The organism is Micromonospora sp. NPDC048986, from assembly GCF_040649335.1.
Classification (GTDB): Bacteria; Actinomycetota; Actinomycetes; order Mycobacteriales; family Micromonosporaceae; genus Micromonospora; species Micromonospora alfalfae.
In genome coordinates, this window is record NZ_JBEZFJ010000003.1 from 228,851 (window position 1) to 285,338 (window position 56,488).

The 56,488-nt window shown below is 71.5% G+C and carries 55 protein-coding genes (2 of these 55 cut by a window edge); 22 read left to right on the forward strand and 33 right to left on the reverse strand.

Translation table 11 applies throughout. The features are described from left to right. The 6 genes from AB0B94_RS08915 to AB0B94_RS08940 all read right to left on the reverse strand — a co-directional run. Positions 1–296, reverse strand: the beginning of a protein-coding gene (locus AB0B94_RS08915; RefSeq protein ID WP_357270400.1) for a pyridoxal-phosphate dependent enzyme. 670 nt of this gene lie to the left of the window's left edge; the window shows 296 of its 966 coding nt (coding positions 1–296); it begins with the start codon at positions 294–296; the stop codon falls past the left edge of the window. A gap of 11 nt (positions 297–307) precedes the next feature. Continuing rightward, positions 308–709 (reverse strand): MoaD/ThiS family protein, encoded by a 402-nt coding sequence (locus tag AB0B94_RS08920; RefSeq protein WP_357270403.1) that lies wholly within the window; start codon positions 707–709, stop codon positions 308–310. A gap of 65 nt (positions 710–774) precedes the next feature. Continuing rightward, positions 775–1,263 carry a M67 family metallopeptidase gene (locus AB0B94_RS08925; protein ID WP_308193375.1) on the reverse strand — a complete coding sequence of 163 codons (489 nt, stop codon included), beginning with the start codon at positions 1,261–1,263 and terminating at the stop codon, positions 775–777. 52 nt (positions 1,264–1,315) lie between these two features. Then, on the reverse strand, positions 1,316–1,816 hold the full coding sequence (locus tag AB0B94_RS08930) for a DUF2017 domain-containing protein (protein WP_210780952.1): 501 nt from the start codon (positions 1,814–1,816) through the stop codon (positions 1,316–1,318). Then, the gene (clpS, locus tag AB0B94_RS08935) at positions 1,813–2,103 is read right to left on the reverse strand and encodes an ATP-dependent Clp protease adapter ClpS (RefSeq protein ID WP_088946433.1); all 291 of its coding nucleotides are present in this window, start codon (positions 2,101–2,103) and stop codon (positions 1,813–1,815) included. Before clpS ends, AB0B94_RS08930 begins: the two co-directional genes overlap by 4 nt. A 148-nt stretch (positions 2,104–2,251) precedes the next feature. Then, positions 2,252–3,802, reverse strand: a complete 1,551-nt coding sequence (locus AB0B94_RS08940) for a hypothetical protein (protein WP_357270406.1) — start codon at positions 3,800–3,802, stop codon at positions 2,252–2,254. A gap of 193 nt (positions 3,803–3,995) precedes the next feature. Between AB0B94_RS08940 and AB0B94_RS08945 the strand changes: the two genes are divergently transcribed. The 4 genes from AB0B94_RS08945 to AB0B94_RS08960 are packed head-to-tail and all read left to right on the forward strand — an operon-like array spanning position 3,996 to position 9,899. Continuing rightward, entirely contained in the window at positions 3,996–6,674 is a 2,679-nt protein-coding gene (locus tag AB0B94_RS08945) for a LuxR C-terminal-related transcriptional regulator (RefSeq protein ID WP_357270409.1), read from the forward strand. Between the two features lie 16 nt (positions 6,675–6,690). Then, complete coding sequence (locus tag AB0B94_RS08950) at positions 6,691–7,977, forward strand: nicotinate phosphoribosyltransferase (RefSeq protein WP_357270412.1); 1,287 nt, start codon at positions 6,691–6,693, stop codon at positions 7,975–7,977. Positions 7,978–8,026: 49 nt separating this feature from the next. Then, a complete protein-coding gene (locus AB0B94_RS08955) occupies positions 8,027–8,608 on the forward strand; it encodes an isochorismatase family protein (protein WP_238666479.1) in 582 nt (193 codons plus the stop codon). Between the two features lie 40 nt (positions 8,609–8,648). Continuing rightward, a complete protein-coding gene (locus tag AB0B94_RS08960; RefSeq protein WP_357270415.1) occupies positions 8,649–9,899 on the forward strand; it encodes an MFS transporter in 1,251 nt (416 codons plus the stop codon). 464 nt (positions 9,900–10,363) lie between these two features. Here AB0B94_RS08960 and ctaD read toward each other — a convergent pair whose 3' ends face one another. Next, the gene (gene ctaD / locus AB0B94_RS08965) at positions 10,364–12,121 is read right to left on the reverse strand and encodes a cytochrome c oxidase subunit I (RefSeq protein WP_357270418.1); all 1,758 of its coding nucleotides are present in this window, start codon (positions 12,119–12,121) and stop codon (positions 10,364–10,366) included. 130 nt (positions 12,122–12,251) lie between these two features. Continuing rightward, entirely contained in the window at positions 12,252–13,358 is a 1,107-nt protein-coding gene (locus AB0B94_RS08970) for an FAD-dependent monooxygenase (RefSeq protein WP_357270421.1), read from the reverse strand. Positions 13,359–13,657: 299 nt separating this feature from the next. Between AB0B94_RS08970 and AB0B94_RS08975 the strand changes: the two genes are divergently transcribed. Both AB0B94_RS08975 and AB0B94_RS08980 read left to right on the forward strand, forming a co-directional pair. Beyond that, complete coding sequence (locus AB0B94_RS08975; protein WP_357270424.1) at positions 13,658–14,779, forward strand: cellulose binding domain-containing protein; 1,122 nt, start codon at positions 13,658–13,660, stop codon at positions 14,777–14,779. A gap of 121 nt (positions 14,780–14,900) precedes the next feature. After that, positions 14,901–16,466, forward strand: a complete 1,566-nt coding sequence (locus AB0B94_RS08980) for a SulP family inorganic anion transporter (protein ID WP_357270427.1) — start codon at positions 14,901–14,903, stop codon at positions 16,464–16,466. A gap of 83 nt (positions 16,467–16,549) precedes the next feature. On the opposite strand, the gene AB0B94_RS08985 is transcribed toward AB0B94_RS08980, so the two are convergent. From AB0B94_RS08985 to AB0B94_RS08995, 3 genes are all read right to left on the reverse strand, one after another. Then, complete coding sequence (locus tag AB0B94_RS08985) at positions 16,550–17,515, reverse strand: N-acetylmuramoyl-L-alanine amidase (protein WP_357270429.1); 966 nt, start codon at positions 17,513–17,515, stop codon at positions 16,550–16,552. Then, positions 17,515–17,667, reverse strand: coding sequence for a hypothetical protein (locus AB0B94_RS08990; protein ID WP_238666485.1), 153 nt, complete (start codon positions 17,665–17,667; stop codon positions 17,515–17,517). Before AB0B94_RS08990 ends, AB0B94_RS08985 begins: the two co-directional genes overlap by 1 nt. 125 nt (positions 17,668–17,792) lie before the next feature. After that, entirely contained in the window at positions 17,793–18,581 is a 789-nt protein-coding gene (locus AB0B94_RS08995) for an aldo/keto reductase (protein ID WP_357270433.1), read from the reverse strand. A gap of 94 nt (positions 18,582–18,675) precedes the next feature. Here AB0B94_RS08995 and AB0B94_RS09000 point away from each other — a divergent pair, with 94 nt between their 5' ends. Next, a complete protein-coding gene (locus AB0B94_RS09000) occupies positions 18,676–19,719 on the forward strand; it encodes a DNA polymerase ligase N-terminal domain-containing protein (protein ID WP_357270436.1) in 1,044 nt (347 codons plus the stop codon). Between the two features lie 14 nt (positions 19,720–19,733). Then, positions 19,734–20,924 (forward strand): threonine synthase, encoded by a 1,191-nt coding sequence (locus AB0B94_RS09005; protein ID WP_357270439.1) that lies wholly within the window; start codon positions 19,734–19,736, stop codon positions 20,922–20,924. A gap of 51 nt (positions 20,925–20,975) precedes the next feature. On the opposite strand, the gene AB0B94_RS09010 is transcribed toward AB0B94_RS09005, so the two are convergent. The 4 genes from AB0B94_RS09010 to AB0B94_RS09025 all read right to left on the reverse strand — a co-directional run bounded on the left by AB0B94_RS09010 (position 20,976) and on the right by AB0B94_RS09025 (position 25,957). Beyond that, on the reverse strand, positions 20,976–22,343 hold the full coding sequence (locus tag AB0B94_RS09010) for a pectate lyase (protein ID WP_357270442.1): 1,368 nt from the start codon (positions 22,341–22,343) through the stop codon (positions 20,976–20,978). Positions 22,344–22,601: 258 nt separating this feature from the next. Further along, positions 22,602–24,401: a glycoside hydrolase family 15 protein gene (locus tag AB0B94_RS09015; RefSeq protein ID WP_357270445.1), complete on the reverse strand. Its 1,800-nt coding sequence runs from the start codon at positions 24,399–24,401 to the stop codon at positions 22,602–22,604. A 42-nt stretch (positions 24,402–24,443) separates the two neighbouring features. Next, positions 24,444–24,836 carry a cupin domain-containing protein gene (locus AB0B94_RS09020; RefSeq protein WP_091397116.1) on the reverse strand — a complete coding sequence of 131 codons (393 nt, stop codon included), beginning with the start codon at positions 24,834–24,836 and terminating at the stop codon, positions 24,444–24,446. 242 nt (positions 24,837–25,078) lie between these two features. After that, on the reverse strand, positions 25,079–25,957 hold the full coding sequence (locus AB0B94_RS09025) for a sulfotransferase domain-containing protein (protein WP_357270448.1): 879 nt from the start codon (positions 25,955–25,957) through the stop codon (positions 25,079–25,081). Positions 25,958–26,048: 91 nt separating this feature from the next. Here AB0B94_RS09025 and AB0B94_RS09030 point away from each other — a divergent pair, with 91 nt between their 5' ends. Further along, complete coding sequence (locus AB0B94_RS09030; RefSeq protein WP_357270451.1) at positions 26,049–27,119, forward strand: beta family protein; 1,071 nt, start codon at positions 26,049–26,051, stop codon at positions 27,117–27,119. 9 nt (positions 27,120–27,128) lie between these two features. Here AB0B94_RS09030 and AB0B94_RS09035 read toward each other — a convergent pair whose 3' ends face one another. Continuing rightward, positions 27,129–27,410, reverse strand: a complete 282-nt coding sequence (locus AB0B94_RS09035; protein ID WP_091393621.1) for an adhesin — start codon at positions 27,408–27,410, stop codon at positions 27,129–27,131. Between the two features lie 192 nt (positions 27,411–27,602). Beyond that, the gene (locus AB0B94_RS09040) at positions 27,603–28,676 is read right to left on the reverse strand and encodes an NAD(P)-binding domain-containing protein (protein ID WP_357270454.1); all 1,074 of its coding nucleotides are present in this window, start codon (positions 28,674–28,676) and stop codon (positions 27,603–27,605) included. Between the two features lie 109 nt (positions 28,677–28,785). On the opposite strand from AB0B94_RS09040, the gene AB0B94_RS09045 reads away from it, so the two are divergent. Both AB0B94_RS09045 and dacB read left to right on the forward strand, forming a co-directional pair. Further along, positions 28,786–29,502: an aquaporin gene (locus AB0B94_RS09045; RefSeq protein WP_091393624.1), complete on the forward strand. Its 717-nt coding sequence runs from the start codon at positions 28,786–28,788 to the stop codon at positions 29,500–29,502. A 66-nt stretch (positions 29,503–29,568) separates the two neighbouring features. Beyond that, the gene (dacB, locus tag AB0B94_RS09050; RefSeq protein WP_357270457.1) at positions 29,569–31,152 is read left to right on the forward strand and encodes a D-alanyl-D-alanine carboxypeptidase/D-alanyl-D-alanine-endopeptidase; all 1,584 of its coding nucleotides are present in this window, start codon (positions 29,569–29,571) and stop codon (positions 31,150–31,152) included. 46 nt (positions 31,153–31,198) lie between these two features. On the opposite strand, the gene AB0B94_RS09055 is transcribed toward dacB, so the two are convergent. The 3 genes from AB0B94_RS09055 to AB0B94_RS09065 all read right to left on the reverse strand — a co-directional run bounded on the left by AB0B94_RS09055 (position 31,199) and on the right by AB0B94_RS09065 (position 33,369). Further along, a complete protein-coding gene (locus AB0B94_RS09055) occupies positions 31,199–31,528 on the reverse strand; it encodes a hypothetical protein (RefSeq protein WP_030331319.1) in 330 nt (109 codons plus the stop codon). 116 nt (positions 31,529–31,644) lie between these two features. Further along, entirely contained in the window at positions 31,645–32,445 is an 801-nt protein-coding gene (locus AB0B94_RS09060) for a hypothetical protein (RefSeq protein ID WP_357270460.1), read from the reverse strand. Between the two features lie 330 nt (positions 32,446–32,775). After that, positions 32,776–33,369, reverse strand: coding sequence for a pentapeptide repeat-containing protein (locus AB0B94_RS09065; RefSeq protein ID WP_112582257.1), 594 nt, complete (start codon positions 33,367–33,369; stop codon positions 32,776–32,778). 96 nt (positions 33,370–33,465) lie between these two features. On the opposite strand from AB0B94_RS09065, the gene AB0B94_RS09070 reads away from it, so the two are divergent. Continuing rightward, entirely contained in the window at positions 33,466–34,698 is a 1,233-nt protein-coding gene (locus tag AB0B94_RS09070) for a serine hydrolase domain-containing protein (RefSeq protein ID WP_357270463.1), read from the forward strand. 47 nt (positions 34,699–34,745) lie between these two features. On the opposite strand, the gene AB0B94_RS09075 is transcribed toward AB0B94_RS09070, so the two are convergent. The 3 genes from AB0B94_RS09075 to AB0B94_RS09085 all read right to left on the reverse strand — a co-directional run bounded on the left by AB0B94_RS09075 (position 34,746) and on the right by AB0B94_RS09085 (position 37,033). After that, positions 34,746–35,807, reverse strand: a complete 1,062-nt coding sequence (locus AB0B94_RS09075; protein WP_357270466.1) for a hypothetical protein — start codon at positions 35,805–35,807, stop codon at positions 34,746–34,748. 80 nt (positions 35,808–35,887) lie between these two features. After that, positions 35,888–36,352, reverse strand: a complete 465-nt coding sequence (locus AB0B94_RS09080) for a PPOX class F420-dependent oxidoreductase (protein WP_357270469.1) — start codon at positions 36,350–36,352, stop codon at positions 35,888–35,890. 42 nt (positions 36,353–36,394) lie between these two features. After that, positions 36,395–37,033: a hypothetical protein gene (locus tag AB0B94_RS09085; protein WP_328650771.1), complete on the reverse strand. Its 639-nt coding sequence runs from the start codon at positions 37,031–37,033 to the stop codon at positions 36,395–36,397. Between the two features lie 305 nt (positions 37,034–37,338). On the opposite strand from AB0B94_RS09085, the gene AB0B94_RS09090 reads away from it, so the two are divergent. Then, complete coding sequence (locus AB0B94_RS09090) at positions 37,339–38,118, forward strand: D-Ala-D-Ala carboxypeptidase family metallohydrolase (RefSeq protein ID WP_357270472.1); 780 nt, start codon at positions 37,339–37,341, stop codon at positions 38,116–38,118. Positions 38,119–38,220: 102 nt separating this feature from the next. Here AB0B94_RS09090 and AB0B94_RS09095 read toward each other — a convergent pair whose 3' ends face one another. From AB0B94_RS09095 to AB0B94_RS09105, 3 genes are all read right to left on the reverse strand, one after another. Next, a complete protein-coding gene (locus tag AB0B94_RS09095) occupies positions 38,221–38,631 on the reverse strand; it encodes a hypothetical protein (RefSeq protein ID WP_112582266.1) in 411 nt (136 codons plus the stop codon). 132 nt (positions 38,632–38,763) lie between these two features. Beyond that, on the reverse strand, positions 38,764–39,513 hold the full coding sequence (locus AB0B94_RS09100) for a response regulator transcription factor (RefSeq protein WP_357271024.1): 750 nt from the start codon (positions 39,511–39,513) through the stop codon (positions 38,764–38,766). After that, entirely contained in the window at positions 39,492–40,745 is a 1,254-nt protein-coding gene (locus AB0B94_RS09105) for a histidine kinase (protein WP_357270476.1), read from the reverse strand. The genes AB0B94_RS09100 and AB0B94_RS09105 overlap by 22 nt, the downstream gene beginning before the upstream one ends. Before the next feature lie 132 nt (positions 40,746–40,877). Between AB0B94_RS09105 and AB0B94_RS09110 the strand changes: the two genes are divergently transcribed. The 4 genes from AB0B94_RS09110 to AB0B94_RS09125 are packed head-to-tail and all read left to right on the forward strand — an operon-like array spanning position 40,878 to position 43,916. Then, on the forward strand, positions 40,878–41,774 hold the full coding sequence (locus AB0B94_RS09110) for an ATP-binding cassette domain-containing protein (RefSeq protein WP_357270479.1): 897 nt from the start codon (positions 40,878–40,880) through the stop codon (positions 41,772–41,774). Beyond that, entirely contained in the window at positions 41,771–42,568 is a 798-nt protein-coding gene (locus AB0B94_RS09115) for an ABC transporter permease (protein WP_357270481.1), read from the forward strand. The genes AB0B94_RS09110 and AB0B94_RS09115 overlap by 4 nt, the downstream gene beginning before the upstream one ends. Before the next feature lie 2 nt (positions 42,569–42,570). Beyond that, on the forward strand, positions 42,571–43,320 hold the full coding sequence (locus tag AB0B94_RS09120) for a hypothetical protein (protein ID WP_357270484.1): 750 nt from the start codon (positions 42,571–42,573) through the stop codon (positions 43,318–43,320). 32 nt (positions 43,321–43,352) lie between these two features. Continuing rightward, positions 43,353–43,916, forward strand: coding sequence for a heme-binding protein (locus AB0B94_RS09125; RefSeq protein WP_357270487.1), 564 nt, complete (start codon positions 43,353–43,355; stop codon positions 43,914–43,916). Position 43,917: 1 nt separating this feature from the next. Here the strand turns inward: AB0B94_RS09125 and AB0B94_RS09130 are convergent, their stop codons facing one another. The 3 genes from AB0B94_RS09130 to AB0B94_RS09140 are packed head-to-tail and all read right to left on the reverse strand — an operon-like array spanning position 43,918 to position 48,113. Beyond that, positions 43,918–44,904, reverse strand: coding sequence for a hypothetical protein (locus AB0B94_RS09130; protein WP_357270490.1), 987 nt, complete (start codon positions 44,902–44,904; stop codon positions 43,918–43,920). A gap of 42 nt (positions 44,905–44,946) precedes the next feature. Further along, on the reverse strand, positions 44,947–47,370 hold the full coding sequence (locus AB0B94_RS09135) for an ABC transporter permease (RefSeq protein ID WP_357270493.1): 2,424 nt from the start codon (positions 47,368–47,370) through the stop codon (positions 44,947–44,949). Continuing rightward, a complete protein-coding gene (locus AB0B94_RS09140) occupies positions 47,364–48,113 on the reverse strand; it encodes an ABC transporter ATP-binding protein (RefSeq protein WP_357270496.1) in 750 nt (249 codons plus the stop codon). The genes AB0B94_RS09135 and AB0B94_RS09140 overlap by 7 nt, the downstream gene beginning before the upstream one ends. A 169-nt stretch (positions 48,114–48,282) precedes the next feature. Here AB0B94_RS09140 and AB0B94_RS09145 point away from each other — a divergent pair, with 169 nt between their 5' ends. After that, entirely contained in the window at positions 48,283–49,440 is a 1,158-nt protein-coding gene (locus AB0B94_RS09145) for a sensor histidine kinase (RefSeq protein ID WP_357270499.1), read from the forward strand. Further along, a complete protein-coding gene (locus AB0B94_RS09150) occupies positions 49,437–50,105 on the forward strand; it encodes a response regulator transcription factor (protein WP_238666513.1) in 669 nt (222 codons plus the stop codon). Before AB0B94_RS09145 ends, AB0B94_RS09150 begins: the two co-directional genes overlap by 4 nt. Positions 50,106–50,160: 55 nt before the next feature. On the opposite strand, the gene AB0B94_RS09155 is transcribed toward AB0B94_RS09150, so the two are convergent. Next, positions 50,161–51,468: a hypothetical protein gene (locus tag AB0B94_RS09155; RefSeq protein WP_357270504.1), complete on the reverse strand. Its 1,308-nt coding sequence runs from the start codon at positions 51,466–51,468 to the stop codon at positions 50,161–50,163. Positions 51,469–51,598: 130 nt separating this feature from the next. Between AB0B94_RS09155 and AB0B94_RS09160 the strand changes: the two genes are divergently transcribed. Continuing rightward, complete coding sequence (locus AB0B94_RS09160) at positions 51,599–52,138, forward strand: DUF1697 domain-containing protein (RefSeq protein WP_357270506.1); 540 nt, start codon at positions 51,599–51,601, stop codon at positions 52,136–52,138. 42 nt (positions 52,139–52,180) lie between these two features. Here the strand turns inward: AB0B94_RS09160 and AB0B94_RS09165 are convergent, their stop codons facing one another. Both AB0B94_RS09165 and AB0B94_RS09170 read right to left on the reverse strand, forming a co-directional pair. Further along, on the reverse strand, positions 52,181–53,158 hold the full coding sequence (locus AB0B94_RS09165) for an MBL fold metallo-hydrolase (protein ID WP_357270509.1): 978 nt from the start codon (positions 53,156–53,158) through the stop codon (positions 52,181–52,183). A gap of 154 nt (positions 53,159–53,312) precedes the next feature. Continuing rightward, positions 53,313–54,236: a serine hydrolase gene (locus AB0B94_RS09170; protein ID WP_357270513.1), complete on the reverse strand. Its 924-nt coding sequence runs from the start codon at positions 54,234–54,236 to the stop codon at positions 53,313–53,315. Between the two features lie 52 nt (positions 54,237–54,288). Between AB0B94_RS09170 and AB0B94_RS09175 the strand changes: the two genes are divergently transcribed. Continuing rightward, positions 54,289–55,254, forward strand: coding sequence for a LysR family transcriptional regulator (locus AB0B94_RS09175; RefSeq protein ID WP_357270516.1), 966 nt, complete (start codon positions 54,289–54,291; stop codon positions 55,252–55,254). Between the two features lie 97 nt (positions 55,255–55,351). Next, positions 55,352–56,203, forward strand: coding sequence for an aldo/keto reductase (locus AB0B94_RS09180; protein WP_357270519.1), 852 nt, complete (start codon positions 55,352–55,354; stop codon positions 56,201–56,203). Positions 56,204–56,303: 100 nt separating this feature from the next. Here the strand turns inward: AB0B94_RS09180 and AB0B94_RS09185 are convergent, their stop codons facing one another. Further along, a protein-coding gene (locus tag AB0B94_RS09185) for a helix-turn-helix transcriptional regulator (RefSeq protein WP_357270522.1) crosses the window boundary here: on the reverse strand, positions 56,304–56,488 show its end. It continues 658 nt past the right edge of the window; the window shows 185 of its 843 coding nt (coding positions 659–843); its start codon lies beyond the right edge, outside the window — the gene reads right to left on this strand; the stop codon is at positions 56,304–56,306.

Below are 56,488 nucleotides of genomic sequence, written 5' to 3' on the forward strand. Positions count from 1 at the left end.
ATCACGCAGACCACCCGGTAGCCGCGCAGCTTCGCCACCATTGCCAACGAGATGCCGGTGTTGCCACTCGTCGGCTCAAGGATGGTGTCACCCGGGCGGAGCCGGCCAGCCTCCTCCGCCGCCCGGACCATGAACAGCGCCGCGCGGTCCTTGATGCTGCCGGTGGGGTTGCGGTCCTCCAGCTTGGCCCAGAGCCGCACCGGAGGGGCTCCGTCGGGCACCGTCGGGGAGAGCCGGGGCAGGCCGACCAGCGGCGTACCCCCGCAGGCGTCGAGCAGGCTGTCGTACCGCGCCATGGCGGCCGACCTCAGCGAGCCGCGACGGCGTCGCGGGCCGCCGCGTCGGCGGCACTCTGCGGGCTGATGCTGTGCGAACTGATCGCCGCTGCCGCCGCGCTGTGCGAACTGATCGCCGCCGCCGCGGCGAAGCCGAACGCGCCGCCGGCCACCGCCGGCAGGATGGTGACGCTGTCGCCGTCGGAGAGCTTCGCGTCGAGCGCGCCGAGGAAGCGGACGTCCTCGTCGTTCACGTAGACGTTGACGAAGCGGTGCAGCGTGCCCGCGTCGGTGATCAGCCGGCCGCGCAGACCGCCGTGCCGGGAATCCAGGTCGGTGAGCAGATCGGCGAGCGTGTCGCCGGTGCCGTCGACGACCTTGGCGCCGCCGGTGTAGCTGCGCAGGATGGTGGGGATGCGAACCTCAATGGCCATGATGTGGAACTCCTCGATCGGGTGTGCCTACGGTGACGGGACGAGATGGCTGCGGCGCTGACAGGTCAGCGGTCGGAACACTCGTAATCGACCGTCGCCGGGCTCTGCCCGAACATGTAGGACTGGACGGCGTGCGGGTCGACGCCGGCCTCCACGACACGGACCGGCTCCTCGGTGACCACGCCGTCGACGATCCGGAACGACCGGATCTCCTCCGAGTCGGGCTCACGGGTCGAGACGAGCAGGTAGTGCGCCCCCGGCTCACCGGCGAAGGAGACATCCGTCCGCGACGGGTACGCCTCGGTGGCGGTGTGCGAGTGGTAGATGACGACGGGCTCCTCATCCCGGTCGTCCATCTCCCGCCACACGCGCAGGTGCTCCATCGAGTCGAACTCGTAGAAGGTCATCGACCGCGCGGCATTGTCCATCGGGATGTGCCGGGTCGGGGTGTCGCTGCCGACGGGACCGGCGACCACGCCGCACGCCTCGTCAGGGTGATCCCGGCGCGCGTGGGCGACGATCGCGTCAATGATCGACCGGTCGATGCTCAGCACGTGCACCAGCCTAACGCCTGCGGGGCACGGGCCGAAGTGGTGCCGGTCACCCCTAGTCGATCAAGGCGTTGAGCAGCGACTCCTGTAGATACCCGAGATAGGCGTAGACCGAAAGCTGGAACACCCTGCTGGAACCAGGGTCCTCAGCGACAGCGTCGTCCAACTCCTCGCCCAGATCAGTGCCGTCCTTGATCTCCAGGCGGACGCCCATCGCCAACCGGGCGTCGTTCAGTGCCCGCAACCACGCCTCGGCCGCCTCGGCGTCCAACCGCACCTCGCCACCGGCCTCGTCCGGCAACGCGGCCAGGATCGCACCCGCCTGATCGATCTTCGCGGTCTTCAGGTCGCCCTCCGTGTAGCGGCGAAACTCGGCAGTGCCCGGAGCGTCCTGCGGGTAGACCGCCGGAAAGAGCCGACCGACCACCGGGTCGGTGTGGTCGAAGCCGTCGGTGAGCAGACCCACCACCTCGGAGGCGACCTTGCGCAGCACCCGCACCTCGTCGACGGCGAAGACGGCGACGTAGTGACCGGCCTGGCGATGGAACATGCTCATGATCTGTCCACCGTCGCCCACAGCCCGTACGCGTGCAGCTGCGACGCGTCGTGCTCCATCCGTTCGCGGGCACCTGTGGAGACCACGGCGCGGCCCTTGTGGTGCACGTCAAGCATCAGCTGTTCGGCCCTCTCCCGGCTGTAGCCGAAAAGCTTCTGGAAGACCCAGGTCACGTACGTCATCAGATTGACCGGGTCGTCCCACACGATCGTCACCCACTGCCGGTCGGACGCCGGCACCTCGTCAGTGTCCGGCGTCTCGACCGGTGCAACCTGCGGAGCCGCCATGCCCCCCATCGTGCCACCGGTTTCCCGGAACCGAGGAACCGGAACGCCGGCCCGGCGCGGATCACCCACCCCGGGCCCTCCCGACCCGCCCCGGACGCCATCGGAGGTGGGGTCCGGCCCGGACCCGGACCAACCGGTGGGCGCGCCGTCAGGCGAGCAGAATGCCGTGATCGACTGCATCGGAGAGCACCACGCCCAGCGAGAGGCGGATCACCTCGAACCGTCGGGAGATCTCCCTGGACAACCCCAACTCGACCTCGCGCACCGCCCGTTGGGACCAGGCCCGCGCGGCGCTGTGGTCGCTGTTGCCTGGCGTACGCCACTGCTGCCAGCACCCGCCGGAGAGCGCCACCGCGACCGGCGGGAGCACCTCGTCCCGGGAGGCCACCGGATAGCTGGCGGCGGCGTCGATCGCCTCCATGCCGGTCAACTCGGCCACGCCGGCGGTACTGGTGATCAACAGCACCTTGTCCAGTTCGTGGCCGGGCCGGTGATCGGACAGGCCGTACTGGACGGCGAGGGCGATCCGGCGGCGCACGCCTTCGGCCGGCGGCGCGCCGAGCACCTGGGACGCGACGTCGGTCATGATGCCGCGCACCGCCTGATCGCACTGTGCGGTGGCCAACAACGACAACGCCGCCATCTCCCGGTCGAGGAGATCCGGTAGGCCGGCACAGCCGACTCCGAACACGATCTCCTGAACGGCCCGAAGGTGGATGTTCGCCAACTCCAGGGCAAGGTGCTGGCGGATCCGCTGCGCACACGAGCGGGCGTGGCGGTCGAGCCGCTCGGACCAGTCGCCCGGATCGGCGGCCACGGCGACGCGGCCCTGCTGGCCCGGCAGGACCGGTGGGTCGACGCTGGCCCGCTGCAACCCCTCACGCGACGCCCAACCCACCAGTGCCCGCCGCAGATCGGAGGCGGTGCCCGCACCGTCGACCGGGAACCACCGTGCACTGGCCAGCGCCGGCACCGCGGCCAGGAGAGCCGCCCGGTGCGCCTCCACGGTCACCGCCACCGCATCCACCTCGGTCTCCGCGCCCACGACCGGCGGGACGGACGCCCCCGCGCCCTCCGTAGTCGCCGTGCCGTCGGTCGGCGGAGCCCACCCCGACGCGCCGGGGGTGACCGCGAAGACGACCTCCACCGCGCTCGGGGCGACTTCGGCGAGCAGGTTCAACTCAGCGGCGCTGAAGGCCTGGTCGGCAGCGATCACGAAGAGCAGCGCTCCGGCTCGGCCCGCCGCTTCGAGCAGCACCCGGGTGCCGGACACGCCGAGGGTGGCGGTGTCCGGAACGTCGATCAGGGTGAAGTGCCGCAGCAGCGGCTCGGGCACGCTCAGCTCGACCCGCCGGGGCGGGCGGGCCAACGCCGGACCGGCGGCATCCCGGTCCGCGCCGTACGAGTGCGGCTGGCGGTAACCGGGCACGAACGCCGCCCGGGTGGGCACCTTGGCGTCGCGTACCACCAACCAGCTGCCCGCCGGCACGGTGAGCATGACCGGGTCGAGCCCGAGCAGTGTGGCGAGCACGGCACGCCGCTCGGCACCGGCCGGACCGACAGCGACCACGCCGAGCGGCTCGTCCGGGGCGGCGCCGGACACGCCGACCCGAGTGGGCAGAGGGCCGCAGGTGGGTAGATCGGATGGGCCGGTCATGTCGTCCGGCGAATCGACCGAGGGGAGAGGGCCCTGCTTCATCAGGTGCCTCCCGTTGCAGGTGACCGGAGGTCCGGTCGCGAAAATTCCGGTACGAAACCCGGATGTCGGAAGACTACGTGCGGGCTGGCGACCGGGCGGAACACCTCGAATACTCAGCGGTAATTGTGCGATTACTCAACTTCGCACGGTGACGGTACGGGCGCGGACGGATTCCGGTCGATATGCTGCGCGAATGAGTCGATGGGAGTTCGTCGGCCGCACGGATGAGCTCAACCGCCTGCTGGAGGCGGTGACCGGTGAGGCCGGCCGCGGGCTCTTCTTCAGTGGCAGCGCTGGCATCGGCAAGAGTCGCCTGCTGCGCGAGGGTGTGGCCATGTTGCCCACCGACCGGTTCGCGATCTGGTCCATCGCCGCCAGCGCCACCACAGCGGCGCTGCCGTTCGGTGGGCTGGTCCAGGTCCTCCCCGCCGAGCAGCCCCAGGGCCTCTCCCCCGCCGGCATCCTGCGCTGGGCGCTCAATGTGCTGCAACAGCAGGCGGCCGGCCGGCGCATCGTGCTCGCCATCGACGATGCCCACCTGCTCGATCCGCCCTCGGCCGCACTTGTGCATCTGGTCGCCCGCGCCGAGAACGCCACAGTCCTCGGCACCCTGCGCGACGGCGAGCAGATCCCGCTGCCGATCCGCGCACTCTGGACCGACGACCTCGTCGAGCACGTCGAGCTGACCCCGATGCCGCAGGAGGCGACCACCGACCTGCTGGCCGCGATCCTGGGCGGCCCTGTCGACGCCGGCTCCGCCGACCGGCTCGGCCGACTGTCGGCCGGCAACCCGCTGCTGCTGCGCGAGCTGGTGCACGCCGCCAACGGCAGCGCCGAGTTGAAGCGCACGTACGGGATCTGGAAGTGGACCGGGCGACTGGAACTGGCACCCAACCTGACCGACCTCATCGACACCCGGGTCGGCAAGCTCACCGACGGCGTCCGCGCGGTAGTCGAGCTGGTCGCGTTCGGCGAACCACTGGGCCTGCACCTCCTCAGGCAGGCCGCCGAGCAGTCGGACGTGGAGACCGCCGAGGAACGCGGGCTGATCACCGTCATTCAGCACGACCGGCGCACGAACGTCAGGCTGGCGCACCCGCTCTACGGCGAGGTGATGCGCCGTCGCTGCCCGGTCAGCCGCACCCGCCGGCTTCAGGCACACCTCGCCGAGCTGCTCGAACAGGTCGGCAAACGCCGACGCGACGACCTGTTGCGGGTAGCCGTCTGGCGACTCGACTCGGGCACCGCACAGGACCCGGCTCTGCTGCTGGACGCCGCGGTGCAGGCGTTCACCCGCTACGACGTGCCGCTGGCGACCCGCCTGGCGCGGGCCGCGCTGCACGCCGACGGCGGCTACGACGCGGCGGAGTTGCTGGCCACCATCCTGATGTTCGCCGACCGGCCCGACGAGGCGATCGACGTCCTCGACGCGGTAACGCCCGAGCCCGGCGACGAGCGGCGACTATGCCGATGGCTGACCGTACGCGGCATGGTCAGCTACTGGGGGCTGAGCCGGGAGTCCACGGTGGAGGAGATCGCCGATCGGGTCGAGCAGCTCAGCGACTCCGCCGACCGGTCCCGGGTGCACGCCTTCGAGGCGATCATGCGCCTGCACCGGCTGGACACTGACACCGCCGTGCAGCTCAGCCGACGGGTCCTGGACCGGCCGGCGGCCGGCGTCGCCGCCCGCGAGCTGGCCCGTTCCACCATCGCGTACGTCCAGGCCGCGCAGGGCGAGCTGACCCGCAGCGGTACGGCCATCGCCCAGGTGCACTCGGCCGCGGCGAACTGGCGCACCGACATGCCGTACCTCCAGTTGGCCCTGGAGCTGGCCCGAGGCACCCGACTCATGCTCACCGGCGACCTGGCCGGGATCGACGCGATCGTGGCCGACGAGTTCGCCGACCTCGCCGGTGCCGGCGACTTCCGCCTCGGCACCGGCTACCTGGCCATCCTCCAGGCGTACGCGGCCCGGCTGCGCGGGCAGAGCGACGCGGCCATGCGTACCTCCCTGGGCGCCTGCGCGGTGCTGGCCACGAGTCGGGTCTACGCCGGTCTGGCTCAAGCCGAACGCGCCCAGGCGGCGGCGCTGCGCGGTGACGCCGCGCAGGCGGTCGCGGCGATGGCCGAAGCCGACCGCACCCACGCGCCGGGCATGGCGGTGCTCTACCCGTGGCTGGATCAGGCCCGGGGCGCGGCGCTCGCCGCCTCGGGCGACCTGCCGGGCGCTGTCAAACACCTCGGTGACCTGGTGGACCGGCTGCGCTCGGATGGCTTCGCCGGGCACGAGGTGCATGTCCTGCACGACCTCGTCCGACTCGACCAGGCGAGCATGGCAGTCGGCCCCACCTGCTCCGACGGTGGTCGACGCACTGTCGCGCAGCGCCTCGCCGAGCTCTCCGAGCGGGTCGATGGGGTGCTCCCGCCGCTGCTGGCCCGTCACGCCCGCGCCGCAGTGACCGACTCCCCCACCGATCTGCTCGCGGTCGCCGACGACTATGCCGCCCTGGAGTTGACCGTGTACGCGGCCGAGGCCACCTCCCAGGCCGTCCAGCGGCTGCGCCGGGCGCACCCGGCTGCCGCCAACGACGCCCGGGAGCGCCTCGCCGGGCTGCTCGGGCGGTGTGACCTGATCCGGACGCCGGCGCTTGAGGCCGGAGCGCCGGTGCTCACCGAGCGGGAGTGGCAGGTGGCGCGCCTCGCCGCGCACGGCGCTCCCAGCCGGGCCATCGCCGAACGGCTCTACCTGTCGGCGCGCACCGTGGAGAACCACCTCCAGCGGATCTACGCCAAGCTCGGCGTCACCGGGCGGACCGAACTGTGGGCAGCGCTGCGCTCGATCCCGGGCCACGACGGCGGCGACCCGAGCTGAACCTTAGGCTGGGGCGGTGAGCATCCACCGCCCCGCGCTCCTGACCGACCACTACGAGCTGACAATGGTCAGCGCGGCACTGAAGGACGGCACCGCCGACCGCCGGTGTGTCTTCGAGGTGTTCAGCCGCCGGCTGCCCAGCGGCCGCCGGTACGGCGTGGTCGCCGGGACGGCCCGGCTGATCGAGCTGATCCGCGACTTCCGGTTCGACCCCGCCGAGGTGGAGTTCCTGCTGCGGACCGGGGTGGTCGACGAGGCGGCGGCGGCGTGGCTCACCGACTACCGCTTCACCGGCGACATCGACGGGTACGCCGAGGGTGAGCTGTTCTTCCCCGGTTCACCGATCCTCACCGTCTCCGGCGGCTTCGCCGAATGTGTGGTGCTGGAGACGCTGGCGCTGTCCGTGCTCAACCACGACTGCGCGGTGGCCGCCGCGGCGGCCCGCATGGTGACAGCGGCGCGGGGCCGGACGCTGATCGAGATGGGGTCGCGCCGGGCACACGAGGAGGCGGCGGTGGCCGCGGCGCGGGCCGCGTACCTGGCCGGGTTCCGGTTCACGTCGAACCTCGCCGCTGGCGCGCGCTACAGCATCCCCACGGCGGGCACCGCGGCGCACGCGTTCACCCTGCTGCACGACGACGAGCGGGCGGCGTTCGCCTCGCAGGTCGCCACGCTGGGCAAGGACACCACGCTGCTGGTCGACACGTACGACATCAGCCAGGGCATCCGCAACGCCATCGCGGTGGCCGGGCCGGACCTGCGGGCGGTACGGATCGACTCGGGCGACCTCGCGGTGATCGCTCAGCAGTCCCGGGAGTTGCTCGACTCGCTGGGCGCCACCGAGACCAAGATCATCGTTTCCGGTGACCTGGACGAGTACGCCATCGCCGCACTGGCCGCCGAACCGGTGGACATGTACGGCGCCGGCACTGCCGTGGTCACCGGCTCCGGGGCACCGACCGCCGGGCTGGTCTACAAACTGGTCGAGGTCGAGGGTCGGCCGGTGGTGAAGCGCTCCGAGCACAAGGCCACCATCGGCGGTCGGAAGGTCGCGGTCCGCCGGCACAAGCCGACCGGCACCGCCACCGAGGAGGTCATCGTTCCGCAGGGCGTTCCCGACCGGCAGCCCAACGACCGCCTGCTCCAGCAGTCGTACGTGGTCGCCGGTGAGTCGGTGCCGCTGCCCACCCTCGACGAGTCACGGGAGCACCTGCGAGAGTGTCTGATCTCCATCCCGTGGGAGGGACTGAAGCTCTCGGCCGGGGATCCGGCGGTGCCGGTCACCGTCGTACCCGCTGGTTGAGTTCATCCCCGAGCGCCACCCCGACAGTGCGGAGAGAGGAAACCCCCCGATGGCCAACGCGCTGATCATCGTGGACGTGCAGAACGACTTCTGCGAGGGCGGCTCGCTGGCCGTCGCCGGCGGCGCAGGGGTGGCCGCCGGCATCTCCCGGTTACTCGCCGCCGAGCCGGACCGGTGGACGCACGTGGTCGCCACCAAGGACTACCACGTCGACCCGGGTGCCCACTTCGGCGATCCGCCGGACTTCGTGGAGTCCTGGCCCCGGCACTGCGTGGTCGGCACCAGCGGTTCGGAGTTCCACAGGGAGCTGGACACCGCCAGGGTCGAGGCGATCTTCCACAAGGGCGAGCACGCGGCGGCGTACTCCGGTTTCGAGGGCCACGCCGACGACGGCGAGTGCCTGGCCGACTGGCTGCGTCGGCGCGACGTGGACCGGGTCGACGTGGTCGGCATCGCCACGGACCACTGCGTCCGGGCTACCGCGCTGGACGCCGCACGGGAGGGTTTCGCCACCACAGTGCTGCTGGAATTGACCGCCGCCGTCGCACCGGCGACCACCGACGTGGCCCTACGCGCGATGGAGGGCGCCGGGGTGATCATGCACGGCCAGCCTGTGATCAGGGCCGCATGAGCTGCTAATTGGTTGGCCCAGGGGCCGCCGCCGGTCAAGGATGTCGCCGGAGGTACGGACCCACGTGAACATGAAGCCTTACCGGCGGGCGCTCGCCCTGCCCGGCCTGCGGTCGCTGCTACTGGTTGCCGTCCTCGCCCGCATCCCGCTCACCGCGACCGGGGTGACGCTGACCTTCCACGTGGTGCTCGATCTTGATCGGGGCTACGGGGCGGCCGGCCTGGTGGGTGCGGCGGTCACCGTGGGAGCGGCGATCGGTGGGCCGCTGCTCGGCCGACTCGTGGACCGGCGTGGACTGCGCCCGGTCCTCGTGCTCACCGCGATCGCCGAGGCGATCTTCTGGTCCACCGCGCCGTCGCTGGCGTACCCGGTGCTCCTGCCGGCCGCGTTCGTGGCCGGCTCCCTGGCCCTGCCCATCTTCTCCGTGGTCCGTCAGTCGATCGCCGCGCTGGTCCCCGAGGACCAACGCCGCCCGGCCTACGCACTGGACTCGATGTCGGTGGAGCTGTCCTTCATGATCGGCCCGGCGTTGGCGGTGGCCCTGGTCACCGCGATCTCCGCGCAGACCACCATGTACCTGGTCGGTGGTGGCATCGTCGCCGCCGGGATCGCCCTGTGGGTGGTCAACCCACCGATCCGGGAGGAGGCCACCGGGCCCACCGGCCCACAACGCCGCGTGCCGCGCCGGGAGTGGCTGACCCCCCGACTGCTCGCCGTCCTGGCGCTCAGCGCCGCGGCGACCCTGGTGCTCGGCGGCACCGACGTGGCGGTGGTCGCCGTCCTGCGGGCCAGCGGCGAGGTCGGCTGGACCGGCGCGGTCCTGGCCATCTGGGCGGTCGCCTCGCTGGTCGGCGGTTTCGCCTACGGCGCCGTACACCGCTCGTTCTCCCCGCTGGTGCTGACCGCCGCGCTGGCCCTGTGCACCATTCCGGTGGGGCTGGGCGGTGCGCACTGGTGGCTGCTGTGCCTGGCGCTGATCCCCGCCGGCGCTCTCTGCGCGCCGACCATCGCCGCCGGCTCGGACGCGGTCAGCCGCCTGGCTCCGGCCGAGGTACGCGGTGAGGCGATGGGTCTGCACGGCTCCGCGGTCACAGTAGGCATCGCGATCGGCGCACCGCTCGCCGGCGCGGTGATCGACGCCAGCGCACCACCCTGGGGCTTCGTGGTGACCGGTGCGCTCGGCGCGCTGGTCACCCTGGTGGTGCTGCCGATCGAGCTGCGCCGCCGCCGTATCGCCGACGCGGCCACCCCTCCGCCCGCCGAGGCCGACCTCACCTCCGCCGCCCACTGACAACCGCAACGACGCGGCGAAGCTGAAGGTCGGCGTCCCTTTCGCCTCCGCGTCGCGCTGCCCGCAGGCGGCGACGGGACGCGGGACCGGCCTTCGGCGGGGTCCGCAGCGCGGACAGCATCATGCTGATGAGCCTGATGTCTGTGAGTCATCACGATGACTCACAGACATCAGGCTCATCAGTGAGATAGTCCCGAGGCCCGGCCGCGCCGAGCCAACGGCACGCCGGCCAGGACCAGGCCGAACCAAAACCGCGCCCAGCCGAGGCCGCACCCGGCCGGGACCGCGCCGAACCAACACCCCGCCGAGCCAAGGGCGGGCACGCCGCGTGGACGAGCCGCTGGCAAGCGGCGTGGAGCGGCCGGAACGGGGCGGGATGCCAGAGTGACGATGGGCTGGACATGGCGACGGGCGCCGCTCCCGGTGTCCCGGGGGCGGCGCCCGTCGTACTGCTGAGGTGCGCGTCAGTGCCGGTCGACGTCGCTCGCGGTGTCCTCGCGGTAGCTGGCTCCGCCGTCCGACTCGCTGGTGAGCGGCTTGGCGCCACCCTCCGGCGGGCCGGCCAGGCTCTGGCCGGCGGCCAACTCCGGGAACTTCGCGTCGAACGCCGGCCGCTCGGAGCGGATCCGCGGCATCCGGTCGAAGTTGCGCAGCGGCGGCGGGCTGCTGGTCGCCCACTCCAGCGAGTTGCCGTGACCCCAGGGGTCGTTCACCTCGACCACCGGGCCGGTCTTGTACGACTTCCAGCAGTTGTAGATGAACGGCAGCGTGGAGATACCAGTGATGAACGCGCCGATCGTAGAGATCGTGTTCAGCGTGGTGAAGCCGTCGCTGGGCAGGTAGTCGGCGTACCGACGGGGCATGCCCTCGTTGCCGAGCCAGTGCTGCACCAGGAACGTGGTGTGGAAGCCGATCATGGTGAGCCAGAAGTGCACCTTGCCCAGGCGCTCATCGAGCATCCGGCCGAACATCTTCGGGAACCAGAAGTAGATGCCCGCGAAGACCGCGAACACGATGGTGCCGAAGAGCACGTAGTGGAAGTGCGCCACCACGAAGTACGAGTCCGACACGTGGAAGTCGATCGGCGGGCTGGCCAGCAGCACACCGGTGAGACCACCGAAGAGGAACGTGACCAGGAAGCCGACCGCCCAGAGCATGGGCGTCTCGAAGCTGATCTGGCCCCGCCACATGGTGCCGATCCAGTTGAAGAACTTCATACCGGTCGGCACGGCGATCAGGTAGCTCAGGAAGCTGAAGAACGGCAGCAGCACCTGGCCGGTGGCGAACATGTGGTGCGCCCAGACGCTCATGGAGAGCGCGGCGATCGCGACGGTCGCGGCGACCAGACCCTTGTAGCCGAAGATCGGCTTGCGGGAGAAGACCGGAATGACCTCGCTGATGATGCCGAAGAACGGCAACGCCACGATGTAGACCTCGGGGTGCCCGAAGAACCAGAACAGGTGCTGCCAGAGCATCGGCCCACCGGTTGCCGGGTCGTACACGTGCGCGCCGAGGATGCGGTCCGCGGCGAGCGCGAAGAGCGCGGCGGCCAGCAGCGGGAAGACCAGGATCACCAGGAGGCTGGTGACCAGGATGTTCCAGGTGAAGATCGGCATCCGGAACATGGTCATGCCGGGCGCGCGCAGGGTCAGCACCGTGGTGATCATGTTCACGGCGCCGAGGATCGTGCCCAGGCCGGAGATGGCCAGACCCATGATCCACATGTTGGCGCCGACGCCCGGCGAGTGCTCGACGCTGCTCAGCGGCGCGTACGCGAACCAGCCGAAGTCAGCGGCGCCACCCGGGGTGATGAATCCGGCGGTCGCCATCGTTCCGCCGAACAGGTACAGCCAGTAGGCGAAGCTGTTCAGCCGGGGGAAGGAGACGTCGGGCGCGCCGATCTGGATCGGCACGATGTAGTTCGCGAACGCGAACACGATCGGAGTCGCGAAGAACAGCAACATGATCGTGCCGTGCATCGTGAAGAGCTGGTTGTACTGCTCGGGCGACAGGAACTGCAGCCCGGGTCGGGCCAGCTCAGCACGCATGACCAGAGCCATCAGGCCACCGATCATGAAGAACGCGAACGCGGTGATCATGTACATGATCCCGATTTGCTTCGCGTCCGTGGTTCGCAGCAGCCGCGCGATGGCCGACCCCTTGACCGGCTCCCGGACCGGCCAGGGCCGGGTCACGACCGGCTTGGGTGCGACGGTGGTCACGAGTGGCCTCCGGTTCTCGGTTGTCCCGCTCGGCACACGCTGGTTATCGGCGGGCCGTCATCCGCAAGGAGGATAGTCCCCGGCAGGTCGCAGCGCCGCGTGGGGTGGCGTGACACGATCTACTACGGGCCTACAGCGGGCCGAGCAGGAGCCGGTAGTGCTCCCCGAAGATCCGGTCGCCGCGTCCGCGCAGCAATGGGTCGCGCAGCGCCGGCGGAACGTCCCTGGTGCGGTTGCGGTCCCGGGTCCGGTCCCGCACCCATCGGGTACGCGGACGGCGACGACTTTCGTACGCCACCAGCGCCGCCTCCACGCTGTTCGCGGCGCGCAGCGACTCGGCCAGCACCACGGCGTCCTCCAAGGCCATTGCCGCACCCTGCGACAGCGTCGGCGCGGTGGCATGCGCGGCGTCCCCGACCAGCAGGACACGCCCCCGGAACCAGCGACCCAACTCCACCTCGTCGGTGATCCCGACGTGCACCTCGTCGAGGGCCGCCAGCACCTCTGGCACCGGGCCGCGGTAGTCGGCGAAGAGTTCCCGCAGCCGCGCGAGGGGGTCGGCGGGCTCCTCGGTGCCGGCCTCGTCGGCGTAAAGGTGCAGCCGCCCGGCACCGATCGGCACCATCAGGAACCCGGAGCGCTGGCCGAGCAGTGCGGTCCACTCGGTGACCGGTGGGCCGTCGCGCAGCACAGCCCGGTAGACCACCTGCCCGACCGGGCGCGGCGGACCACCGAGCGCGGCCAGCGCACGGACCGAGGAGCGTGGCCCGTCCGCACCGATGACCAGGTCGTACTCCGTGGTGGTGCCGTCGGTGAAGGTGACGCCGACGGCGCCCGGAAGCAGGTCCAGGGTGCGGACCTCGGCGCCGTGCCGGACGGCGCCGCCGGCGCCGCTGAGCAGCACCCGGTGCAGGTCGGCCCGGGGCAGCGCCCGGCACTCGCCGACGCCGGCCCATAGTGCGTCGAGGTCGACCTCGCAGAGTTGCGCGCCCGCGGCGTCGAAGAACAGCTGCCGGCGGATCACCTGCCCGATCGGCCGGACCGGGTCGTGCAGGTCGAGCCGGTGTAGTGCGCGGGCGGCGTTGCCGGGCAGGTAGAGACCGGTCTCGGTGGACTCCCCAGGCGGCAGCTTGTCGGTGACGTCGGGCCGGAAGCCCGCCAGGCGCAGCGCCCGGGCTACGGCCAGGCCGGCGATGCCCGCGCCAACGACGAGGATGCGCAGGGGGGAGCCACCCATGGTGGTGTACGCCTCCGGAGGGGGAACGGCACGCGTCGGAGGCAACACGCTACTCGGAGCGATCGGCGCACACCAGGCCCAATCGGCCCGCACCCTGCCACTCGTCGGCGAGCCGCGCCGCTTGGCTGGCCGTCAATGGCCAGCCGTCCGGCGGGACGAGGCAATCCTCATAATTCACCAGTTCGACCTGGACGGTTGCGCGTCAGTTTCAGACATGTAAATGTGTCGTTGAGCGTGGGAGCGCTCCCGCATCGCCCCACCACATCCGGCGCCCGGCACGCGCCGAGTCGAGGAGTGTCATGAAACGTCAACTTCGGGCCCTGGCCGCCGCCGGGTTGCTGGTCGCCAGTTCGCTGGTGGCAGTAGCCCTCGGCGGCAGCGCCTCCGCCGACACCCAGATCTGCGAACAGTACGGCTCGACAGTCATCCAGGGCCGCTACGTGGTGCAGAACAACCGCTGGGGCACCACCGCCCAGCAGTGCATCAACGCCACCAGCAACGGCTTCGAGATCACCACCCTGAACGGCAGCAGCCCCACCAACGGGGCGCCCACGGCGTACCCCTCGGTGTTCTTCGGTTGCCACTACACCAACTGCTCCCCCGGCACGAACCTGCCGATCCAGGTGAGCCAGATCAGCAGCGCCACCAGCAGCATCTCCTACCGCTACGTCAGCGGCGCCACCTACAACGCGTCGTACGACATCTGGCTGGACCCGTCGCCCAAGCGGGACGGCGTGAACCAGATGGAGATCATGATCTGGCTCAACCGGCAGGGTCCGATCCAGCCGATCGGCTCGGTGGTCGGCACCACGAACCTGGCCGGGCGCACCTGGGAGGTCTGGCGGGGCAGCAACGGCTCCAACAACGTCATCTCCTACGTCGCGTCGTCGGCGATCTCCAGCCTGAACTTCAGCGTGCTGGACTTCATCAACGACACCCGCAACCGGGGGGCGATCACCAACTCCTGGTACCTGACCAGCATCCAGGCAGGCTTCGAGCCGTGGCAGGGTGGCGTCGGCCTCGCGGTCACCTCGTTCTCGGCCAACGTCAACGGTGGCGGCCAGCCGCCCACCAACCCGACGACCCCGCCGCCCAGCGGTGGCGCGAGCTGCGCGGTGAAGTACACGGCGAACTCGTGGAACAACGGCTTCACCGCCGACGTGCAGATCACCAACACCGGTTCCAGCGCGATCAACGGCTGGACGCTCAACTACTCGCTGCCGAGCGGGCAGACGGTCACCAGCGCGTGGAACGCCACGGTGAGCCAGAGCGGGTCAGCGGTGACCGCCCGCAACGTGAGCCACAACGGGTCGATCGCTCCCGGCGGCACCGCGAGCTTCGGCTACCAGGGCAACCTGAGCGGGTCGTACTCGTCGCCGACGAGCTTCTCGCTCAACGGGGCGACCTGCTCCCGCAACTGAGCCAACACCACCACCACGGCGGGGGCGCGACCTGGACGGTCGCGCCCCCGCACGTCGCTGGTCCCGGGTGAAAGAATCACGCTTAACTATGCATTAATATTATCTAAGTACCTTTTGGCGAATGTCGGCTTTAGCGTCATTTCGGCACGACGTCCCGTCGTCGATCGTTGTCTTCCTGATCGCCATTCCGTTGTCGCTCGGCATTGCTGCCGCCTCCGGGGCACCGCTGCTGGCCGGGCTGATCGCCGCAGTCGTGGGTGGAATAGTCGCCGGTACGCTCAGCGGCGCACCGCTCCAGGTCAGCGGGCCAGCGGCCGGGCTCACGGTGATCGTCGCGGGGACCATCGCCGAGTTCGGCTTCGCCGGCACCGCCGCGATCGTGACCGTCGCCGGGCTGCTGCAGATCCTGCTCGGCATCACCCGCCTCGGGCGGGCCGCGCTCGCCCTGTCGCCAACAGTCGTACACGGGATGCTGGCCGGCATCGGCCTGGTCATCGCGCTGAGCCAGGTCCACGTCGCGCTCGGCGGCGCGCCCCAGAGCTCCGCGTGGGCGAATCTCCGTGACCTACCCGGCCAGATCGCCGGCTACCACAGCGTGTCCGTGCTGCTCGGTGCGCTGACCATGACGCTGTTGCTGGTCTGGTCACGTCTGGTCAAGACCACGATGCTGCCCGCGACCCTGGTGGCGGTGGTGGTCACCACCGTGGTCGCGACGGCCCTCGATGCCGACGTGGATCGGGTGGATCTGCCGGCCGATCCCCTGGGCGCGATCACCTTCGCCCGCTGGCCCGACTCACCGCCGTGGGAGGTTCTTCCGGCCGTCCTCACCATCGCCCTGGTGGCGAGCGTGGAATCTCTTCTCTCGGCGGTGGCCGTCGACCGGATGCACCACGGCCCACGGGCGAACCTCGATCGTGAACTCATCGCCCAGGGCGCCGCGAACGCCGTGTCCGGCACGCTCGGCGGTCTCCCGGTCACCGGCGTCATCGTGCGCAGCTCGGCCAACGTCGCGGCCGGCGCACGCACCCGCACCTCGGCCATCCTGCACGGGGTCTGGATCGCCGGGTTCGTGATGGCCGGCGCCGTACTGCTGGAGATGATCCCGATGGCCGCGCTCGCCGCGGTCCTCGTGGTGGTCGGCGTACGGCTGGTGAGCCTCGCGCAGATCCGCACCTACGCCCGGCACCGGGAGCTGCCCATCTACGTGGTCACCGCGGTCGGCGTGGCCGCCACGGACCTGCTCATCGGGGTCGGGCTGGGCATGGCGACGGCGGTGCTGTTCATGTTGTGGCGGTTGGCCCGGTGCGAGATCCACGTCACCGAGCCGAATCCCGGTAGCTGGCTCGTGTCGATCATCGGCACACTCGCCTTCGTCGCCTCCGGACGGCTCACCCGCCGACTCGCCGCCCTGCCCCCGCGGCAGCACGTCGAACTCGAGCTGCACCTGGACTATCTCGACCACGGCGCGTACGAGACCATCCGCGACTGGCAGGCGTCCTACACACGGGCCGGTGGCACCGTCCACGTCGACGAGGTACACGGCTCCTGGCTTCATCGCGCAGGCACCGACGGGCTCGGCACCGGCAAACGCACCTCCCCGTGCCTGACACGGGATCGTCGGTCTGCGGATGCGCAGGGGCCGACCCGTCACGAGTTGCCGCCACCCCGGTCCACTCCGATCCCGTGAGGTCGGGGCATCCCGCGCCGGGGACACCCCGACTTCCGGGAAGTCGAGTCGATCAAGACGGGGCGGGGCGCGTCACGCCGGGGTCAGACCCGGGTGAGGCGTACGGCGTCGGCGATGACCAGGCCGGTGGTGTTGCTCCACCGGCTCACGCCGACCCGGTTGGCGTCGCCCGCCGGCAGCGTGAACGTGCCGAGGACCCGCCACTGCCCGCCGGTGGCCCGCTGGTCGACCCGGACGGTCTGGTTGCCGGCGCCGGTGGCGACGATGTACGGGGCGGCGCTGTTGTAGCCCGCGTTCGCGGGCCACCATGCCTCGACCCGGTAGTTGGCGGTGGCCGGGACGTTGAACCGGTACCACGCGACGTCACTGGCGGCGACCGGGTCCGCGTAGCGGTAGTCGGCGCCGTAGCGCTGACTGGAGTACGACGACACGCCCCAGTTGGCGCTGGCGGTGAACCGACCGCTGGTGGTGTTGTCCACGGTGGAGGACCATGCCGCGCCGCCGCCGGCCATTCTCGCCGCCACGTCGGCGCGCATCACGTTCAGGTCGATGAAGGATGGGTCGATCTTGCCGGTGGTGCTGGTCTCCCGGTGGCCTCTGGCGTAGCTGCTGTCCCGGCCGAGCCGGGTGAGCACGGCGGCGGTGGCGGCGAGCGACGCGTTGTACTGCGCGGCGGTCATCTCCTGGTTGACGCCGTTGTAGTCGATCTCCCACCCGATCATCAGGGTGTTGCCGTCCCCGGCCGGGATCGGTCCGCTGCCGCCGCTGACTCCGGCGTGGTTGCACCGGCCGGCGGAAATGACGTGGAAGACACCGTTGTAGTCGACGAGCGCCTGGCACAGCGGGCCCGGCAGGTCGGACCGGCCGTTGATGCAGATGCCGAGCGCCGGGTGCGGGTTGCTGGCGCTGGAGGTCGAGGCGGTGTGGTGCCAGAGCACTCCGATGGGGTCGAACGAGCCGGGCCGCATCCGGTTGAGCCAGTCGCCCTCGACCACCACCTGGACCCCGGCTGCGCGCAGCACGTCCACCAGCCAGGGAATCGTCGCCATCAGGCGTCCTGAAGCAGGTCGGCGAGGCACTCGGCCTTCGGCGCGGCGCTCGCGGCGGCGGGTCGGGTGACGACTGTCAGCGCGGCGACCACCAGGGCGGGGATGCCGAGCACCCCACGGCGGGGCAGACGGATGGACGGGGTTCGGGCCATGGCGATCCTCCAGCGACGGCGGGTACGAACGGATCGACGAACGTGATGACGGGACGCTATACCGTCACGTACGTCGATGTCGATACCCTTCATTGCTGGGTCGGGCGCTGAAGGAATTCGCCGATTCAGACCTCGCCGAGCGCGTCGATGTCGCGCATCTCCTCCGCCGTGAGCGAGAAGTGGAAGACGTCGAAGTTCGCGGTGATCCGCTCCGGAGTCACCGACTTCGGGATCACCACGATCTCGTGGTCGATGTGCCACCGCAGCACCACCTGCGCCGGGGAGACGCCGTGCGCGCCGGCGATCCTGGTCAGCACCGGGTCACTGAGGTCGCTGGTCTTGAACGGGCTGTACCCCTCCAGCACCACGCCCCGGTCCCGGTGCTCGGTGTGCCGCTGCCGGTCGTACAGCGACGGGCTCCACCGGATCTGGTTGACGGCCGGGTTCTCCTCGGTGGACTGGATCAACTCGTCGATCTCCGCGGTGCTGTAGTTGCTCACCCCGACCGCCCGGGCCAGGTTCTCGTCGCGGGCGGCGAGCAGCTCGCGCCAGAGCGGGATGCTGTCCCCCGGCGACGACGGCGGCCAGTGGATCAGCCAGAGGTCCACCTGTTCGACGCCGAGCGCCTCCAGGCTGGCCTCCAGCGTCGCGCGCTCCCGGCCCACCCGGTCCGGCGGGAGCTTGGTGGTGATGAAGAGGTCCTCCCGACGCAGCCCGCTCTCCCGTACCGCGCGGCCGACCTCCCGCTCGTTGCCGTACACGGTGGCGGTGTCGAGGTGCCGGTAGCCGGTGTCGAGCGCGGCCAGCACGGCGTCGTAACCGGCCTGGCCGGTGGCCTGCCAGGTGCCGAAGCCGAGCAGGGGCATCCGCACGTCACCGGGGAGCAGGGCGGTGGGCTGGTCGGTGAGGTCCATGAGGTCCGTTCTACCCCGCCGCGCCCCCGGCCGCCGAGCGAACCGGACACTCCGACGTCCAGCGCACCGGTCCGGTCTGCCGGACAATGCCTGTGTGACCGACCGGCTGGACGAGTACCGGCGACGGCGGGACGCGGCCCGCACACCCGAGCCGGTGCCGTCGGAGAGCCCGTCGCCGTCCGGCTCCGACGCCGCCCGCTTCGTCATCCAGCAGCACCACGCCCGCAGCCTGCACTGGGACCTGCGCCTGGAGCACGAGGGGGTGCTCGCGTCCTGGGCGGTGCCCCGCGGCCTGCCCCGCGATCCGGGTCGCAACCACCTCGCCGTGCACACCGAGGACCACCCGATGGAGTATCTCGACTTCGCCGGTGAGATCCCGGCCGGTGAGTACGGCGGCGGTCGGATGCTGATTCACGACCGGGGCACCTACCGCTGCGAGAAGTGGCGCGACGACGAGGTGATCGTGACGCTCTCCGGTGAGCGGACCGCCGGCCGCTACGTCCTCTTCGCCACCGGCGGACGGGACTGGATGGTCCGCCGCACCGACCCCGCGCCGCCAGGCTGGACGCCGATGCCGGAGCTGGTCCGGCCGATGCGCACCACGCCCGCGGCCGGGCTCCCCCGCGACCGCGCCGCCTGGGGGTACGAGCTGCGCTGGGACGGTGTCCGGGCGATGGCGTACGTCTCCGGTGGGCGACTGCGGCTGCTCTCCGAGACCGACGAGGAGATCACCGGCGGGTATCCGTGGCTGCGGGCGATGGCCGAGGCGCTCGCGCCCACCGAGGCGGTGCTCGACGGTGTGCTGGTCCGCATCGACGGTGCCGGGCGGGTCCGCCCGGTTCGGCCGGCCAGCGGCAGCCGGGTCCCCGCCGGCGCCCAGTACCTGATCGTCGACCTGCTCTGGTTGGAGGGTGTGAGCAGCGTCGACGTGCCGTACGCGCAACGCCGGGAGCTGCTCGATGGGCTGGTCTTGTCCGGTACGCACTGGCAGACTCCGCCGTGGTTCCCGGGCGCGGGCGACGAGGCCCTGCGTGCCGGTCGGGAACAGGGCCTGCCGGGCGTGGTCGCCAAACGACTGGACTCGGTCTACCAGCCGGGGCGGCGCAGCCGGCACTGGCTGAGCATCGACGCGGTGTGACGGCGAGGAGCGACGTGTACCTGACCCACCTGGACTGCCCGCGCTGCGGCAGGGAGTACGCCGCCGACCGGTTACAGAATCTCTGCGAGTGCGGATCGCCGCTGCTGGCCCGCTACGACCTGCCGGCCGTGGCGAAGGTGGTCACCCCGGAACGTTTTCCGCTGCGCCCTGCCGACCTGTGGCGCTACCGGGAGCTTCTGCCGGTCGCCGACCCTCGGCACGTCACCACACTGGGTGAGGGCTGGACGCCGCTGTTGCGGGGTCCGGCGTACGGCACCGAGATCGGCATCGCGGACCTGATGGTCAAGGACGAGGGGCTGATCCCGACCGGTTCGTTCAAGGCCCGGGGCGCGGCGGTCGGGGTGAGCCGGGCCCGCGAGCTGGGCGTCGAGCGGATCGCGATGCCGACGAACGGCAACGCCGGGTCGGCCTGGGCCACGTACGCCGCGCGGGCCGGGATGCGCGCGACCATCGTCATGCCGCTGCAGGCGCCGAGCATCTGCCGCCGCGAGTGCGTCGCCGCCGGTGCCGACCTGCGCCTGATCGACGGGCTGATCGGGGACGCCGGTCGGCGGGTGGCCGAGCTGATCGCGGAGTCGAACGGGGCGATCTTCGACGCCGGCACGCTGCGCGAGCCCTACCGGTTGGAGGGCAAGAAGACGATGGGGTACGAGATCGTCGAGCAGCTCGGCTGGCAGACGCCGGACGTGATCATCTACCCGACCGGCGGTGGGGTCGGCCTGATCGGCATCCACAAGGCGCTGCACGAGCTGCGCGAGCTGGGCTGGATCGGCGACAAGCTGCCCCGGCTGGTGGCGGTGCAGTCCACCGGTTGCGCGCCGATCGTGCGGGCCTTCGCCGCCGGCGAGGATCGGGCGCAGCCGTGGGCGGACGCGCACACTGTGGCGTTCGGCATCACGGTGCCGGCCCCGCTGGGCGACGAGCTGATCCTCGCGGCGCTGCGGGAGTCCTCCGGCACCGCAGTCGCCGTCGACGACGCGGACATCCTGGCCGATCTGCGGGACTTCGCCGCCCGGGAGGGTCTGCTGCTCTGCCCGGAGGGGGCGGCCTGCCTCACGGCGGCCCGGCAACTGCGCGCGGGCGGGTGGATCCGGGCCGGCGAACGGGTGGTGGTGCTCAACACCGGCGCCGGGCTGAAGTATCCGGACACTGTCGACGTCTCCGGCGTACCAGTGATGGGGTGAGGTGACGGCGCCCCGCGGCCCCTGCGGCCCGCGGGGCGCCGTCGTGCCGGTCTACTGATAGGTGATGTCGGAGGGCGAGTAGAGGCAGTTGACGCCGTCGGCGCCCTCGCCGATCTCGGTCGGCTCGCTGCCCTTCGGCACGCCCTTGTACTTCACGCAGATCGAGGTCTCGCGGTCCGGGTCGCCGACGATGGTGATCCGGCTGAACCGGGCGGTGTCGCCCCAGTTGGTGTTGATGCCGGCGATCGCGTCGGTGTTCCGGACGATCACGTTGTCGATCACCACGTGCCGCTGGTACGACGTGGAGCAGTTGCCGCAGGCGCGGTAGAGCTTGCCGGCGTTCTCCACCCGGAAGTTCTTGATGTAAACGGTGCCCGACCCGTTGTGCTGGAAGACCTTGTCGCTGGCGGAGCGGGCCCCGCCGCCGTCGACGGTGTACGTGGTGCCGCCGCGGAAGGTCGCCGCGTCCTCGCCGACGTCCTCCCACCAGACGTTGATCAGGGTGCAGTTGCCCTCGCAGTGCACGCCGTCGCCGGCTGGGGCGCCGATGATCACGTTGCGCAGGGTGGCGCCGGCAGCCAGCTCGAACATCGGGTCCTGGCTCTCACTCTGCCCGCCGTCACCGATGCCGTAGTAGCGCTTGAGCCCACCGTCGAACGAGCCGGAGACCGGGATCGTGGCGTCCACCTTCTGGCTGCCGGTGGGCGTCGGCCAGCCGGCCGGCGGCGGTGTGGTGGTCGGCGGCGGCGTGGTGGGTGGCGGAGTGGTCGTCGGTGGCGGGGTGGTCGGGGTGCCGCCGCCGGACGAGTCGACAAGCACGTCGTCGAAGCCGCCGCTGGCGTACGCGGTGACCAGGCCGATCCGGCCCGCACCGGCGAGGCTGTTGCTGCCGGACGCGATCTGGGTGCCGTTGACGAAGCCGCGGATGGTGCTGCCGCTGGTCTCGATGCGCAGGTTGTACCAGGTGCCGGTGCCGATGCCCAGCGCGGCGGAACCGATCGCCGTGACGGAGCTTCCGTTGACCGCCTGCAGCTCGGCCCGGCCGGAGCCGAGCAGGGCCAGCCGGTACATCTTGGTGCTGCTGGTGGAGCGGGCGGCGAGTGCGACCAGGGCGCTGGACGAGGCGAAGCTCGTCGGCCTGACCCGGGCCTGCACTGAGTAGTTGGTCCAGCTGGTCTGGCCGGCGAACTGGCGGGCCAGCTCGCTGCCGGCGTTGGACTGGTTGAGCACGCCCGAGCCGTCGACGGCCCAGGTGCCGCCGGACTTGGACCAGCCGGAGGTGTCGCCGTCGGTGAAGTCGTCGCTGAAGACGGTGGCCGCGAAGGCCGAGGTCATGCCGGCGGCGAGGGCCGCCGCTGTCACCCCGGCGCCCACGGCCAGTAGTAGTGGTCGGCGGCCGGTGAAGCGTCTTTTCTGCACAGGTGTCCTCCTTGACGCATGTGGTGGTGATCCCTCGGCGGCCGTGGCGAGACGTGTCGGCACGGCGTGCTGCGCTGAACGGGATCGGTGTGCGGCCCCGCCGGACGCCCGGATCCGAAGCGGGGTGAAGCGGGATCAAAGCCCTGGGGAAAGGGCTTTCCAGCTCCTTCGAGGCTAGGACCGCCCAAGCACCAGCGTCAATGCCTGGCGCTTGCAGGTCTGTTGCAGGATTTCCGACCGGGGCGGCACGCCCACCGATCAGTAGCTGTCCGGCCGGGTGATCCGCCAGGCCGCGTTGATCAGCCCGATGTGCGAGAGCGCCTGCGGCATGTTGCCGAGCTGCACCCCGGTGGACAGGTCGATCTGCTCGCTGAACAGGCCCACGTCGTTGGCGTGCCCGACGACCCGCTCGAAGAGCGCCTCGGCGCGCCGCTGTTCGCCGGTCATCACCAGGCACTCCACCAGCCAGAACGAGCACAGCAGGAAGCCGGCCGGGTCGGTCGTCCAACGCCGCAGCAGCCCGTCCTCGGTGCCCAGCTCGCGCTCGACCATCGCGATCGTCGAGCGCATCCGCGGGTCGGTGGCCGGCAGAAAGTGGGTGACCGGCAGGGCGAGCACCGAGGCGTCCAACTCCGCCGATCCGAACGCGCCGGTGAAGGCCCCGATCCGCTCGTTCCACCCCTCGCGCATCACCGCGTCGCGGATCTCGTCGCGGACCGTGGCCCAGCGATGTGGGTCGGCCCGGTCGCCGAGCCGGTCGGCGAGCCCCACCGCCCGGTCCATCGCGAGCCAGCAGGCCACCTTCGACGAAACGTAGTGGCGCTCCTCGTCGCGGGTCTCCCAGATCCCCCGGTCCGGCAGACGCCACGTCGCGGCCACCTGCTCGGTCAGCCCGAGCACCATCTCCCGCAACTCGTCCTCGAACGTCGCGCCGAGGTAGTCGCGCAGCCGCCACACCGCCGACATCACCTCACCCGGCACGTCGAGCTGCCGTTGCCGCCAGGCGTCGTTGCCGACCCGCACGGGCCGACTGTCGCGGTAGCCGCGCAGGTGGTTGCAGTGGTGCTCGGAGAGGTCGCGCTCGCCCTCCAGCCCGAAGAGCACCGGCACCGGCTCGTCGCCGAACCGGCCGATCGAGCGGGTCGCCCAGGCGAACAGCCGGGACGTCTCGTCGGGGCAGGCCGCCACCCACAGCGCCCGCATCGTCAACGAGAAGTCCCGCAGCCAGGAGTAGCGGTAGTCGTAGTTCCGGTCGCCACCGATCTGCTCCGGCAGTGATGAGGTCAAAGCCGCGGCGACCGCGCCACTGCGGGCGTACGTGAGGCCGGTCAGCACCGTGGAGCTGTGCGTGACGAGTTCGGGGTAACGGCCGGAGTATCTGTGCGTCTCCCGGAACGCCTGCCACGCCTGCGTCGTCTCGGCGAGGGTGGTCAACGGGTCCACCTTTGCCGGCGGGTCGCCGTACGCCTCGCCGAACGCGAGGTCCATCCCGATCACCTGACCGGCGGAGACCTCGAACTCGTGGGTCACCCGGTCCCTGCCCGCCCGCAGGTGCAGACCCCCGGCGCGCAACATCAGCACCACCGGGCCGGCACCGGCCAGCACCCCACCGTCGGGCTGCTCGTGCAGGTACGGCGTGAGCAGCCCGTACTCCGGGCGGGGCGCGAAGTCCAACGCCATCCGTACCCGCCCGGAGAGCCCTTCGACCACTCGGATCAGCACGGCGGGTGAATTCTTGCCCAGCTCGTGCGCGCGGGCGCCGACCTCGGCGGCCAGCGCGTCGGTGACCGCCACGCTGCCCTGCGGGGTGTGGTGCACCGTCCGCAGCACCAACGAGTCAGGAAGGTACGCGCGCTCCACCCGGTGACCCGGGCCACCGACCCCTACCGGCGCCAGCCGGAAGTGGCCAGCTCCCGGGTCGAGCAACCGCGCGAACACCGACGACCCGTCGAACCGGTGCGGGCACCACCAGTCGATCGAGCCGTCCTTGCCGACCAGGGCGCCCGAACGGGAGTCCGAGAGGAACCCGTAGTCGGAGATCGGCTGCTGCTGCTCCACCCGCCGGGGGTACCCGCATCGGCCCGGATCAGGCCGGACGGATCACTCGGTCGGTGGCTCGTCCTCGCCCGCCGCCTCGGCCGCATCGGCCTCTTCCTTGGTCTTGTGCACGGCCTTGTCGGCGTGCTCCGGCGGCCCGTAGACCGTGTACAGCACCAGCGGGTTGGGACCGGTGTTGACGAAGTTGTGCTTGGTGCCCGCCGGCACCACTACCAGGTCGCCCGCGACGACCTTCCGCTTCGCGCCGGCGACCCGCGCCTCGCCGACACCGCTGACGAAGGTGAGGATCTGGTCGATGTCCTCGTGCACCTCCTCGCCGATCTCCCCATCGGCGGGGATGGTCATGATGACCAGCTGGGTGTGCTCACCGGTCCACAGCACCCGCCGGAAATCCGGGCTCTTCTCGGCGACGGTCGCGATAGTGAAATGCTCCATGTCCACGCTCATACCCCGTCCGGCGGCACCCCACGCCGGGACTGACGAATGGTGGAATTCCCCACGCTGGGAGGGTTTGGATCCACACGGACCGGGGATCGAGGAGCGGACCGGCGCGAACGGCCGGTCGAGCCAGGTCCCCGCCGACGTACCGCCGAACGGCTGCGGTGGTGGGAGACGGCCAGAGCGCGGCGACGTTCCGATCACGGAGCGGCGCCGCGCGCTCTTGTCCGCCTGAGGGCCTAGCGGTGCAGCCAGCTGATCAGGTCGGGTGGGGCCAGCGCCGCGACCTGTTGCCGGTAGCGGGTGAGGCCGGCCTCGTCCAGCAGGTCACGTCCCTGGCCCGAGCCTCCCCGGCGAAAGAACGCCTGCCGGTCACGCAGCACGCCGAGCGTGTCCGGTGCGAGCCGGTCGGCGCGCTCCCGCATCCGACCGAAGGTGGCCGCCTCGACCAACTCCGGCCCCGGGCTCGGAAGTTTCCACGCGTCGGCCAGCCGGCGCATCTCACCGCCCAGATCGGCCAGCAGGTCGTCGTAGTGCACCAGCTCGACGTTGGGATCGTGTCGGCGGGCCCACGCGTCAGCGAGGTGCATCAGCACCCCGGGCAGCGAATCCAGCTCGGCGCGGGGATCCACCTCCCGGTTGACCCAGCTCCACAACCACTCCCGTACCGGTGGCCGCTCCCGGGGTGGCCCGGTCGGGGCGGGTTGGCCGGTCAGCTCGGCGATGCGTGCCCGGTCCAGGTTGGCGCTCTGGTGGTAGAGGGAGACCGCCATGTCCAGCGGGTGCCGGGCCACCACCACGTAGTGCGCCCGAGGGTCCAACGGCACCCCGTCCAGCGGGGTGTGCGTCTTGATGAACCGTCGGTGTGGCTGGGCGGCCAGCCGGTCGTACACAGTGGCCTGCGGCTCGCCCAACCAGTCAAGCCACGGCGACAGCACTGTCAGCGGCGCCGGCAACTCCGCGCTACGAAGCACCAGCAGCGCACAGATCATCTGCATCCAGGTGGTGCCGCTCTTGGACCGGGTGCTGATCACGATGTCGCCGTCGCGGAACGGGAAACCGGTCCACCGCGCGCTGTCCTCCTCGTCGGACTGGTAACGGTGAATCGATGTGGGCACCGGTGGATGGTAGTCGCCGAACCGACAGTCGAGCAGCCGAATTCCGGCTTACATTCCTGGGGGACGGGCGTATGCCTGGCTAGATTGAAGTATGGTGCCCGCCCACGGGGGCCGGGCGGCGGCACCGGTCTACCGCCCCATCCTCGCCAGCCGACGGGGCGAGCTTGAGGCCCTGAGCCACCTCGATCCCGCCCATGCCGCACTGGTCGCCCCGGTCCTGGAGATCGGCGCGATCGGTCGGTCCACGATGGACGCCATTCGCCGGCTGCCGTCCGGGCTGCTGCCCGCCATCGACGTCAGCGCGCTACCCGACACCCCCGAGGCGGAGCTGACCCGTTGGGACGTGCCGGTGGTGCCGGTGATCGGGCTCTCCGAGAGCGACCACCGGCTGGTCGCGCACGGCGCGGCGGCGCGGGCGTACGGCCGGCGCGCGCTCATCCGACTGCGGGCCGGCCAGGACCGGGCCGGGCCGGACGCGAGCACCACCGCCGTGGAACGGATCTGGCGGTTCACCGGCCTCGCCCCAGAGGAGTGCGACCTGCTGGTGGACGCGGGGGACGTCTGCTGCCCGGCGGACGTGCGGACCGCCGAGCCCCGGGTACGCCACCTGCTGGACTGGGCACGCCGACACGCCTGGCGGTCGGTGACTGTGGCGGCGGGCGGTATGCCTCCGACGCTGTCCCGGTTGCCCACCGACGAGCCGGTCCAACTGGACCGCTGGGACTGGCAACTGTGGCGGCGACTGGCCGACGCCGGGGTCGACTACGGCGACTACGGTGTCCACCCGGCCGGGCCGGGCGGCGGTGACAGTGGCGACCGGTTGCCGACGGTGCGTTACACCGACGACGGCAGCTGGTGGGTCTACCGCTGGGCGCGACGCGGCGGTCGGGGCGACGACAGGTTCGCCGACCTGTGTCGCACGCTGGTGTCGGCACCGCACTGGCCGAGCACCGGTGCGGCCTTCTCCTGGGGTGACCATGAGCTGCTGCGCCGGGCCCGCCGTGGTGCCGGGGCCGGCTCGACCGCCAACTGGGCGGCCTGGAGCACCTCGCACCACCTGGCCCACGTGCTCGGCACGCTGTTGCATCCAGCCGGCGACGGCGCACCGCGGTGGCACCCTGGGCAGGGGCCGCCACCGCAGCGGGGACGATCGCCACGCTGAAAGCCGGATCTACTGCTTCTCGGTGAAGCCGAACTGGATGATGCCCTCGTCGTCGACCGTGGCGTCCACCGACGCGTCGCCGAGCAGCTCGGCGGCGTCCTCGTCCAGGAAGATCCGCGCGCCCTGGTTGTCGACCACCCGATCGCCCTGCACCGGCTCGGGCACCAGCTCGACGGTGAGCGAGCCCGCCTCGGTGTCGGCGGCGATACGCACGCCGCCGTCCTGGGCGACATCCTGTTGGTTGGCGAGGTCACGGATCACGAGCACGGCGTTATCGGTCATGGTGAGCATTTGTGGAACTCCTCGTGGATTGTCGGCTCGCTGTCGGATACCGCGCGGACCGGACAGTCGGCCCGCGTACGAGCACACGTGGGAGGCGACAGAGGGGCGAACGATCATCGCCGTCGCTTTGAATCGGGGCAGCTGACGGCCCCGTCACTCCCACCGTGCCCGCTGGCCGACCATCCGTCAAATAGAGCCAGGTCAGTGGAGAGCGGCGGCCGGGGCCAGCCAGGCGCGAATCTCGTTGACCGCCGCGCGGCCGGCCCGGTTGGCCCCGATCGTGCTGGCCGAGGGGCCGTACCCGACCAGGTGAATCCGAGCGTCGGCGACCACTCGGGTGCCGTCCATCGTGATACCGCCGCCCGGCGCGCGCAGCCCCAGCGGGGCGAGATGGTCGATGGCCGCCCGGAAACCGGTGCACCAGAGGATCACGTCCGCCGGCACGAACCGCCCGTGCGTCCAGGCCACCCCGTCGGGCGTGATCCGGTCGAACATGGGTAGCCGGTCGAGGACGCCGCGCTCGCGCAGGTGGCGTACCTCCGGGGTGACCGGAAGCCCGGTCACGCCCACCACGCTGCCCGGCGGCCGGCCGGAGCGGACCGCCTGGTCGACCCGGGCCACGGCGGCCCGACCCAGTTCCGGGCCGAACTCCTCGTCGTTGAAGGTCGGCGGCCGGCGGGTGACCCAGGTGGTGGCCGCCGCGACGGTGGAGACCTCGCCGAGCAGTTGCACGGCCGAGGTGCCGCCGCCGACCACCACCACGCGCAGGCCGGTGAACTCGGCCGGCCCTCGATAGTCGGCGGTGTGCAACTGGCGTCCCCGGAACGTCGACCGGCCCGGGTAGTGCGGCCAGAACGGTCGCGTCCAGGTGCCGGTGGCGTTGATCAGGGCCCGCGCGGTCCAGGTGCCCCGGTCGGTGCGCACGTCGAGTCGTCCGTCCGGGCGGGAGTGCACCCCCCGGACCCGCACCGGCCGCCGCACCGGCAGGTCGAAGGCCCTCTCGTACGCGGCGAAGTAGGCGCTGACCTGCTCGGAAGCCGGGCGTTGCGGCTCGGTCGGCGGGAGCGGCAGTCCGGGCAGGTCATGGAAGCCGTGCACGCGGTCGAAGACCAGCGTCGGCCAGCGGTGCTGCCAGGCGCCGCCGGGCCCGTTGTCGGCGTCGAGGATGACGAAGCCGGTGTCGGGTGCGAAGCCGGTGCGGTGCAGGTGATAGCCGGCGCTCAGGCCGGCCTGCCCGGCACCGATCACCACGACGTCCGCGGAGTGGGTGTCCACGTGGGCTACAACGCGCCGGTTGTCCGCGCTGTGCCCGTCCCCGACCGTCGCGCCGGTCACAGACAGCCATTCCGGCTTCGACCACCTGACCTGCGCTTACGCTGAGTTGATGAGCGACTTCCGTCGGTACGCGGGCGAGTTCCTCGGCACCCTGTTGCTGGTGTTCTTCGGGGTGGGCAGCGCGGTCGCCGCACGGGTCCAGGGCGGCGTGGTCGTGGTGGCACTGGCCTTCGGGTTCGTGATGGTGGCCCTCGTCTACACGATCGGCCCACTCTCCGGCAGCCACGTCAACCCAGCGGTGACGCTCGGTGTGCTGCTCTCCGGCAAGATCTCGGTGCTCGGGGCTGTGGCGTACTGGATCGCGCAGTTCGTCGGCGCGACGGTCGCGGGCTTCGTGCTCTGGGCGCTCACCCGCTGGGGTGACGTGGCGGACCAGACCGGGGCCCTGGGCACCAACGGTTACGGCGCGCACATCAACCGGGGCGGCGCGGCGGTGCTGGAGGTCGTGCTGACCTTCCTCTTCGTGCTGGTAGTGCTCGTGGTGACGAGTCGGAGCGAGAATCCGGGCACCGCCGGGCTGGCCATCGGGTTGGCTCTTGCCGTGACCCAACTGGTGGGCGTGACGCTGACCGGCGCGGCGGTCAATCCGGCCCGCGCGTTCGGTCCGGCGGTCTTCGAGGGCGGTGTGGCGCTACGGCAGCTCTGGGTGTTCATCGTCTTCCCGCTGCTCGGTGGGGCGCTCGCCGCGCTGGTCGCGCCACTGGTGATGGGGGCGCAGCGGCACTACTGGGGTGGTCACGAGAAGACGGTCGGCGGGCCGAAGTAGCCCAGACGGCAATATCTTTCGCCTGAGACCCTTCTCCGGCGAATATCTCCGTGACAGCATCAGCGGATGCATCGTCGTCACTTTCCCCGGGCCCTCGCGCTGCTCGCGCTGGTCGCGACCGCGGCCACCGCCGCCGCGCCCGGTGCCACGGCCGAGGCGCCCACCCCCGCGACGACCCACCTGCGTGCCACCATCGACACGATCCTCGCCGACACCCGGCTGGCCGGCGCGCAGGCGTCAGTGGTCGTGGTCGACACCAGCACCGGGCAGACGCTCTACGACCGCAACGGGGACCGCCGGCTGGTTCCCGCGTCCAACACCAAGCTGCTGACCTCGACGGCCGCCCTTGAGCTGCTCGGCCCGGGCCACCGCTTCAGCACCGACGTACGGGCCAGCGGCAAGCGCCGTGCGGGCCTGCTCTCCGGCAACCTCTACCTGCACGGCGGAGGCGATCCGACAATGCTCGCCGCCGACTACGACGCGCTCGCCCAGCAGGTCGCCGCCGACGGCGTGCGGGTGGTCACCGGAAACCTGGTCGCCGACGACACCCGCTACGACCGCACCCGACTCGGCCCCGACTGGACCTGGGACGACGAGCCCTACTACTACGCCGCCCAAGTCTCCGCGCTGACGGTGGCCCCGGACACCGACTACGACGCGGGCACCGTGATCGTGCACGCCGCACCGGCCGACCGGGCCGGCGCCCCGCCGGTGGTCACCACCACCCCCGCCACCGGGTACGTCCGCGTCGACAACCGCGCCCAGACGGTCAGCGACGGCGAGACCTCGATCTCGATCGAGCGAGAGCACGGCGGCAACACCGTCGTGGTGACCGGTCAGATCGCCGTCGGCGACGAGCCCGCCAGCGACTGGGTCACCGTCTGGGAACCCACCGGCTACGCGGCCGACGTGTTCCGGGCGGCGCTGCACCGACACGGCGTCCGGGTGCTCGGCCGGACCGTGCTCGGCCAGCCCACCCCGGAGACGGCCCAGCCGGTGGCACGCCACGACTCGATGAGTCTGGGCGAGTTGATGACGCCGTTCTTGAAGCTGTCCAACAACGGGCACGCCGAGATGTTGACCAAGGAGATCGGCAGGGTGCTCTCCGGGTCGGGCACCTGGACGGCCGGTCTCACCGCGATCAGCGAGTACGTCGCCGACACCGGAATGGACACCGGGAGACTGCGCCAGCGTGACGGCTCAGGGTTGTCCCGACGCAACCTGATCCCGGCGACGGAATTCGTCGACCTGCTGAGCGCCGTCCGCGCCGAACCGTGGTTCCCGACCTGGTACGCGGCACTGCCGATCGCCGGTCAGCCCGAGCGGTTCGTCGGCGGCACCCTGCGCAGCCGGATGGCCGGCACGCCAGCAGCGGGCAACGTGCACGCCAAGACCGGCAGCCTGACCGGTGTCTCCGGGCTCTCCGGCTACGTCACCAGCGCCGATGGTCGACTGCTGGCGTTCTCCATCCTGCTGAACAACTACCTCACCGCGTCGGTGAAGTCGCTCGAGGACCAGATCGCCGTGGCGTTGGCCGGCTTCCGCGAGGGTGGTGCGTCGACGGCACGGGTGGCCCCGCCGACGGTGCCGGAGACGCCGCGCACCCCGGAGGGCGTCGAGTGTTCCTGGATCAAACCGATCACCTGCTGAGCGGCGGCCGGGAGGCGCGAAAAGCGCCCCCCGGCCCGGCGAGCGCTCAGGCCGGACGGTCCGGTGGGGGGACCACCGCCGTCGGGTCACCACGTTCGATGAGCGCGGCGATCTCAGCGGCCCGCAGCCCGCGCAGCGCCAGCACCCGGGTGCCCCAGCGGTGCAGGCGGCACGGGTGCGGGCTGGCATCGTTACGGCAAACCACACCCCCGGACCACCGGCGGGGGGCGTGCACCACCACCGCCCGTACGGCGAACTGGGTGTCCTCGCCCGTCACGTACGGCGGCAGGGGGATGTCGCGAAGAACCTCCCCGGACGCTTCACCGGTGCCGGACGAAGCGGCACGACGGACGCGGTGGGCGGTGCTGCTACTCATCTCCGCTGCCTCCACACTGGATGGTCGGATGGGGACAGCAGAAAGTTACGACCCATTCGACAGTCCGCGACGGACAAATTGTCCCGCCGCCCGACGCGCAGCGATCAGTCAGTCAGTCAACGCACCGTCACGGCCTGGAGGCCGACGTTGCCGCAGTGCGACGTGAAGACCCTCTCGACGGTCCAGTTGAGCAGCAGCCGGGCACCCTTCGGCGCTGTGAAGCGGATGGTGAACTGGGCGCTCTGACTGGTGTACGGGTCTTCCAGTCTGGCGGTGCTGCCAGGCCCGCCAGTGGACAGCCGCGCTTGCAGGAGCCCCCGCGCCATCCAGATGCCGCCGTAGAGCTGGACCGTGCGCGGCTCACCACTGCCGGCGACGGCGAGGCTGAACCCGTTCCCGGCACCGCAGGCGTAGACGCCGTTGGAACTGCCGTTCGTCGACCGTTCCGGCGTGCCGTCGGCCCAGCGCACGTACTCCTGGTTGCCGTCCCAACCGACCCGCCGGCCTGGGCCACCCCCGTCGATGATCTCACCGGAGCCCGACCGCTTGCGGTTCGTCGACCTGCCGCCACGCTCTCCCCAGTGCACCCAGTCCCGGGCGCCCACGGCAGTGAGGTCGACGATGGCGGGCATCTCGCCCCGGCTCACCGTCAGCGCCGGCGAACCGGGCTTCGGCGGTGGCGGGGCGGGCGCGCTGGCCGACGGCGTCGGGTCCGGCGAGGGTGGGCGCTGGCGCGGACGCAGGCCGGGCGTCGCCGGCCCCGCCTCGCCGGTGCGCACGTCGGCCGCCGGGAAACCGGGGGAACGGGCGGGCGCGCCGCCCGGACCGGCCTGTTCGTCGTCGGGCGCCGGACCGGACCGGGTGGCGAGGTACGAGATCAACACCACCAGGCAGACGAGTACGGCGGCTCCCTCCACCGCCCAGCGCCGCCGCTGTCGGGCACGGCGCAACACACTGCGGGTCTTCCCAGCGGTAATGGCAGGCGGACGGTGCCTCGGCGGCGCGTCCCCAGCCCTCGAACCAGCCCGCGTGCGGTCTTCGTCCGCCACCGACCCCTCCAACTCCGCCGCCCGGCCGTTTTGGACCGCCGAGGACCACACCATTCACTGTGGGCAGTTTCACGTTTACCCGGGCGTGGACGACACGCTAGATCCGGACTGCCGGATGTGTCCAGCCCACAATGGGACGCTGTCGGACATCCCGGCCGCCCGGACGGGTACTTGGGCAGACCAGGAGCCCCTTTCGGGTCAGCCGATCCGGAAGCCGAGCAGTTGTGCGACGACCACCGCCTGCTCGACGTCGATCACGGCACCGGCCCGTTCGACGACCGTCGGGTCCAGCGCGGTGAGATCGCTGCCCCGCAGGTCGGCGCCGCCGAGCCGGACATTGGTCAGCTGCGCCCCGGAAAGATCGACACCGGTGACCGTAGCACCGGTGAGATTGGCCCTGGTGAGGTCCACCTCGCGCATGCGCACCCCGGTCAGCCGGACGCCACGCAGGTCGGCGCCGGGCAACGCGACGAAGGACCAGTCACCGCCGTCCACAGTCAACGGACGCAGATCACACTCGCTGAAGGTGCTGCCGACCAGCTTGCAGCCGGTGAACTCGGCCTCGAAGAAGTTGCACCGCCGAAACACGCAACGGGTGAAGGCGGAGTCGACATGGCGGGAGGCGTTGAACGCCACGTTGCCGAACGTGCACCCGGTGAAGACCGCGCCTCTGCTCACCGCCTCGGTCAGATCCACACCGAAGAACTCACAGCCCACGAAGTGCCGGTCGGTCAACTCCTCGCCGTACCAGTCCTCGTTGCGGAAGGTCACGTCCTCGGTCAACTCCGGCATCCGGCCAGGCTAGTGGGCGCCGCCGACAGTCGACGGCCGGCAGGCCGGGGCCGGCCCCCTTCCGGCGTCGGTGTACCGGCGAGTACGTTCGGCGGCGTGAGTGTGGCTCGGAGCAAGGACCCGGATCAGATCGGTTTCGACGGGGCGCGGCTGTCGCGGATCGACGAGCACTTCGGCCGGTACGTCGACGACGGCCGGCTGGCCGGCTGGCAGGTGGTGGTCACCCGTCGCGGCGAGGTGGCGCACTCCTCGACGTACGGGCTGCGCGACCGGGAGTCGGGCGCACCGGTCGAGGCCGACACGCTGTGGCGGATCTACTCGATGACAAAGCCGGTCACCTCGGTCGCGGCGATGATGCTGTGGGAGGAGGGCCGGTTCGAGCTGACCGACGAGGTCAGCCGCTGGCTGCCCGAGTTCGCCGACCTGCGGGTCTATTCCAAGGGGTCGGCGCTCAAGCCGTACACGGTCCCGGCGGTCGAACCGATCCGGGTCTGGCACCTGCTCACTCACACCGCCGGCCTGACGTACGGCTTCATGCAGACCTCGGTGGTCGACGGGCTCTACCGGGCCGCCGGTTACGACCTGTACCCGCCGGCGGACGTGGACCTGGCCGGCGCCTGCGCGGCGTTCGGCGAGCTGCCGCTGCTGTTCCAGCCCGGCTCGGCGTGGGGCTACTCCGTCGCCACCGACGTGCTGGGACGACTCGTCGAGGTGGTCTCCGGGCAGAGCCTCGACGCGTTCTTCGCCGATCGGATCTTCGGCCCGCTGGGCATGACCGACACCCGCTGGTGGGTGGAGGGCGACGAGGCCGACCGGCTGGCCGCGCTCTACGTGCCGGAACCGCGCAGCGGCCGGGCCGTCCGCCACGACAGCCTGGGGTCGCTCGCGTTCAGCAAGCCGGCGCTGCTCTCCGGCGGCGGTGGCCTGATCTCCAGCGCCGCCGACTACCACCGGTTCACACAGTTGCTGCTGCGCGGCGGGGAGCTGGACGGCGTCCGGCTCCTGGGGCCGCGCACGGTGCGGTTCATGACCCGCAACCACCTGCCCGGCGGCCAGGACCTGGGCACCCTGTCCACCGGCGGCTTCGCCGAGACCACACTGGACGGGATCGGCTTCGGCCTCGGCTTCGCGGTGGTCGACGACCCGATCCCCAGCCGGGTGCCCAGCAGCGTCGGTGAGTACTACTGGGGTGGGGTGGCCAGCACGGCGTTCTGGGTCGACCCGGCCGAGGAGATCACCGCGCTGCTGTTCACCCAGCTGATGCCGTCCAGCACCTACCCGCTCCGCTCCCAGCTGCGCCAGCTGGTCTACGCCGCGCTGACCGACTGAGCGGTGTGGGGCCCGTCGCCCGCGGCTGACGGACCCCACACCTCGGTTCAGCGGAGCTGCTGCTCCTGGATCGCGCGGATCTTCGCCGGCTTCGCGGCGGAGAGGTTCGAGATCAGGTACGCCCGCACGCTGCCGTCCGGGAACACCGCCCACAGGTCGGCCACGCCGTCGGCGTTCAGGTCGGCGGCGGTGAGACTGCTGATGGCGACACCGGTGTTCCAGCCGGAGGCGAGCCGGAACTGCGTGTAGGCGAGCGTGCCGGTCCCGTCGCCGTTGTCGGTCATGGTGACGCCCTGCCAGAGGTAGAGGTCACCGGTGGTGGCGTTGCGCAGCACCAGCGCCATCCCCGAGCTCAGCTCGGTGCTGGCCATGGTCCAGTTCTGCCAGTCGCCGCCCCCGGTCGGGGTGGCGTTGCTCAGCGGCAGACGAGGGAAGTAGAGGCTGGGCGCCCCGATGTTCGGGTAGTAGGTAAGGCGGTAGCCGTTCGTCGAGTCGCCGACGATGCCCAGCAGATCCGCGATGCCGCTGTCGACGCCGTCGGCCGTGTACCCGTTGACGAGTTGGACCGGAGAGTTGTCGTACTCGTCGACGAAGTATTCGCGGATGAGAGTGACCTGTCCGCTGCCGCGGTACGGGTTCACCATCGTCCCGTCGCCGACGCCCGCGATGAAGCTGCCGCCTCCGGCGTTGACGCCACCCGGGTAGTAGGCCAGGAAGTCCTGGTTCGCGGTGCCGAAGAAGCGGCCGGTGATCACCTGGGCGCCGTCGAAATCCGCGGCCGGGTCGTCGTTGCCGGAGACCCCGTTGCCATACACGCCGATGTTCACCGCCGGGACCTTCACCCGGCCGGTGCCGACGCCGGTGGTCGCGTCGACCCGGCCCCGCGCCGCCCAGACTCCGGAGTCGAGGCCCGTCGTGGGGCCGCCGACTGTCACCAGGTCCGGTACGCCGTCGCCGTTGAGGTCCTTGTCGACAGGGCCGGCCGCGGCCGGGCTCGGGGTGTTGGCCGGTGCGGCCTGGGCCGGCAGCGCCGGGGCGACGACGGCGAACGCAAGGGTGGCCGGCACCGCCCAGGCGAGCAGCCGGCGAGGGACGGAAAGGTTGTTCATGGGTCCCCGTTCGGGTCAGTGGATCTTGTCTGGCTCACCGTAGTCGATGCTTACCAGCGGGTGGATCCACCGAACGAGGGTCAGTCGGCGAGGCGGGCCGGGAAGCCACCGGTGGCGATCGGACCCCAGGTGTCGATGGTGACCCGGATCAGTGACTTGCCCTGGCGCACCATGGCCGCCCGGTAGTCGTCCCAGTCCGGGTGCTCACCGGAGATGCTGCGGAAGTACTCGACCAGCGGCTCCAGCGCCTCGGGCAGGTCGAGCACCTCGGCGGTGCCGTCGATCTGCACCCAGGGGCCGTTCCAGTCGTCGCTGAGCACGCACGCCGAGACCCGGGGGTCGCGGCGGAGGTTGCTCACCTTGGCCCGCTCCGGGTAGGTGGAGACGACCAGCCTCCCCTGCCCGTCGACCCCGGCGGAGACCGGGGAGGACTGCGGTCGCCCGTCGGCCCGGGTGGTCATCAGCACGACGCGGTGTCGCGGCCGGAGGAAGTCGAGCAGGCCGTCCCGGTCGACACTGGTGTTCCTTGCGATGCTGCGTGCCATTCCCCGTTCCTACCAGGGTGCGGGCGCAGCGGCGGCGGCGGGTCAGCGGGGTCGGGCCGCGGCGCGGCGCACCGCCTGGGTGGGCACCCGGGGGCGACCGGACGGACGCCAGGCCCGACCGTTGGCGTAGATCACCCGAAAGCCGAGGTACGACGCGAGCGGCGCCCAGTGGGCTGAGCCCATCCGCAGCTCGGCGGCGTTGTGTCGCTGGCCGTTGGCGAGCACGTCGAGGAGCACAGTTTCGAAGGCCGCCGATTCGACCCAGTCGACTTCCCGGGTGAAACCGCAGATCAGAGCGGCTCCGGTGACCTCCAGGAACTCGCGCAGCACCGCGTCCGAAGCGCGCAGCACCGAGCAGCTGCCGAAATAGAGTCGCCGCCCCTCCGCGCGGCCGGCCATCAGCTCGGCCACCTCGTTCAACTCCACCGACTGCCAGTCGGTGAGGCAGAGCCGGCTCGGCTCGCCGTGCATGGCGAAGAAGCCGACCCGGTGGTCGGCGTACTGCTTGAGCAGCCAACGGTCCAGGAAGTAGAACAACTCGTCGCGGGTGGCCGCGTCCTTGTGGATGAACCGGATCTTGCCCAGCCGCTCCAGCAGCTCCAGCGTGGGCAGCACCGAGCCCCGCTCGTTGAGGTCACGGTGCCATTGACCCTCGACACAGAAGACGCCACCGCGTGCCACCCGCACCTCCGCCAGTCCGCCGGCCCGGAGCTGACGTTACCGGCCACCATCGCCCCCGGAACATCGCCCTCCGTGTGGCAGATTGCGACGTTCGGTGTTCTTGGCCGCAGGAGGGGCGATCGGCCGGGAATGGCTGTTTCGTAAATCAGCCGAATTCCCAGCCAATACCCAGGGACAGCGGATTGTGAGCACAATTCTCGTTAACCACCGCCAACGGCACCGATCAGTGCGAGGGTGGAAATCACGGGACTTCTCGGTCGATGTCCTGGAGCCACCCCATTCGCTCTCCTATCGGGAGGACTTCTGTGCGCGTAAACACCTTGAAGCGGGTCGCCGTCGCATTCGCCCTGGCACTGCCCGGGGCCGCAATCGCCACGGTGATCGCCGCACCGGCGGCGTACGCGGACGGCTGTTACACCTGGAACCGCACCCTGAGCCAGGGGCGCTCCGGCGACGACGTCCGCCAGTTGCAGATCCGGGTCGCCGGGTGGGCCGGCTACCGGGACATCGTGGAGAACGACGGCCGCTACGGGCCGAAGACCGCCGCCGCGGTCAAGCGGTTCCAGCAGGCGTACGGGCTGCGCGCCGACGGCATCGCCGGCCCACAGACCTTCGCCAAGCTGTACCAACTCCAGGACAGCGACTGCACACCCGCGCACTTCACGTACAGCGAGCTGGACAACGGGTGCGGCGGGAGCGGGTGGAGCGGCGGCCCGCTGTCGGCGAACCAGACCAAGCAGAACGCGCTGCGCACCATGTGGAAGCTGGAGGCGCTGCGCAAGAGCCTCGGCGACAAACCGCTCTACGTGTCGAGCGGGTTCCGCAGTCGCGCCTGCAACAACCAGGTCGGCGGCGCGTCCGACAGCCAGCACCTGTACGGCAACGCGGCCGACGTGACCTCACGGACGTCCTCGCTGTGCCAGGTCGCCCGCGGTGCCCGTAACAACGGCTTCAGTGGGATCTACGGGCCGGGCTACCCCGACCACGACGACCACGTGCACGTCGACTCGCGTCGGGAGAACAACAGCGACAACAGCTCGAACACGACGAGCTGGTCCGCCCCGGACTGCGGGGTCGGCAACTGAGCCCACCCGCTCAGAGCGACGTCGGCCCGACGCGGAGGGGGAATCTTCGCGCCGGGCCGACGTCGTCTCGCCCCGGGCCGGGTGGGCGGAGGGGTAGCGCGCTCAGCTCGCCCGGGGCCAGCGCGGCGCGGTGACGGGGGGAGTCACCGGCCGGCCGGCAGCGGTGGGCCGCACCCCCTGGGGGACGACCCGCGCGGCCTGTTGCCGCGACGGCCCGGTGGCCGTGAACGGAAACGGGACGTGCACGAAGGGATTGCCATGCCGGATCAACGCCTCGATCTGCCGCTCGTTGAGCCCGTGTGTCTCCAACACCCGACGCCCCCAGCGGTGCAGTCGGCACGGGTAGGAAGCGCCGTCGTTGCGGCACAGCGGCCCGGTGGGCCACTCCTCGGCGGTGTGCACGACCACCGCCCGGACCGCGAGCCGGACATCCTCCGGGGTCAGTGGTGCCGGCATCGGCACCTCACCCAGTACCTGATCGATGGGATCCGTCGACTGCTCACCAACTCGCACGGCAGGCCTCCCGCAGTTCGGCAGCGGTACGGCGGACCTACCGCACCGACATCCTCGGCCATGGATACGGCGGACACCGGACGAAAGTTCAATTCCGGTACGCGGTAAGCAGATCCTCCGCCGTCCGCATGCTCAGACCAGGCCGGCGTCGTGCACGAGCAGCGCCACCTGGACCCGGTTGTTCAGCTCCAGTCGGGTCAGCAGCCGGGAGACGTACGCCTTCACCGTCGCCACGCTCATGAACAACTCCCCAGCGATCTCGGCGTTGGTGTGCCCCCGCCCCAGCGCGACCGCCACCTGCCGCTCCCGCTCGCTGAGCCCGGTGAGCTGTCGCAGCGCCCGTGCCCGGCGCGGGTCCGGACCGACCGGGCCGGGGACGGCGGCGGTCACGTGGGCGATCAACGTCCGGGTCACCGTCGGCGAGAGCGTCGCCTCGCCCGCCGCGACCCGGCGTACGGCGTGCACGATCTCCGCCGGTGGGGTGTCCTTGAGCAGGAAACCGGCCGCCCCGGCCCGGAGCGCCCGCAGCACCTGCTCGTCCGCGTCGAAGGTGGTCAGCACCAGCACCTCCGGCGGGTGCGGTTGGGCACGCAGCGCCTCGGTGGCGGTCAGCCCGTCGACCCGGGGCATCCGGATGTCCATCAGCACCACGTCCGGGGCGTACGCGGCGACGGCAGCCGGCACCTCACCACCGTCAGCCGCCTCGCCGACCACCGTCAGGTCCGGCAGACCGCCGAGGATCATCGAGAGCCCCGCCCGGACCAGCGCGTCGTCGTCCACGATCAGCACGCGCACCGGCGGAGTGGCCGCGCCGGCCGGTCCGGTCGCGTCCGGCGATCCGGTCGCGCCGGCTGGGCTGGTCACGCCGGCCACGGCAGCCAGGCGGCCAACCGGAAATCACCGCTGTCGTCACGGCCGTAGGCGAGCCGCCCGCCGGCCAGGGTGACCCGTTCGCTGATGCCGACCAGGCCGGTGCCGGCACCCGGCAGTGTGCCGCCGGCCGGCGCCCCGACCGGCCACCGGTTGCCGATCGCCACTGTCAGCCCGGCGCCCGGACCGCCGGCCACGTCCACCCTGACAGCCGCGCCGGCAGCGTGCTTACGGGCGTTGGTCAGCCCCTCCTGCACGATCCGGTACGCGGCCCGGCCCAGCGCCGCCGGCACCTCCCCCGGGCTGGCGACGCTGTCGCTGACGTTGACCCGCACCCCGGCGGAGCGTGATTCCGCGATCAGGGCGGGCAGGTCGGCGAGGGTGGGCTGCGGCGGCTCGGGGGCGTCGCCGGCACCGTCGTCCTCGGCCCGGAGCACCCCGATCACCTCCCGCAGGTCCTGAAGGGCGGCGTGCGCGCTGCCCCGGATCACCCCGGCGGCCCGGGCCACCTCGTCGGCCGGCGCGTCCGGGCGGAACTCCAGCGCACCCGCGTGCAGGCTGAGCAGCGAGATCCGGTGGGCCAGCACGTCGTGCATCTCCCGGGCGATCCGGGTGCGTTCGAGGTGCCGGGCCTGGGAGACCCGCAGTTGCTGCTCCGCCTCGGCCCGCTCGGCCCGCTCCCGCAACGACACGATCAACTGACGGCGCGCCCTGACGAACATCCCCCAGGCCAGCACCGCGAAGCTGAACACCACCCCCCACAACGCGGTGGCCCAGTACGGCATGTTCGGGTCCGGACGCAGCCAACTGAAGACCATGTTGGTGACCAGGCCGGCACCGGTGACCGCTATCGCGACGGCGGTCCGTCGGTGCACCACCACGGTGAAGTAGAAGATCAACAGCGGGATGGCAGCGGCCATCGAGAACATGGTCAGCGGTGTCGTCGCCACCATCAGCCCGAGCGGCCACCGGCGGCGCAACCACAGCAGCCCGCAGCAGACCAGCCCGATCAGGGCATCCGCGCCGGTCATCCAGTCGTGCGGCAGCGGCTCGGCCATCGCCGGGTCGGGCGACAGGGCGTCGGCGGTGACGAAGAGCACCCAGAGCAGCGAGACCAGGAACGCGAGGCTGTCCACGATCCAGTCGCGGGTGGTGCGGCGCGGACGCTTGCGCCCACTGTCGGCCGGCACCACCAGCTCCCCTGGCAGCAGCCAGGGGTGCTCCGGGACGGCGATGCTGGTCACGACGCCATGCTAGGCAGGCGAAGGTCGACACGACCAGCTACCAAAGTCGAGAGCCACCGGTCGACCAAGGTCGACGCGGCACCGACCGCTGGCCGCAGCGGATGGCCGGGTGGCGCGGGCAGGCTCAACCGCATGATCACGGTAGAGAACCTCACCAAGCGATACGGGCCACACCCGGCCGTGGACGACGTGTCGTTCCAGTGCGAGCCAGGCACCGTCACCGGCTTCCTCGGACCGAACGGGGCCGGCAAGTCGACCACCATGCGCATGATCTGCGGGCTGACCGCGCCGACCGCCGGCCGCGCCACCGTCTCCGGGCACCCGTACCGGGAGCTGCCCAACCCGGGGCGGGAGGTCGGGGTGTTGCTGGACGCCTCCGCCCAGCACGCCGGGCGCACCGGCCGCGAGGCGTTGACGCTGTCCGCGTACACGATGGGTCTGGACCGGCGCGAGGTCGCCGCGAAGCTCGACCTGGTCGGGTTGAACGCGGTGGCCGCGAAGCGTCGGGTACGGGCGTACTCGCTGGGCATGCGCCAACGGCTCGGGCTGGCGCACGCGCTGCTCGGCGACCCCCGGGTGTTGATCCTCGACGAGCCGGCCAACGGCCTGGACCCGGAGGGGATCTTCTGGATGCGCGGCCTGCTGCGCGACTTCGCCGACCGGGGCGGCACCGTGCTGCTCTCCTCCCACCTGCTGCGCGAGGTGGAGGCGGTCGCGGACCGGCTGGTGGTTATCGGGGGTGGCCGGATCGTGGCCCAAGGCGACAAGAACGAGTTGCTGGCCGGCGGCGGCACCGTCGTCCGGGCCCGCGACAGTGCGGCGCTGCGCCGGGCGCTGGAGGTGGCCAACCTGAGCGCCGCCGACAGCTCGGAAGGGCTGCTCGTGCAGGCCGACGCCGAGGCGGTCGGCCAGGCCGCCGCCGATGCCGGCGTCGCGTTGGCCGAGCTGCGCCCCGCCAGCGGCGGCGGCCTGGAACAGCTCTTCCTCACCCTGACCGCCGGCGAATCGACCAAGGAGGCCGTCCGATGACCACCACCACCGCGCCCGCCGCCGGTGCTGTCGCACCCCGGCAGCACACCGCGGTACGCCGCCCGTCGCTGCTCCGGCTCACCGCCGTGGAGGTGCGCAAGCTCGTCGACACCCGGGCCGGTCGCTGGCTGATGATCACCATCGGTCTGGTCACCGCCGCGATCGTCACCCTGCAACTGATCTACGCCGGGGACGCCGACCAGACCTTCCTCAACTTCTTCGTCCCCTCGCTGCTGCCGGTGTCGGTGCTGCTGCCGGTCCTGGGCATCCTGTCGATCACCAGTGAGTGGTCGCAGCGCACCGCACTCACCACGTACGCCCTGGTGCCCCGCCGGGAGCGGGTGGTCGCCGCGAAGCTGATCGCCGTGTCACTGACCGCGCTCGCCTCGGTGCTGGCCAGTCTCGCCGTCGCCGCCGTCGGCACGCTGGTGGCGTCCGCCACCGGCGCGGCGGGCACCTGGCAGTTCGACTGGTCGCTGGTCCTGAACGCGGGGATCCTCCAGGTCACCAGCGTGCTGATGGGCGCCGCCTTCGGTCTGCTGCTGCTCAACCCGCCGCTGGCGATCGTCGGCTACCTGCTGCTGCCCACCCTGTGGGGGGTGCTCGGCGAGATGGTCAAGCCGCTGCGCGGTCCGTCCGAATGGCTGGACACCAGCAAGACCATGGAACCGCTGTTCAGCAGCGACGCCGTCACCGGCGAGCAGTGGGGGCGGGTAGCGGTCTCCCTGCTGGTCTGGATGGTCCTCCCGCTGGCCGCCGGCCTGTTCCGGACGCTGCGCCGCGAGGTGTCCTGACCATGGACATGGCCCGCTACCGTCCGCGCACCGTGGTCAGCGGCGGCCCGCTGGAGCTGGCGGTCATGTGGGGTGGCTTCCCGCTGCTCGGCGCGGGCGCCGGATGGCTCCTCGCCGCGGCGACGGGCTGGCTCGCCCGGCTGCCCTGGGTGCCGTTCAGCGACCTGATCGAGTGGTTGGACCGGCTGCCCGAGCCGCAGGCCACCGCCGGCACCATCGGGGTGGGCGTCCTGGCCGGCCTGGTCATCGCCGGGATCGGCACCGCCGAACGGCTGATCGTCACAGTCGACGGGGCGCAGGTCCAGCTACGCCGCTCCGATGAGAACCGGAGCATCGCCCGGGTCGACACCCGGGTGGTCTTCCTCGCCGACAAACATCTGGTGCTGCTGGACGCCGACGGCGCGGAACTGGTCCGGGAGTCGACGGACCTGCCGGCCGCCCAACTGGCAGCGGCGTTCCGGGAGCACGGCTGGGGCTGGGCGGACGACGACCCGCACCGGTCGGCGTACCGGCTGTGGGTTCCGGACCTGCCCGGGTTGCCGGCCGGCGCGGACGCGCTGCTGCGCGCCCGGGATCGGGCCATCGAGCGGGACCGCCGCGACGACACCCGGGAGTTGCGCCGCGAGCTGGGCCAGATCGGGGTGGTGCTGCGCGACGAGGGCAAGCGGCAGTACTGGCGGTTGACCACCCGGGCCCTCGCCTCCGGGCCGCAGCGGCCGACTTCGGCCGAGCGGGAGGCGGACGGGCGGTAGCGTCTGTCCCAGCAGACAGTGGGAGCCGCGCCATGACCGAACAGCAGCCGTACCGGGTGGTGTCCCGACACCCCGGCTTCGAGCTGCGTCGGTACCCCGCCCACCTGGTGGCCGAGATGCAGATCCAGGCGTCGTTCACCAGGGCGCCGATAGAGGCGTTCCGGCCGCTGGCCGCGTACATCGGCGGCGCCAATCGGGCCCGGCACCCGATCGGCTCCGCCGCGCCCGCGGTGGCGGCGGCCAGCGGCTCGGAGAAGATCGCCATGACCGTGCCGGTGGTGCAGATCGAGGGTGAGTGGCCGGGCGCGTACCTGATCCAGTTCGTCATGCCGGCCAGCTTCACCGCCGCCACAGTGCCCGAGCCGGTGGACGCCCGGGTGCGGATCCGCGCGGTTCCGGCGCGGCTGGCGGCGGCGATGCGGTTCTCCGGGCGGTGGACGGAGCAGGCGTTCAGCCAGCGGGCCACGATGCTCGGCCGGTCGGTGACCGCGGCCGGGCTGCAACCGACCGGCGCCATCCGGTACGCGCGCTTCGACCCGCCGTGGAAGCCGTGGTTCCTGCGCCGCAACGAGGTGGTGCTGCCGGTCGTCGAGTGAGCTAGCGGAGCAGCCGACGGTCCTCGACTCTCGGCCGAGCCAGCAGCAGGGACATCGCAAGCCCGGAGAGCAGCCCGAACAGGGACAGCAGCACGTCGGAATCCGCGGCGTTGATCGGGCTGTTGCCGGCGAGCGCGGTGAACGTCGCGCCGATCGGCAGCAGGATCATGATGGGTACGGCAATTGCCACCAGGAACAGCAGCGGGCCCACCAACGCGATGAGAGCGGCCAGGGCGTGGTGCCACCAGATCGGCCGACCGCCCGGCCAGTCCCAGGCCAGCAGGGTGACCCCGGTGAGCAGCACCGCCCCGAGAGCGGCCTCCGGCAGCAGTCGTGTGCCGGGCGCGGCGGCACGGACCAGCCCGACGCCGAGCAACGCCACCACGGTGAGACCGAGCGCCAGCCCGACGCGAGCCCGGGTCCGCGCCGGAGCCGCCGCCAGCGCGGCACCGACGGCCACTGCCACCAGCAGCGCCGCAGTGGCCAGGGCGCCCTGGTTCAGCTCCGGCTCCCGGTCGGTTGGTGACTCGATCCCGACAGCCACCAGCAACAGCACCGCGGCCAGGCAGGCCGTACCGGTCAGCCTCTTCCGATCGGCGGCCAGCGGCCTGCCACGCTCCCGCCACAGCAGAACCGTCGCGAGCACGCCGAGCACGCCGCAACCGGCGACGGCGAGCAGCACGGTCGCCTCGATGCCGGACGGGTCGGCCCGGTCGATCGCTATGTCGGCGGCGACCCAGCAGCCACCGAGCGCCACCGCCGGTTGACTCCAGCGCAACTGCCCCCGCCCGGCCAGCACCAACCCGAGCGGCACCGCCATGATCGCCATGAACCGCAGGTCGCGCGCCCAGTAGGCGTTGTTGCCCGGCAGGTGCTCCGACCACGGGCCGAGCGGCTCGGTCAGCGGCTGCCAGGTGGTCATGCCGTACGCCCAGAGCACGACGGCGGCGGCGGAGAGGAGCAGCCCGGCCGGGCGCGCGGATCGCATCAGTGGACGGTAGCGGCCCAACCGTCCGCGCGGGGGGCGCGGTCATCCGCCGACCGGTGACCGGGCGGGGCGGTGGCGCAGCAGCCGCCACGTCGGCGACACACTGGACAGCACCGCGAGCAGCAGGCACAGCCCCACCACCCCGGCGACCACCGACCACGGCATCACCAGGTCGACGGGGGCACCTACCTGCTCGGCGAGGCCCGCGCTGATGCTGAGCAGACCGACGAACGCGACAGCCCCACCCAGCAGCGCGCCGATCAGGACCACCAGGGCGGACTCCGCGGTGACCAGCCAGATGACCTGCCGTCGGGTCGCCCCCGCCAGCCGGATCAGCCGCAGGTCCGCGGCGCGGCCGGCGGCGGCCAGTAGCAGCGTGTTGGCCACCGCGATGGCCCCGTAGCCGGCGGACACCCCGATCAGCAGCAGCGTGAAGAGCCAGACGAGGCGGTCCTCGGCGGCGTCCGCCTCGGCCGCCCAGGCCGGGACGTCGAGGATCCGCGCGCCGACCGGGGGATCGATACGGTCCCGCACGTACACGGTGGACGTCAGCGCGGACGGGTCGTGCGCCCGCACCACGGCCCGGGGCACGAGCAGGTCGCCGGGGATCGAGGTGTCGTCGACCACCGCGACGACGCGCAACGACACAGTCGTCCCGTCGGCGAAGACCACCGGGTACGGCTCGGACGGCAGCCGGTTCGCCGAGGCGGTGACCACCACGGTGTCGCCGCCCCTCAGGTCGTTCAGCGAACCGGCGACGACGGTGAGCACCCGGTTCGCGGCGGCGAAGCCCTCCGGATCAACGCCGAGCGCTGTCATCGGCCGGTCCGGTGGCGACGTTGCGGGGTCGGTGCGGTAGACGGTGGTGGGCAGGAGCGCGGTCCCGCCGGTCGCGGCGACGGCCCGGTCGGACAGGCCGGGCGCGCGGTCCGGCACGACGATCCAACCGGCGTTCACGTTGTCCGCCCGTCCCGCCGCGTACGCGGCGGTGCTGGTGCGCACCATCCCGGACACCAGCACCGCGAATGCGACGGTGAGCAGCACCGGCGCGGCGACGGCGGCGGTCCGGCGGGTAGCGGTCAACGCCCCGCCCCGGACCAGCATGCCGATCGCGCCACCGGGCCGACGCAGCGGAGAACGCAGCAGCCACACCAGCGGACCGACCACCACCGGGGCGAGCACTGTGGTGCCGGCCACCAGCGCCATCACCGCGTAGAGCGCGTACTGCGCCCCCATCCGCGCCTCGTCGGCCGTCGCCGTGGCGAGACTGAGCGCGGCCCCCGCCGTGAGGAGCAGCACCCCGGTGGCGGCGCGCAGCCGGCCGATCGGTCGCTGTTCCACAGCAGCCTCGCGTAACGCCTCCAACGGACGGATTCGCGCCGCCCGGCGGGACGCCGACCAGACGGCCAGCAACGCGATCACCGGCCCGGCGGCGAGCGAGACCGCCACCGGCCAGAGTTCGTAGCGGACCCGGAAGGTCGACGGTTCGTAGCCGACGTCGACCAGCAGCCGACCCAGCAACGGGGCGAGCGTCGCGCCCACCAGCAGGCCGACGAGTCCCGCCGAGACGCCGACGGCGAGCGCCTCGGCGTACACCATGCGACGGACCTGGCGTCCGGTGGCGCCGACGGCGCGCAGCAGGCCCAGCTCACGGCGGCGCTGTGTGATGGTGAACGCGAAGGTGGAGGCGACCACGAACACCGTGACGAAGCCGGCGAGGGCCGCCGTGGCGGTGAGCACCTGCATGCCGATCCACCGGGTACGGGCGTCGCCGCGCGGCTCCAACGCACCACGGGCGGCGCCGGTGAGCACCTGCCCGCCGTCGCCGACCACTCCGCGAGCCGCAGTGGCGACCCGCTCGGGATCGGCGTCCGGGGCGAGCACCAGCCCGATGGCCCGGACACCGGGCGCGAGCGCGGCGGCGACCTCGTCCGCGACGTGGACACCGGGTCCGTCGACCAGACCGGTGACCGTGTACGGCTCCGGGCCCACAGCTGTCAGCACTGTGACCGGTGCGCCGGCGCGCAGTCCGAGCGCGCTGTCGACGACCACCTCGCCGGGCCGGCGGGGTGGCTCGCCAGCCGTGAGGCGCAGCCCACCCAGTTGGGCGCTGGACCAGCCGTGCCCCTGGTGGGCGTCCTCCCGGCGGGTGTCGGCGGCCGAAGGCCGGCCGTCGACCAGCGGCTGCGCGTAGAAGGTGCGGTCCGGCACCGCCGCCACCACGTCCGGCAGCCCGGACAGCCTGCCCACCAGCTCCGCCGCCGCGCTGGCGGACCAGGGGCGACTGGGAATGAACGCGTCGGCCGACGCACCTGCCTCGGGGCTCTGCACCACGACGCCCGCCCGCGCCAGTCGGTCCGGCACCTGCGGACGACCGGAGGCCAGCAGCACTGTGGCCGCCGCGACCAGGGTGACCCCGATGGCGACGGCCACGAACGCGCTGGCCGACCGCCGGACGCTCAGCACGACGACTCCGCGACGGTCTCGCGCTCGGCGATCCGGGCGGCGACGGCGGCGGCGGTGATCCCGCCGGTCAGCTCGTCGACGACGCGGCCGTCGGCGAGCAGGAGGACCCGATCGGCGTACGCGGCGGCGGCGGGATCGTGCGTCACCATCACTACCGTCTGCCCGTGGTCGTCGACGAGCGCCCGCAACAGCCGGAGCACCTGCCGGGAGGACGCGCTGTCCAACGCCCCGGTCGGCTCGTCGGCGAAGACCACCGACGGACGGGTGAGCAACGCTCGGGCGACGGCGACGCGCTGCTGCTCCCCGCCGGACAGCTCACTCGGCCGGTGCCCGGCCCGGTCGGCGAGACCGACGGCGTCGAGGGCGGCGGCCACGTCCCCGGCCGACGGACGGCGGCGGGCCAGGCGCGACGGCAGCTCGACGTTCTGCGCGGCGGTCAACGTGGACACGAGGTTGAACGCCTGGAAGACGAAGCCGATCCGGTCGCGCCGCAGCCGGGTCAGCTCGTCCTCGCCGAGGTCGTTGAGGCTGGTGCCGTCGATGGTGACGATCCCCTCGGTCGGGCGGTCCAACCCTGCCGCGCAGTGCAGCAGGGTGGACTTCCCCGAGCCGGAGGGGCCCATCACCGCAGTGAACGTTCCGCTCGCGAAGCCGGTGGTCACGCCGTCGAGCGCCGCCACCCGCCGGGTTCCGGTGCCGTACACCGCGCGCAGCCCCGTCAGGGTCACAGTGTCTGTGGTCATGACCGATACGGTGCCGAATGGGGCGGGTACGGCGCGTCGGGCCGGGGCGGGCACTTTCCGGCCCTCCCCCGGGTGGACTCCGGGGCCCGTAACCGCCGGCGCGTCGTCCTGAGGGATGACCACCCGCCGGCGGACGCGGCGAACCCGGCCGACCGTTACCGTTCCACGGGTGACCGCTCTCCTGCTGACCCGACGACTGCGGCCGGTGGACCTGTACACGGTGGACGCCCTGCTGGCGGTGGCCGTCGGGGGACTGCTCTGCCCGTACGCGGCGTTGGAGTCGCCGCAGAACGGCGGCCTACACGAGCCGCTCTGGGTGTCGGTGCTGGTCGGGATGGCCCTCGGGCTGCCGTTGGCGGTCCGGCGACGGTGGCCGATGACGGTGGCCGTCGTGATCAGCTCGATCGCCACCGTCTCCCTGATCACCGGGGTGATACCCAACTTCGCCGCCGCCGCGCCGGCGTTCGCCATCAGCCTGTCCTTCTACACGGTGGCAGTGGCGACGCCCACGCGTCCGTCGATGCTCTGCGCCGCCGGTTGTCTGGCGCTGGTGAGCGTCGGCCTGGTGCTGACAGCGGGCGACCTCTGGTCGCGGACCGGCGCTGTCGTCTACGCCGCCGTCATCGTCGCGCCGGCCTGGATGCTCGGTTGGCAGATCCGGGAGCGACGCGCCCTCGCCAGCCGGCAGAGTGACCAGTTGGTCCGTCAGGCCGCCACCGAGGAACGGTTGCGGGTGGCACGCGAGTTGCACGACGTGGTCGCGCACACGCTGAGCCTGATCGTGGTGAAGGCGGCGGTCGCCAACCACGTCGCCGAGGCCGACCCGCGCGAGGCGGGCGCCGCGCTGCGGGTCATCGAGGAGACCGGCCGCACCGCGCTGACCGACGTACGTCGGGTGCTCGGCGTGCTGCGTGAGGACAGCCCGTACGCGCCGACACCCGGACTGGACGAGTTGCCCCTCCTCGCCCGACAGGCGGCGATCGGCGGCGTCGACGTGCAGCTCGACGTGCGGCGGGACGAGCCGGCCGGCGCGGTGCCGGACTCGGTGGGCCTCGCTGTGTACCGGATCGTGCAGGAGGCGGTGACGAACGTGGTGAAGCACGCGGCGCCGGCCGCCTGCCGGGCCACTGTGACAGTCCTGCCCGACGAGGTGCGGGTGGAGGTGACCGACGACGGCCAGCGGCCGGTCCTGCTCGGCGGGGAGGGGCACGGGTTGATCGGCATGCGGGAACGGGTGGCGTTGCACGGCGGGGAGTTCCGCGCCGGCCCACGCCCCGCGGGCGGCTTCGCGGTGACGGCCAGCCTCCCCTACCGGGTGGCCGCGTGATCCGCGTGCTGATCGCCGACGACCAGGCGTTGCTGCGCGGCAGTTTCCGGCTGCTGGTCGATCTCAGCCCGGACTGCACCACAGTCGGTGAGGCGGGCACCGGTGTGGAGGCTGTCGCGTTGACCGAGCAGCACCGGCCGGACGTGGTGCTGATGGACGTCCGGATGCCGGAGATGGACGGCATCGAGGCGACCCGGCGGATCTGCGCCGACCCGGCGACGGCCGGCACCCGGGTCATCATCCTGACCACGTTCGACCTCGACGAGTACGTCTACGGGGCGCTGCGCGCCGGGGCCAGCGGGTTCCTGCTCAAGGACACCCCACCGGCGGACCTGCTGACCGGAATTCGGGTGGTCGCGGCCGGGGAGGGGCTGCTCGCGCCAACGGTGACCCGCCGGCTGATCGACGAGTTCGCCAGGCAACCGGAGCCGACCCGGCCGCTGCCCCGGCAGCTCGACGGGGTGACCGATCGGGAACGGGAGGTGCTCGCGCTGATCGCCCGGGGCCTGTCCAACGCGGAGTTGGCCGCGCACCTCAACCTCAGCCAGGCCACGGTCAAGACGCACGTCGGGCGACTGCTGACCAAGCTGGCGGTACGCGACCGGGCGCAACTGGTCATCGTGGCGTACGAGACGGGCCTGGTGGGGCCGGGCCGGTCGGGATAGCTCGGACGGGTGGGCGCGGGAGCACCCGCCAGGGGTGCCCCCGCGCTCACCGCGCTCAGCTGACGTGCACCGACGCGCTGGTCGCGGATTGGAAGTCGGTCGGAGTGCCCGGGTAGACGACCCGCCAGAAGCCGGCCGTCTTCTTGTAGACCGAGGTGGCGAAGTCGTAACTGCCGCCGGCGTAGATGGTGGCCAGGGTGCCCCAGGTGCCGTCGTCACCGGTGGCCGAGAACTGCACCTTCAGCGGCACCGTCCCGGGGGACATGCCGCCGGTGAACTCCATCTCGCCGCTGAGCGTCACTGTCGTCGCGTTCTCCCGGGCCGCCGAGAAGTTCCGGAACGCGGCCGGCTGCAGCACGGCGACGTTCGTGCTGGCGATCGCGGGGCTGACGAACTCGTCGCTCATCGAGTAGCCGACCTGGAGGCGGCCGCTCTGGTACGGCGAGGCGGTCAGCGAGTATCGACCGTCCGCGTCCGTGGTGGCGGAGCCGAGGTAGGTCTGGCAGTAGTCGACGCTGGAGCAGAGGGAAACCCCCGGCTGGACACCGGGCACCGGCACCCAACCCTGCGGCGTACGCCAGGTCAGCTGGCCGCTCACAGTGACTGTCTCATCCTTGAGGATCTTGGGTCGATCCGCCCCGATGGTGATCCGCATCGGCCGCTTGTTGATGGCGATGGCGGTCTCGGCCGAACGCGACGAGCCGTAGAAGAGGTGGTTGTTGTCGTAGGTGTACGTCGCGTACACCCTCTCGTCCGCGCGGCCGATCGCGACGGTGCCGGTGAAGGAGCCATCAGCCCTGGTGGTGACGGTGTCCCAGCTGAAGTCGGCGTTCACCGACATGGGGAACTTCCCCAGGGACCTGATCTCGCCGCTGCCCGGCCAGCGACCCTTGAGCCATCCCCGCACCGTCACGTTGCGGTTCTCATACGTCACAGTGGTGCGGTTCAGTGTCACGTTGTCGAAGAACGTGACCACCGAGTAGTCCAGGTCGCCGGCGTTGGCCTGGGTGACCTGGTGCCCGGCCTCGTCGGTGACGTCCACGTCGACCCGGTAGTAGCCGAGCTCGCCGAGGATGATCGGGTTGGATCGCCACACCCCGTCACGCTGGCTGCCGGACTGGAGATAGAAGTCCTCCTGCACGGCGACTTCCGCGCCCGTGTTGTAGTCCCGGATGTGCGCCCGAACGCTCGTGACGTCACTGGGCGACGTGATGGACACCAGCAGCGTGCCCCGATCGAGGTCGTAGTCGCTGTGCGCGGACGTGACGACCGGAACTTCATCGGCATGTGCTGTCGTGGGAAGCCCCACGACCGCCGTCGCCGCGGCGACGGCGATCGCCACGGCAAAGCGGGAACGGATCAATGCTGACCTCCAGGAAAGACCGGCGATTCGCTGGGTGGCGGCCGGTCGTTTCAGCGTATCGATCCGGCTCTACAGCATTGTCGGCACCACTACGCTGACGCCGTAACCCAGGTGGACCGAGGAGGACGCGATGACCCGGTACGTCGCCCTGCTGCGCGGGGTCAACGTCGGCACCACCAGGCTGGCGATGGCCGACCTGCGCCGGATCGTCACCGACCTCGGGCACGAGGACGTCACGACGTACCTGCAGAGCGGCAACGTGGCCTTCGGCAGCACTGTGCGCGATGCGGAGAAGCTGGCCGCCGGCATCGCGCGGGCGCTCACCGACGAGCTGGCGTTGACGGTGCCGGTGCTGGTTCGCAGTGGCCGGGAGTTGGCGGCGATCGCCGGCGGCAACCCGTACGCCGACCGGGAGGACGACCCGACGCGGCTGCTTGTGGCCTTCCTCGCCACCGCACCGAAGAAGTCGACAGTGGATGCCCTGGCCGTGCCCGGTGGCGAGAACGTGTCGTTCACGGTGACCGGCCGGGAGGTGTTCCTGCACTACGTCGACGGCGGTTACGGGCGGTCGAAGTTCACCAACGCGTACCTGGAGAAGAAGCTCGGCGTGGTGGCCACCTCCCGCAACTGGAAGTCGGTGCGGGCGCTGGCCGAGCTGACCGCCTCCTGAGCACTGTGGGGGTCGCCGCCCGACGACCCCCACCGGCGCTGCTCAGAAGTGGTACGCGGTCTCGTACTCGGGCACCAGGACCCGGCTGCGCGGCGAGATCCGGCGGATCGCCGCGATCATCTCGTTCAGGTGGGTGCGGTCGGTCGGGGCGACCGGCGGCGGGTTCCGCAGCTCCGTCTCGAAGTTGTCGTAGTGCACAGGCACCACTACCTTCGGGTAGTCGAGGCCGGCCAGCAGCCGGGGCAGGTAGTCGCCGGTGGTGGTGGCGTTCTGCATGGCCACCATCGCCACGTCCGGCGCGAGGCCGGTGAGGTTCCGCTCGGCGACGTCGCTGGCCCCGGTGAAGTAGACCGACGGGCCGCCGTCGACCCGCAGCAGGTAGCCCAGCGTGTCGCCCTCCGGCAGGTCGGCGATGGTGGCCGGCTGCGGCGGCGGGCTCACCCGCACCCCGGGAAAGGCCACCGAGTACGACGGGTTGCGGCTGTGCAGCGAGCCGACCACCTCGACGCTGTGGTCGCCGAAGTCCAGCACCTCCCCACCCTTGACGGCGCTGAGCTGCGTCGACGGCACTCCGTAGGCCAACCCCAGGTGGTACGCGGTCAGCGTGCCGAACACCCGCGCCCCGGTGCGCTTGGCGATGTACGGCACGTCCATGAAGTGGTCCCAGTGGGTGTGCGTGACCAGTACCGTCGTGGCCCGGTCGACCCGCGGGTCGATCACGTCGGTGCGCACCGTCAACGCGGTGTCGGTCCTGAACGGGCCGGTGAACAGCCCGGTGTCGATCCGGCTCAGGAACGGGTCGACGAGGACTGTGCGGTCGCCGATGTCGACGCGCCAGCCGGCCGTACCCCACCAGCGGAAGCTGACCGCGCCCGTGCGACGAGCGGTCGACGCGGGCGCGACGGTCGAGGGCGCGGCCTGGGCCGGGGTGGCGACACCGGCGGCGAGGCCACCGGCGGAGACCAGGGCGGTGGTGGCGGCGGCGTCGCGCAGAAAGCGTCGCCGGTCGAGACTGGGCATGCGGATCTACTCCCCGTGCTCGGGTGATGTGTCGACCACGAGCCAACCAGCGGCAGCGGGCCGCGGTCCAAGATCAAGCGCCGTCGGATTTGATACGTCAGCGGATATCGGTACTGCTCAAAAGGGGTGCGGCGACGCTCGTAGGGTCACGAAATCAGTTGCCGCGCAGCACCTCGACGGCTGTCCGGGCGGCCTCCCCCATCGCCAGGTCCACGTCGATGCGGCGCGGGGTCAACTGTTCGGCGCGGGCGAAGACGGCTATCGCGTACCGGCCGCCGTCGGGGTATTCGGCGACCCCGGCCTCCAGGTGGAACCCGGGCAGGGTGCCGGTCTTTCCGGAGACCCGGACGCCGGGCGGGAAACCGGCGGCCAGCCGGGTCCAGAAGATCTGCTGGGCCATCCAGGTGCGGACCATCGCGCAGGCCGCCGCCGGCCCGGCCTCGTCCCGCCAGATCAGCGCGAGCAGCCGGGTGATCTCCCGGGCGGTGCTGGACGTGGTGTGCGCGGGGTCGAAGACCCGCATCGCCCGGACCCGATCCGCCGGCAGCGTGGGAAAGATCCGGGCGAACTCCGCCTCGGTCCGGGCGCCCACATCGGCGAGCATCATCTCGACCAGTTCCCGAGGGCCACCGAGGACCCGGGTACGGGCCAGCCCCAGCTCGACGGCGAGCATCGGCAGCAGGTCCGGGCCGACCCGGCGCAGCAGCAGGTCGGCGGCCGTGTTGTCGGTGACCGACATGGCGAAGTACGCGAGGTCGCGCAGCGACACCTCGGCGTCGTCGGCGCAGCCGGCCAGACCCCACCCACCGAGCCGATCGGCGGCGGTGACCACCACCCGCTCGGTCGGGTCAAGCTGACCGGCCTCGACCTGCCGGGCGAACTCCAACACCAGCAGGATCTTGAAGATCGAGGCGATCACCACCTGCTCGTCGGCCCGCACCCCGACCTCCCGAAGACCGTCGCCCGGTCCGCCGCCCTCGACGGCGCTCAGGTCGACGGCGTCCAGGTCCACGACGTGCAGGCTGGCCGTCACCCCGACGGCGGCGAAGATGGCTCCGATGCGTTTCTCCACGTCCACGGCAGCACGGTATCCAGCGCCGCCGTGGCGGCGCTGGCGTAGGGTCCCGGCCGTGGATCTGCTCCGGCACCTGCGGCACTTCGTGGTGGTCGCACACGAACTGCACTTCGGGCGGGCCGCCGAACTGCTCGGGATGGCCCAACCGCCACTGAGCCAGTCGATTCAGCGGCTGGAACGGGAGCTGACCGTCGAGCTGTTCGACAGGTCCCGCCGCCAGGTGCGCCTCACCACCGCCGGTGAGCTGCTGCTCGGCGAGGCTGAGGAGTTGCTCGCCGGCGAGGGTCGACTCCGCAGCCTGATGGCGCAGATCCGCGCCGGTGAGCTGGGCGTACTCCGGGCCGGGGTGCCACCGGAGACACCCGCCGTGACGCTGCGCTCACTGTTGGACGGGCTCACCACCCGGGCACCCGGCCTGGACGTGGAGTTGCACGAGCTGACCACCGCCGAGCAGGTGCGGATGCTCACCGAACGGACCCTGGACGTGGGGCTCGTGCATCACCCGGTGGCGGCCGACGGGCTGCGCTTCGGCGCCCCGGTCGACGTACCCCTGGGGGTGCTGCTGCCGCGCACCTCGCCGCTGGCCCGCGACCGCGAGGTGACGCTGGCGTCGCTGGCCGGTCTGGATCTGGTGGCCGCTCCCCGCGCCACCGCCCCCGGCTGGCACGACCACCTGCTGGGGGTGTGCCGGCAGCACGGGTGGCGCCCGGCCCGGGTGCGTCCGGCCCGCAACCCGGAGTTTCTTTGCGGGCTGGTGCTGGCCGGCGGCGGGGTGGCCGTGGAACCGGCGGCGGTGGCCCGCCGGGAACCCCGGATGGCCTGGCGGCCGATCACCGACGCGCCGCTGGCCAGGCGCACCTCGGCGGCCTGGCCGGACCGGGCGGCGCACCCGGCGGCGGCGATGTTCGGCCAACTCGCCGCGGAGGTGCTGGCCGACGCCGAGCCCGTCACGCCCGCGCCGCCCGCGACGTCGGTACCGGCGGCACGGCCGTGGCCGGTGCTGTTCGACACGACCGGGTGAACCCGTCCGCCGTTGCGTTCGTCACCCCCGGTTGGGCGGTGGATCGTCCACCCACCCGGGTATGGATGACGGGTAACGAAGACGCGAAGGAGCCGCAGTGGCAAACACGATTCCCGACATCAGCCTGAACGACGGCACCACCATTCCGCAGCTCGGCTTCGGGGTGTTCCAGATCGAGCCGAAGGACACCGTCGCGGCGGTGACCACCGCCCTTGAGGTGGGCTACCGGCACATCGACACCGCCGAGATGTACGGCAACGAGGCCGAGGTCGGCGAGGCGGTCCGGATGTCCGGCCTGGACCGGGGCGCGGTCTACGTGACCAGCAAGCTGAGCAACGCCTTCCACCGCCCCGACGACGCCCGCAGGGCGTTCGACTCGACGCTCGCGGCGCTGAAGATGGACTACATCGACCTGTTCCTGATCCACTGGCCGCTGCCGACCCTGTACGACGGCGACTACGTCTCGACCTGGAAGGCGCTGGAGGAGTTCCAGCGCGACGGCCGGGCCCGCTCGATCGGCGTGTCGAACTTCCAGGTGTCACACCTGGAGCGGCTGGCCGCCGAGGCGAGCGTCGTGCCGGCGGTCAACCAGATCGAGGCGCACCCGTACTTCACCAACGACGAGGTCCGCGCCTACGGCCGTGAGCACAACATCCTGACCGAGGCGTGGTCGCCGATCGCCCAGGGCAAGGTGCTCGACGACCCGACTGTCGTCGACATCGCCGGGCAGCTCGACCGGACCCCGGCGCAGGTGGTGCTCCGCTGGCACGTGCAGCGCGGCGACATCATCTTCCCGAAGTCGACCACCCCGAAGCGGATCGAGGAGAACACCCGGATCTTCGACTTCGAGCTGGACGACGCGGCGATGGAACGGATCACCGCGCTGGACAAGGGCGAGGCCGGCCGGCAGGGCCCGAACCCGGACACCTTCGCCTACCTGCCCAAGTGACCTGACCCGCCGACCCGTCGGCGGTGATGTTCAGATGAGCGCTATACCTCAGAGTCACAGTTACGACTCTGAGGTATAGCGCTTTTTCAGCGAGGCGAGGTCAGGAGCCGACGCGCTCGGCGATCCGGCGGAACACCGCCTGGGTCGGCGAGTCGGGCTCGGGGACGTAGACGATCAGCCGCTGCTCGGTCTCCGGCACCAGCAGCACCCGACACTCGAACTCCAACGACCCCAGGCGGGGGTGCGGCACTTTCTTGATCATCGGACGCCGCTCCTCGACGTCGT

Bases quoted from the DNA above. Each gene is read 5' to 3' on its own strand.
- AB0B94_RS08955 (WP_238666479.1), top strand. From the start codon at position 8,027: ATGGCCAACGCGCTGATCATCGTGGACGTGCAGAACGACTTCTGCGAG.
- AB0B94_RS08960 (WP_357270415.1), top strand. From the start codon at position 8,649: ATGTCGCCGGAGGTACGGACCCACGTGAACATGAAGCCTTACCGGCGG.
- AB0B94_RS09160 (WP_357270506.1), top strand. From the start codon at position 51,599: ATGACCCGGTACGTCGCCCTGCTGCGCGGGGTCAACGTCGGCACCACC.
- AB0B94_RS08970 (WP_357270421.1), bottom strand. From the start codon at position 13,358: ATGGGTGGCTCCCCCCTGCGCATCCTCGTCGTTGGCGCGGGCATCGCC.
- clpS (WP_088946433.1), bottom strand. From the start codon at position 2,103: ATGGCGGCTCCGCAGGTTGCACCGGTCGAGACGCCGGACACTGACGAG.
- AB0B94_RS08920 (WP_357270403.1), bottom strand. From the start codon at position 709: ATGGCCATTGAGGTTCGCATCCCCACCATCCTGCGCAGCTACACCGGC.
- AB0B94_RS08990 (WP_238666485.1), bottom strand. From the start codon at position 17,667: ATGGCCCGAACCCCGTCCATCCGTCTGCCCCGCCGTGGGGTGCTCGGC.
- AB0B94_RS08945 (WP_357270409.1), top strand. From the start codon at position 3,996: ATGAGTCGATGGGAGTTCGTCGGCCGCACGGATGAGCTCAACCGCCTG.
- dacB (WP_357270457.1), top strand. From the start codon at position 29,569: ATGCATCGTCGTCACTTTCCCCGGGCCCTCGCGCTGCTCGCGCTGGTC.
- AB0B94_RS08940 (WP_357270406.1), bottom strand. From the start codon at position 3,802: ATGAAGCAGGGCCCTCTCCCCTCGGTCGATTCGCCGGACGACATGACC.
- AB0B94_RS09110 (WP_357270479.1), top strand. From the start codon at position 40,878: ATGATCACGGTAGAGAACCTCACCAAGCGATACGGGCCACACCCGGCC.
- AB0B94_RS09035 (WP_091393621.1), bottom strand. From the start codon at position 27,410: ATGCTCACCATGACCGATAACGCCGTGCTCGTGATCCGTGACCTCGCC.
- AB0B94_RS09020 (WP_091397116.1), bottom strand. From the start codon at position 24,836: ATGGAGCATTTCACTATCGCGACCGTCGCCGAGAAGAGCCCGGATTTC.
- AB0B94_RS09165 (WP_357270509.1), bottom strand. From the start codon at position 53,158: ATGCCCAGTCTCGACCGGCGACGCTTTCTGCGCGACGCCGCCGCCACC.
- AB0B94_RS09115 (WP_357270481.1), top strand. From the start codon at position 41,771: ATGACCACCACCACCGCGCCCGCCGCCGGTGCTGTCGCACCCCGGCAG.
- AB0B94_RS09140 (WP_357270496.1), bottom strand. From the start codon at position 48,113: ATGACCACAGACACTGTGACCCTGACGGGGCTGCGCGCGGTGTACGGC.
- AB0B94_RS09075 (WP_357270466.1), bottom strand. From the start codon at position 35,807: ATGAACAACCTTTCCGTCCCTCGCCGGCTGCTCGCCTGGGCGGTGCCG.
- AB0B94_RS09080 (WP_357270469.1), bottom strand. From the start codon at position 36,352: ATGGCACGCAGCATCGCAAGGAACACCAGTGTCGACCGGGACGGCCTG.
- AB0B94_RS08985 (WP_357270429.1), bottom strand. From the start codon at position 17,515: ATGGCGACGATTCCCTGGCTGGTGGACGTGCTGCGCGCAGCCGGGGTC.
- AB0B94_RS09030 (WP_357270451.1), top strand. From the start codon at position 26,049: ATGGTGCCCGCCCACGGGGGCCGGGCGGCGGCACCGGTCTACCGCCCC.
- AB0B94_RS08980 (WP_357270427.1), top strand. From the start codon at position 14,901: ATGTCGGCTTTAGCGTCATTTCGGCACGACGTCCCGTCGTCGATCGTT.
- AB0B94_RS09065 (WP_112582257.1), bottom strand. From the start codon at position 33,369: ATGCCGGAGTTGACCGAGGACGTGACCTTCCGCAACGAGGACTGGTAC.
- AB0B94_RS08995 (WP_357270433.1), bottom strand. From the start codon at position 18,581: ATGGACCTCACCGACCAGCCCACCGCCCTGCTCCCCGGTGACGTGCGG.
- AB0B94_RS09130 (WP_357270490.1), bottom strand. From the start codon at position 44,904: ATGCGATCCGCGCGCCCGGCCGGGCTGCTCCTCTCCGCCGCCGCCGTC.
- AB0B94_RS09055 (WP_030331319.1), bottom strand. From the start codon at position 31,528: ATGAGTAGCAGCACCGCCCACCGCGTCCGTCGTGCCGCTTCGTCCGGC.
- AB0B94_RS08930 (WP_210780952.1), bottom strand. From the start codon at position 1,816: ATGAGCATGTTCCATCGCCAGGCCGGTCACTACGTCGCCGTCTTCGCC.
- AB0B94_RS09045 (WP_091393624.1), top strand. From the start codon at position 28,786: ATGAGCGACTTCCGTCGGTACGCGGGCGAGTTCCTCGGCACCCTGTTG.
- AB0B94_RS08975 (WP_357270424.1), top strand. From the start codon at position 13,658: ATGAAACGTCAACTTCGGGCCCTGGCCGCCGCCGGGTTGCTGGTCGCC.
- AB0B94_RS09120 (WP_357270484.1), top strand. From the start codon at position 42,571: ATGGACATGGCCCGCTACCGTCCGCGCACCGTGGTCAGCGGCGGCCCG.
- AB0B94_RS09125 (WP_357270487.1), top strand. From the start codon at position 43,353: ATGACCGAACAGCAGCCGTACCGGGTGGTGTCCCGACACCCCGGCTTC.